Here is a 57,671-nt window from a genome sequence, read left to right as displayed (position 1 = left end):
TGTAGTCGAACGCATACGACGCACACTGGGTCCACACCTGCTGCGCGGACAGCTCAAACCCGACATCCATCGACTCGAACAACCGCGTCACATTGCGATGACTGACCGCCACCCCCTTGGGCCGACCCGTCGTCCCCGAGGTGTAGATGATGTGCGCCACATCATCAGCCGCCGGACCCGCCACCGGCGCAGTATCCGGCGCAGCAGCCACCGCCGGATCATCAACAGCCACCACCACAACACCAAGACCGGCCAACCCACCAGCCAACTCCGCAGTACTGACCGCCACCACCGGAGCAGCATCACCGACCACGAACTCCACCCGCGCCGACGGCACCGCCGGATCAATCGGCAAATACGCCGCACCACTNTTGAGCACAGCCAAAATAGCCACGATCGCCTCACCCGAACGCGGCATCACCACAGCCACACACTCACCCGCACGCGCCCCACGAGACACCAACACATGCGCCAACCGATTCGCAGACCTGTCCAAATCCCCATAGGTCCACACACGATCACCAAACGTCAGCGCCACCGCCTCCGGCGCCCGCACCACCTGAGCATCGAACAACTCCACAATCGACACCGGCACCTCAGCCGCACCGAGCACCCCACGATTGCCCCACACATCCAACTGCCCACGCTCACCGGCATCAAGCACATCCACCGACGACAACCGCCGACCCGGATCACCACACATCGCCCACAACACCCGCTCGAAACGGACATCCAACTGCCCACGCTCACCGGCATCAAGCACATCCACCGACGACAACCGCCGACCCGGATCACCACACATCGCCCACAACACCCGCTCGAAACGTCGCGCCAATGCGTCGACTTCCGTCGCGGAGAACACCCCGGAGTCGAATTCGACACGTAGCGAGAGCTGTTCGCCGGGCACGGCTTGAACACTCAGCGGGTAGTGGTTCTCTTCACGGGTCGCGAAGTCTGTGATGGCCAGGCCGTCGATGCTCGGCAACGTGTCGGTCTCGACGGGGTAGTTCTCGAAGACGAACAAGGTGTCGAACAACTGGTCGTGACCGGTGTTGCGATGGATCTCGCTCAACGCGACATGCTGGTGCTCGAGTGTGTCGTTGGCGAACCGCTGCAACTGTTCGAGCAGTTCGGCTGCCGTCGTCTCCGGTGCGATTCGTGCCCGCACCGGCACCGTGTTGATCAACAACCCGACCATGGAGTCGGCGCCGGCCAGATCAGCCGGCCGCCCGGACACCGCGGTCCCGAAGACCACGTCGCTCTGGCCGGTCAGCACGGACAGCAGTTGCGCCCACGCCGCCTGCAGGACGGTGTTGACCGTGGTGTGCTGAGCGCGGGCGAGTTCTGACACGGCAGAGGTGATCTCGGTCCCGATCCGGTAGGACCCGATGTCACGCAGCCCGGCGTCGGAATGGTCCGCCGACCCCACGAATGCGGGATTCTCGAAGTCCCCGAATGCATTCCGCCATACCGAATGGGCGGCTTCGAGGTCTCGCTCCGCCAGCCATGTCACGTACCTGCGATAGGGCGTGGCCGCCGGCAGGCGGTGCCCGAGGTAGCCGGCGAAGATCTCCTGCAGCAAGATCGGTGTGGACCAGCCGTCCATCACGAGGTGGTGGTAGGTCAGCACCAGTTTGTGCCGGTCCTCCGCGGTGCGGATCAGAGCTGCCCGGAATGGCGGCTCCCCGGCCAGCTTGCGCACCCCGGCACGCTCGGCGGCACGCACACGATCGATGTGCTCGTCGCCAGACGATTCGACGTACCGCCAGGGCATGTCCGGCTCTGCGACGATCACCTGCACCGGTTCGTCGAACTCGTCGATGAACCGGGCCGCGAGATGGGGATGCCGGACGACGACCCCGAGCACGGCACGACGCAACCGGTCGGCGTCGAGTTCGCCGGCGACGTCGATGTCGAGTTGCACCGCGTACAGGTCGTCCTGCGATTGCGCGGTGGTGGAGTGGAAGTAGAGCCCCCGCTGCAGCGGAGTCAGCGGCAACACGTCGGTAATCGAAAGGTGTTGCGACAGGCCGTCGATCTGGCCCTGGGTGAGCCGTGCCGGCGCGATGTCGGAAGGCGTGAGGCCACCGCCGCCCCGCCGGACGTGGGCGGTGATGCCGGAAAGCGCCTCCTGCCACAGCCCTGCGACCCGGCTGATCTGATCGTGGCCGAGGGCTGACTGCGCCCACGTCCACGTCGCGCGCACGTGGGGGCCGTCGGTACCGTCCAGGGTTCCGGCGTCGAGGACAACGGTGTGCCCCAACGGTGTCGGCACAGCGGTCGCCTTCGCCGTCAGCGCCAGCCCGTCCGGGTCGACCCTCCACATCTCGTCGGTGAGGTCCGCCGCACCGAGCCGGCCGAAATAGTTGAACGCGATCACGGGATCGGGTCCGGCCACGTCGACGTCCGGATTCAGATACCGCAGCAGGCCGTAGGTGATTCCGTCCGGAAGAGAACGGAGTTGCTCTTTGGCCGCCTTCACGGCGTGGCCGAGCGACGCTTCACCGGCGACGACGTCGGTCCAGGCCGGCTGCTCGAGGGCCAGCGACACCGGGTATTTGGCGGTGAACCACCCGACCGTGCGGCCCAGATCCGCCTCTGCCGCCAACTCCTCGTCGCGGCCGTGACCCTCCACGTCGATACCGATCGCGGCGCCGCGCTCACCGAGGAACTCCGTCCACGCCATGGCGAAAGCGATCAGCAGGATGTCCTGGACGCCGGCGTGGAACGCCGCAGGCACCTCCCCGAGAAGTCGCGCTGTGATGTCGGAGTCGAGTTCGACGGTCAGCTGACCGGCGGTCGCGAAGGTGTCCTGTTCGGGCCGGGGCGCAGGCAGGACGGCCGCCGCGGACTCCACCTCCCGCCAGCGCTGGGCGTGGGCGACGACCGCGGGGTCGACGGCGTGTTCGGCCAGCAGCGCCGACCACCGGGCGAAGGATGTGGCCCCTTCCGGCAACGCGATCCGCTGGCCGCTCCGGTGTTGCACCCACGCGATGTTCAGGTCCTCGAGGAGGATGCGCCACGACACGCCGTCCACCGCGAGATGGTGAACGACCAGCACGAGCTGACGGGTCGCCGACGCCCACAACGCCGACACCATCGCGCCCGCCATCGGATCCAGCCGCGACCGCGCACCGACCAGTGCCTCGTCGGTCACCGCATCGACATCCTCCACGCATGCGTCGGCATCGACCGAGCCGGGCTCGGGCACGTGCAGCGCCCAGCCCCCCGCACCGTCGTCATCGACGCGCAACCGCAGCATGGGATGCCGATCGAGCAACGCCTGCAACAGGATCCGCACGTCCGGCGCCTCGGCCCCGGCGGGCGCCTGCACCACCATCGTCTGGTTGAACTGACCGACCGGGCCGCTGATGTCGCGGAGCCAGCCGACGATCGGGGTGACCTCGACCCGGCCCACGCCGGCGTCACGCACCGCGGTGTCACCGGCAACCCCGACGACCCGGGCCATTCCGGCCACCGTCTGCTCGACGAGGACATCGCGGGGCCGGCACGTCAGGCCGGCCGCCCGCGCCCGGGCGACCACCTGCATCGACAGGATGCTGTCGCCGCCGAGTTCGAAGAACGACTCATCGACACCGACCCGCTCCAACCCGAGGACCTGGGCGTAGATGTCGGCCAGCACCTCCTCGACCGCCGTCGCAGGCGCGCGATAGTCGTCAGCTGCCTGGTATTCGGGCGCAGGCAACGCGCGACGGTCGAGCTTGCCGTTCACCGTCAGCGGCAAGGCGTCCAGGACGACGATCGCCGCGGGAACCATGTAGGCGGGCAGGCGCTCGGCCAGCTCCGTGCGCGCTGCGGCGAGATCCAGTGCCCCACTGGTCGACTCGACGACGTAACCCACCAGACGCTTGTCGCCGGGGCGGTCCTCTCGCACGATCACCGCGGCCTGCGCCACCTGGTCGAGCTTCACCAGCGCGTTCTGGATCTCACCCAGTTCAACTCGGTATCCGCGGATCTTGACCTGCTCGTCGGCGCGGCCCTGGTACATCAACTGCCCATCGACGCTCCACGCGACGAGGTCACCGGTGCGGTACATCCGCGCCCCGGGCGCGCCGAACGGGCAGGCCACGAAGCGTGTTCCGGTCAGTCCCGGGCGGCCCACGTAGCCGGCCCCGACCTGGGGGCCCGCCACGTACAACTCACCGGTGACTCCGGCGGGCACCGGACGCATCCACACGTCGAGTACGAAGAAGGCCAGATTGGCCAGCGGCACACCGACCGGGCTGACGCTGCCCTTCGCGTCATCGGCGACGATCTCGCGGAACGAGGCGTGCACCGTGGTCTCGGTGGTGCCGTACATGTTGATCAGTCGCGGCAGTGTCGGATGATCCGCCAGCCAGGGTCGCAGCCGCTCCGGTTCAAGCGCTTCGCCGGCGAACACCACCGCCGCCAGGTTCAGTTGCGCACCGGCCTCGCGCTGCAAACCGTCGACGGTCTGCAGCGCGTAGAACGCCGACGGCGTCTGGCTCAGCACGGTCACCCGCTCGTCGATGAGCAGCGCGTGGAAATCCTCGGGTGAGCGTGCGACCGCTTCCGAGACGACCACGAGGTGTCCACCGTGCAGCAGGGCTCCCCACATCTCCCAGACCGACACGTCGAAGGCCAGTGAGTGCCACTGGGACCACACCTGCCCGCCCAGCTCCATGCGTTCGCCGGCCGACGTCAACAGCTCGGTCACGTTGTGATGGGTGATCGCCACGCCCTTGGGCTTGCCCGTCGTGCCCGATGTGTAGATGAGGTACGCGACATCGTCGGCGGACGGCGCCGCCAGTCCCGTCGTGGGCTGCTCCTGCAGTCGCGGGTCGGCGATGTCTATCACCGCGAGCTCGCGGCCGTTCAGCCGCTGCGCCATCCCGCCGGTGGTGAGCACCGCCGAGGGCGCGGCGTCGTCCAGCACGAAGCCGATCCGCGAGTCGGGGTGAGCAGGGTCGATCGGCACGTAGGCCGCCCCTGTCTTGAGCACCGCGAGGATCCCGGCGATCGCATCGGCCGATCGGTTCAGCAACAGCGCCACCCGCCGCCCCGGGCCTGCACCGTGCCCGAGCAGCAGATGCGCCAGTCGATTGGAGGCCTCGTCCAGCTGTCGATAGGTCATCGAGCGGCCCTCGAACGTCACCGCCGCGGCCTCGGGGCACCGCGACACCTGCTCGGCGAACAGCTCGGGGATCGATGCCACCGACGGCCGAACATGTTCCAGCGCAGCCCGATTGGCCCATCCATCGAGTCGGTTCAACTCGCTGGGCTCGAGCACGTCGATGCTCGACAGTCGACGGTCCGGGGCGAGGGACATGGTCGTCAGCACCCGCTCGAGCCGCCCGATCAGCGCCTCGATGCCTGCGGTGTCGAACACGTCGGTGCGGAACTCCACGGACCCACCGATTCCGGCCGGCTCGCCGTCGTCGGTCCATCGTTCCGCCAGCGAGAACGTGAGATCCATCCGTGCGGTGCGGGTCGCGGCCGGAAGCTCGCTGACTTCCACGCCGCCCATCGCCGCGCCGGCGGCGATTCCCTGCCCCGCGAAGTTCTGCCACGCGAGCAGCACCTGAACTAGCGGATGATGCGTCATCGACCGGTTCGGGTTCATCCGGTCAACCAGCACCTCGAACGGCACATCCTGGTGCTCGAACGCGGCAAGGCTGCGCCGGCGCACCTGCTCCAGCATGTCGCCGACGGTGGGGTTCCCCGTCAGGTCGACCCGCAGCACCATCGTGTTGACGAAGAACCCGACCAGCTCGTCGAGGACCGGATCGTTGCGTCCGGCGATCGGGAACCCGACCGCCACATCGGCACTGCCACTCAACTTCCCCAGCAGCACCGCCAGGGCGGTCTGCACCACCATGAACGTGGTCGCGTTGTGCTCGCGGGCGATCGCGTCGACCTGCCTCTGCAACTGCGCCGGCCAGTCCACGGCGACGCTGGCGCCGCGATAGTCGGCCACCGGCGGATACGGCCGATCCGTCGGCAACTCGAGTCGGTCGGGCAATCCGGCCAGCGTCTCCTGCCAGAAGGCCAGCTGCGCGGAGATCCGGCTGGTCGGGTCGTCGATGTCACCCAATTGCGCGCGCTGCCAAAGCGTGTAATCCACGTACTGCACCGGAAGCGGCGCCCACTGCTGGCCGCTGCCCCTCACCCGCGCCTCGTACGCCACGGCCAGGTCTGCCACCAGTGGAGTGATCGACCACCCGTCGGCGGCGATGTGGTGCACCACGCCCACCAGCACGTGCTCGTCGTCGGCGAGGCGGAACACCGTTGCCTGCAGCGGGATTTCAGCCGCCAGATCGAAGCTGTGACCGGCGGCTCCCTCGATGGCCTCCTCCAGCCGATCGGCCGACCAGGCGGTGGCGTCGACGATCCGCCATCCGAATTGGGCTCTGTCGACCGGCAGGACCAGCTGTTGCGGGACGCCGTCGGTGGCCACGAAGACGGTGCGCAGGCTTTCGTGGCGGTCCACCACATCGGCCATCGCCGCGCGCAGCGCCTCCACGTCGAGCGCACCGCGAAGGCGCAGCGCCACCGCCATGTTGTAGACCGGCGACGGACCGTGCAGCTGATCGAGGATCCACAACCGGTTCTGCGCGAACGACAACGGCACCACCGCCGGCCGCTCGACGGCCTCCAACGGCTCGAACCCCGAGACCTCTTCACCGATGCGGGGCGCCAGCGCCGCCACGGTGGGCGCCTCGAACAACGTCCCCACGGAGAGTCCGGCGCCCAGTGTCGTGTTCACCGCCGCGACCACCCGCATCGCGGACAGCGAGTCGCCGCCGAGTTCGAAGAAGGAGTCGTCGATGCCGACGCGGTCGAGGCCGAGGACCTGGGCGTAGATGCCGGTCAGGATGTCTTCGGTGGCGTTGGTGGGGGCCCGGTAGCCATCGCCGTCGCGGTACTCCGGTGCGGGCAACGCGCGGGTGTCCAATTTGCCGTTGACCGTCAGCGGCAGGGCCTCGAGCACCATCACCGCGGCCGGCACCATGTACGCCGGTAGCCGCTGCGCCAGCGCGGCGCGGACCTCGGCGGGATCGGCGGTCCCGGTGAGGTATCCGATCAGACGCTTGTCATCCGAACGGTCCTCGCGCACGGTCACCGCCGCCTGCGTCACGCCGTCCACTGCCGCCAGAGCGGCCTGGATTTCTCCGAGCTCGATGCGGTACCCGCGGATCTTGACCTGCTCATCGGCGCGGCCCACATACTGCAGCTGCCCGTCGGCACCCCAGCGCACCAGATCCCCGGTGCGATACATCCTCATTCCTGGGCCCCCGTACGGACACGCCACGAACCGCGTCGCCGACAGTCCCGACCGGCCCACATATCCGACCGCCAAACCGCCACCGGCGACGTACAACTCACCGACCACACCCACCGGAGCCGGCCGCAGGCTCCTGTCGAGCACGAAGAAGCCCAGATGCGCCAGGGGCACCCCGATCGGGCTGACAATGCTGTCGGTGTCGCCGTCGACGATCTCGCGGAACGAGGCGTGCACCGTGGTCTCGGTGATGCCGTACATGTTGATCATCCGCGGAAGCCCCGGATGAGCGTCCAGCCACGGGCGGAGCCGTTGCGGCTCGAGCGCCTCACCGCCGAACACCACCGTGCGCAACGCCAACCGGCGGGCCTGCTCGGGCTCGGCGGCATCCACACTCTGCAACGCATAGAACGCCGACGGCGTCTGACTCAGCACCGTGACCTGCTCGGCCACCAGCAGTTCGTGGAATTCCTGCGGTGAACGCGTCACCGACTCGGGCACCACCACCAGCCGCCCGCCGCCGAGCAGCGCACCCCAGATCTCCCACACCGAGTAGTCGAACGCCAGCGAATGTGCCAGCGTCCACACCTGACCCGCCATGTCCAGGTCGTCCTGCAGAGACTCCAGCAATTCGATGACGTTGCGGTGAGCCACCGCGACACCCTTGGGCACACCGGTGGTGCCGGAGGTGTAGATCAGGTACGCGATGTCATCGGGCGCCGGCACCGCCGCCAACGCGGTGCCGGGCTGCCGGGCGAGACCCGGATCTTGCACATCGACGACCACCAGACCACGGCCGTCGACACGCGCCGCCAGATCCGCACTGGTCACCACCGCGACCGGCGCGGCATCGCCGAGCACGAAACCGATGCGCGTATCCGGGTGTGCCGGGTCGATCGGCACGTACGCCGCACCCGTCTTGAGCACCCCCAAGATCGCCACGATCGCCTCGATCGACCGCGGCAACAGCATGCCGACCCGCCGCCCGGGTCCGGCACCGACTCCGGACAACAAGTGCGCCAATCGATTCGACGCCTCATCGAGCTGCCGATAGGACAGTGAACGGCCCGCACAGGTCACCGCGACCGCCTCCGGGCACCGCGCCACCTGCTCGGCGAACACCACCGGTACCGACGTCGACGCACGCACCGGCGCCGACAGCACAGCCCGATTACCCAGCACAGCCAGGCGCGCGCGCTCGTCGTCGGTGAGCACGTCCACCGAGGTGAGCCGCTGCGCGGAGTCGGAGGTGATGGTCATCAGCAGGCGGGCCAGCCGCTCGATCATGAGCTCGACGCTCGCGCCGTCGAACACATCGGTACGGAACTCCACGGACCCGCCGATGCCCGCCGGCTCACCGTCAACGGTCCATCGCTCACCGAGCGCGAGAGCCAGATCCATTCGGGCGGTGCGGGTCTGCACCGGGAGCTCGCTGACCTCGACGTCACCCAACGTCACACCGGCCGCCGGGTCACCGGCATTCTGGCCTGCGAAGTTCTGCCAGGCCAGCAGCACCTGGACCAGCGGATGATGCGTCCTGGAGCGCGTGGGGTTGAGCCGGTCCACGACGACCTCGAACGGCACGTCCTGATGCTCGAACGCGGCCAGGCTGCGCTGCCGCACCTGGTCCAGCACCTCACCGACTGTCGGATCACCGGCCAGATCGACCCGCAGCACCAACGTGTTGACGAAGAACCCGATCAGTTCGTCGAGCGCCGGATCAGTGCGCCCGGCCACTGAGAACCCCAGCGCCACATCGGATGTGGCGCCCAACCGGCCGAGCAGCACCGCCAGCGCGGCCTGCACCACCATGAAGGTCGTCGCATTGTGCTGATGGGCGACGTCGCGCACACTCCGGTGCAGCTCTGCCGGCCAGTCCACCGTGACGCTGGCGCCGAGGTAGTCGGCGACGGGCGGATACGGCCTGTCGGTCGGCAGCTCCAGCCGCTCGGGCAGTCCGGCGAGCGCCTCCTGCCAGTAGTCGAGCTGACCGGAGATCCGGCTGCCCGACTCCTCGACGTCGCCCAGCTGCGCGCGCTGCCACAACGTGTAATCCACGTACTGCACCGGCAGCGGCGCCCACCCCGGCGAACGGCTCTCGGCCCGGGCCGCATACGCCACGGCGAGGTCGGCGACCAGCGGGGCCACCGACCACCCGTCGGCAGCGATGTGGTGCACCACGCCCACCAGCACGTGCTCGTCGTCTGCAGTCTGGAGAAGCGTTGCCTGCAGCGGGATCTCGGCCGCCAGATCGAAGGTGTAGCCGGCTGCCGCGTCGATGGCCTCCTCGAGTTGGCGCGGTGACCAGCCGGTGGCGTCGGCGAACTGCCATCCCAATTCGACGTTCTCACCGGGCAGCACCAGCTGGTGAGGAACACCTTCGGTGGCGACGAAGACGGTGCGCAGGCTCTCGTGGCGGTCGACCACGTCGGCGAGCGCCGCGCGCAGCGCGTCCACGTCGAGGGCACCGCGAAGGCGCAGCGCCACCGCCATGTTGTAGACCGGCGACGGACCGTGCAACTGATCGAGGAACCACAACCGGTTCTGCGCGAACGACAAGGGCACCACCGAAGGCCGCTCGACGGGCACCAGCGGGTCGAGGACGTCGACCACATCGCCGACGTGCGGGGCCAGCTGGGCCACGGTCGGCGCCTCGAACAACGCCCGGACCGGCGCCTTGGTGTCGAGGGCCGCGTTGACCGCGGCGATCAGTCGCATCGCCAGCAGAGAGTCGCCACCGAGGTCGAAGAACGAGTCGTCGATCCCGACGCGCTCGACGGCAAGGGTCTCGGCGAAGATGCCTGCGAGGATCTCCTCGGTGGCATTGCCCGGCGGCCGGTACCCCTCGCCGTCCCGGTACTCCGGTGCGGGCAGTGCCCGCTTGTCGAGTTTCCCGTTGACGGTCACCGGAAGTGCGTCGAGAGCCACCACGGCAACCGGAACCATGTAGGCCGGTAGCCGCTCGGCGACGGCGGCGCGGACCTTGGCGGGTTCCGCGGTCCCGGTGGTGTACCCCACCAACCGCTTGTCGCCCGGTCGGTCCTCACGGACGATCACCGCGGCCTGCCCCACCCCGTCCACTGCGGCGAGAGCGGCCTGGATCTCTCCGAGCTCGATGCGGTGCCCGCGGATCTTCACCTGCTCGTCGGCGCGGCCCAGGTACTGCAACTGCCCGTCGGCGCCCCAGCGCACCAGGTCGCCGGTGCGGTACATCCTCAATCCGGGCGCATGCTCGCCGCTCCCGAACGGGCACGCGACGAAGCGCGAGCCGGTCAGGCCGGCACGACCCATGTATCCGACGCCCACGTTGTGGCCTGCCACATACAGGTCGCCGACCACCCCCACCGGGACCGGCTTCATCCAGCCGTCGAGGACGAACAGGGCCGTTCCGGGCAGCGGAGTCCCGATCGGGACCGTGCCCGGGCCCGGCGTCAGCGGCGCGCTGGTGGTGACCCACATCGTGGTCTCGGTCGGGCCGTACTCGTTGATCATCGTCCGCCCGGGAGCCCAGCGGTCGACCAGGTCGGGCGGGCAGGCCTCGCCGCCCACCAGCAGGGTGACGGACTCCAGCCCGGCGGGAGAGAGCATCCCCGCTGCCGAGGGTGTCTGACTCAGCACGGTGACCTGCTCGCGGATCAGCAGCGACCGCAGATCCTCGGGAGAACGCGCGACGGACTCGGACACCACCGCCAGCTGCCCGCCGTTGAGCAGTGCGGCATAGATCTCCCACCCCGAGATGTCGAAGCTGTAGGAGTGCCACTGCGACCACACCTGTTCCGGTCCCGCCGGCAGGCCCGCCTCGTCCAGCGATGCCATGAGATGTGTGACGTTGTGATGGGTGATCGCCACGCCCTTGGGCACGCCGGTGGTGCCCGAGGTGTAGATCACGTACGCGAGGTCGTCGGCGGCGGGCGCAGGCAGATCCGTCGCCGGATAGCCGGCGATGCGAGGGTCGTCGACGTCGATGACCAGCAGGTCGCGGCCGGCGAGTCGGTCGGCCAGAGCGGCGGTGGTGATCACCGCGATCGGCGCGGCGTCGCCGAGCATGAACTCGACACGCGTATCGGGATGCGCCGGGTCGATCGGCACATAGGCAGCGCCGGTCTTCAGCACCGCGAGCATCGTGACGATGGCCTCCGCGGAGCGGTTGAACAGGAATGCCACCCGCTGACCCGGGCCCGCGCCGTGTTCGGACAGCAACTGCGCCAAGCGGTTCGAGGCCTCGTCCAGTTCGCGATAGGTGAGGCGCCGTCCGTCGGAACTGATCGCGACCGCCTCGGGCGCCCGGGTCACCTGCTCGGCGAACGCCTCCGGGATCGAGACACCCGGCCGTTGCGGGGCGGTCAGCGCCGACCGGTTGCCCACGAGGTCGAGGCGGGCGCACTGGTCGGCGTCGAGGATATCGATCGACGACAACGACCTGCGTGGATCAGCGGTCATCGCCGCCAGCACCCGGGTCAGCCCCGCCTCGACGTCGGTGACGTCGGCGAATGCCTCGACGTGTCCGGCGGTGCTCAGTAGCAGGTCGTCGCCTGCGTTCGAGAAGATCAGCCCGAGCCCGCCCACCGGCCCCGCGTTGGTGTACGAGGCGGTCGCCGTGGCACCGCCGAACGAGAGCTTCGCCGCGGACGGCAGGAAGTTGACGCCCACCCGGTGGGCTGCGCGGCCCATTGCCCGCGGCCGGGCCTGCCGCTCGAGTGCGTGCACCGGGAAGCGCTGGTGCGCCACTGCCTCTCGGATACGCGCATCGACATGCGCGCAGAAGTCCGTGACCGACGACGGCGCGGTCACGCTCAACACGAGCGGCACCACACCTGCGAACATCCCGGGCAGCGTCTTCGACTCCGGACGCACCCTTCTGCTCACGGGGAAGTCCAGCACCACCTCAGAGCTCTGGGCGGTCCACTGTCGCGCCAGCAGCGCGCACGCGGCAGTCAACACCGACGACCGCGGCACACCGAGTTTCTCGGCGAGGTCGTTCACCCGCCGGATCAGACCTGCGTCCAGCGCCGTCGGCATCGAGGGCGGGACCGGTTCCCCGGTTGCGCCGCCGATGGTCGCAGGCGATTCGGATGCGCTGTCGGACGGCAGGTTCCGGGTCCAGTACGCCTGATCGTCGAGATACTCGTCGGACGCTTCGTACTCCGACTCGAGGTCGACCACGTCCTGCAGAGACCCGAACAATGCGGGCGGCACGGGTGTTCCCGAGGCGGCGGCGGTGTACACCGAAGCGATCCGCTGACCGGCCAGAGCCAGGGCGAACCCGTCGATCACGATGTGGTGGCAGCAGGCGAACAGGTAGAACTCGTCGGCCCGCGTCTCGAAGAGAGCGAAGGTGAACAGGGGTCCCGACAGCGGCATCGGCGCGGACTGGATTTCGGTCGCGATCCGCCGGACCTCGCCGAGACCGTCGTCGGCGCCGCTGAGATCGTGGAAGGCGAGCTCCACCGCCGGGTCGTCGACGATCCGCTGGACGACCACGCCGTCCACCTCGTCGAAGGCGGCCCGGCCGGGTTCGATCTCGCGCACCACTCGCTGGATCGCCCACTCGAGGGCATCGCGGTCCAGCGCACCCTCGATCTTGACGAGCAGCCCGAGCTGCCACTCTGTGCCGGAGTCACCCGTCTGCTGGGCGAGCCACACGTCGAGCTGTCCGCGCGTGAGTGGAAGCGCGCGGTCATTCCTATCCATTTGACTCCCCAAAGAAATCCCCCGGCAACTGGCTGCTATGTGCCTAGCGCGAGCCGATCACGCAGGCTCTTGGGGCGGATATCGGGCCAGTTCTTCTCGATGTATTCCAGGCATGCGGCGCGTTCCGCCTCGCCGAACACCACCCGCCATCCGGCGGGCACATCGGCAAAGGCGGGCCACAGACTGTGCTGTTCCTCGTCGTTCACCAACACTAGAAAGCTGCCATTTTCATCGTCAAACGGATTGTTGCTCACAGCTGTTCTCCAGACCAAATCGACATGGATGTAACCGTCCCAAACCTTACTCAAGGACTGCCGAATCTTCAGCGTTTCGCCGAAGTACGTGGCGAACTGGCACTTCGCCGTGCGACCCCGTTCAGTAACTCAGAATGCACCCGTACGTCACCTGATCGCGGGGCTCGATGCGCATGACCTGCTGCGATCAATTAGCCTTGTGGCCTCGCGATACTGGCGCAAAAGGTGCTGGCGGTCGCGGTGCCTCGCCGGCCGTGTGCGATTGACCGCGAGCGAACACCGCGCGACTAGCCGAATCTCGTTGAGCAAATCTATTTGAGAGTCGAAGGGCCCATCCGCGACACCGTACTACAGGGTCAACGCCCGGGGCGCATCGGGACATTCCCGCCACTGGTCAACATTGACCGTGGCGTGTGCGCGTTCTTTGCTAGATTCGGAATCGCACGCGTTTAAAGGGGACCGAAGGCGAAAATTCAGGCGCTGAACGTTAACCGAAACTGACGGGTGGTTTCGCACCAGATCGATGGAGCCCCGAATGCACAATCGCGCATGCGCAGCCACCGATAGTCGCTTTGCCCATCGGGGCAATGAGGCGGTCGCCGCTGGCATTCGGTCGCGACGTCGAGCCTTCGACCACGAGCGCTGAGAGGCCGCAGGGATCTGCCGCGGCGAGCATCGTGTACTGCGCGCGCACAGCGAAGACCACTCGAGCGGACTCGACTGCCAGAGAACTGATCAGCCGAGCCCGCGGAGTGGTCTGTTCACCACAATCGGGAAGATGGTCGCGCGTACGCCGCCACCGTGTCCGCCCGACTCCGGTCAGTAGTTGTTGCAGACGTTGAAGACCGTCTCGATGGTGGGCAGGAAGACCGCGTTCGACGGAGCGCTCCGGATCTGATTGGCCATCTGCTGCCGCTGGCCGGGGGGCGAAGCGAGGAACTGCCTCAGACCTGCCTGCTGCTGCGGGTTCGAGATGAACCGGGCCGCCATCGGACCCTGCGCGTTCGCTGCTGCGACCACCTGCTCGAAGCTGCAGGTCGAATCGACGATCGGGTCCGCAGACGCAACCCCGGCCCCCACCGACAGCGACAGCGCCACACCGCCAGCCGCGAGAGCACTCGTAACCGAAAGCTTCTTCATGCGTCGCCCTCCAAATACTGATGCGCAATGATTCGACCAGCTAACTCGAATCTGAGTCTACCCAGATCGGCTCGAACTACGCATCGACTTTGTCAGCGCCGGCTTTGGCGCCGGCACTCACCGTTGATATCTGTTCATCGAGCTGCGGTGTTACATCCTGAACCAGTCAAGGAGAAGGCCCGGCGCATCGAGAACCTCGACCGGACAGACCGAATCGCGCGTTCCGGCAATCCATGTCGACGCCGAACGAGCCGGAAAGTCGTCAGGGAGACAGTCGAGGGATCTCGGTGGTCGGAGCATCGTCGTCGTCACGGCGTTGTTCGATGCCCAGAAGCGCACGCACCAGTGGACGCGGACCGTACGGACGGAGCATCGTGCTGGCGGGGCGTGGACGGACCCGCTGCGGCCACCAGAACCACCGGCCCAACAGCGCGGCGATGGACGGTGTCATGAACGAGCGGACGATCATGGTGTCGAACAGCAGACCAAGACCGATGGTGGTGCCGATCTGACCGATGATCCGCAGATCGCTGACCGCCATCGACGCCATCGTCGCGGCGAACACCAATCCCGCTGTGGTGACCACCTTTCCGGTGCCGCCCATGGCACGGATGATCCCCGTGTTGATGCCTGCCCCGACCTCTTCCTTCATCCGGGACACCAGCAACAGGTTGTAGTCCGAACCGACCGCCAGCAGGATGATCACCGACATGGCCAGCACCATCCAGTGCAGTTGGATGCCGAGGATGTACTGCCACAACAGCACCGCGAGTCCGAATGACGCGCCCAGCGAGAGCACGACGGTGCCCACGATCACCAGCGCCGCGATGAAGCTGCGGGTGATGACGAGCATGATGATGAACACCAGGCAGATGGCTGCGATCCCGGCGATCAACAGGTCGTAGGTCGACCCGTCGTTCCAGTCCTTGGCAGTCGAGGCGGTACCGGAGAGATAGATCTTCGAACTCTCCAGCGGCGTGCCCTTGAGGGCCTCCTCGGCCACCAGCTGGACCCGTTCGATGCGGGCGATACCCTCGGGCGTCGCCGGATCGTCGTTGTGCGAGATGATGAATCGCGCCGCTTTGCCGTCCGGGGACAGGAAGTTGTCCATCGCACGCTTGAAGTCCGGGTTCTCGAACACCTCCGGCGGCAGGAAGAAGGAGTCGTCGTTCTTGGCGGCGTCGAAGGCCTGCCCCATGGCGCTGACATCGTCGCTGGTCTCGTCCATCTGCGCGCTGATGCCCGACATGGTGCTGTACGTCTTGAACGACATGTTCTGGATCGTCCGCATGACGTCGATCATCTGAGGGAAGACTTCGAGGAGCTGGGGCAGCAGAACCCGCAGCTTCTCCATCTCGTTGACGATGACGTCCAGCTTCTCGCTGAGTGCCGAGATCCCGTCGAGGGTGTCGAACACCGACCTGAGCGCCCAGCAGATCGGGATGTTGTAGCAGTGCTTCTCCCAGTAGAAGTAGTTCTGGATGGGCCGGAAGAAGTCCTGGAAGAGTCCGATGCTCTCGGTCAGCTCATCGGTGAGGGCCTGCAGCTCCTTGGTCGTATCGATCATCTCGTAGGTGACCTCGTTCAGCTGCCGCGTCACCTCGTACTGCTGCTGCATGACGCCGATCATCACGCCCATGTCCTCGGCCTGCTTGAGCATGTCCTTGTTGCGTTCCGCCTGGAACTTCTGGGACTGCACCTGGCCGGCGCTCTGGAGGCTGATCAGGAAGGGAATCGACGTCTTGGCGATCGGTGTCCCCTCCGGCCGGGTTATCCCCTGCACACGCGAGACACCCTGGACCTTGAATATCTCCTTGGCCAACTTGTTCAAGGTGATGAAGTCGGTCGGATTCCGCAGGTCGTGGTCGGATTCAATCATCAGGATGTCGGGCGTCAGGCGCGCCTGCGAGAAATGGCGCTCGGCCGCGGCGAAGCCCTGGTTCGCCGGGATCTCCGGCGAGATGTACGCGCGGTCGTTGTAGTTCGTCTGGTACCCGGGCAGCGCCAGCAGGCCGACGAGGGCCACCGCGAGGGAAGCCACCAGGATGGGACCGGGCCACCGAACGATCGCCGTGCCGATCCCGCGCCATCGGCCCGACTTGAGTTTGCGCTTGGGGTCCAGCAGGCCGAAGCGCCCGCAGATGGCGATTCCCGCCGGGACCAGTGTCACGGCGACCGCGACCGCCACGAGCATGCCGACGGCGCACGGGATGCCCATCGTGTGGAAGTAGGGCAATCGCGTGAAGCTCAGGCAGAGGATCGCTCCGGCGATCGTCAGACCCGACGCCAGCACCACGGGCGCCGTACTGCGGTAGGTGGTGTAGTACGCCGATTCCCGGTCCTCTCCCGCCTGGCGGGCCTCCTGGTACCGGCCGAAGAAGAAGATGCCGTAGTCGGTGCCCGCGGCGATCGCGAGGAACACGAGCATGTTGACGGCAAAGGTGGAGAGGACGAAGACCTCGTTGGCGCCGAGCAACGCCACCACTCCTCGGGCGGCCGCCAGCTCGATCCCCACCATCAGGAGCAGCAGGATGACGGTGATGATCGAGCGGTAGACGATGAGGAGCATCGTGAAGATGATCACGACGGTCACGATCGTGATCTTCAGGATCGAGTCGTTGCCGCTGTGCTGCATGTCCGAGGCGAGCGGCGCCGCGCCGGACACGTAGACCTTCACGCCCGGTGGTGGTGACGACCGGTCGACGATGTCGCGGACCGCCTCCACTGATTGGTCGCCCAGCGGGGTGCCCTGGTTGCCGGCCAGGTTGATCTGTACGTACGTGGCTTTCCCGTCAGGGCTCTGGACGCTGGACGCCGTCAGCCGGTCGCCCCAGAGGTCCTGCACGTTCGTCACGTGCGTGCTGTCGGCACGCAACTCCTTGATCAGGCCCGCGTAGTACTGCCGGGCATCCTCGCCGAGGGGGTCCTGTCCCTCGAGCACGAGCATGGCGGAACTGTCCGAGTCCGACTCCTGGAACGCCTGTCCCATGCGGAGCATGCCCTTTGCCGACGGCGCATCCGCCGGCATCAGCGACACCGAGTTCTCCTCGGCCACCTTCTCCAGTGAGGGGATGACGCTGCGCCAGTCACCGTTGACCGCCACCAGCGTGGTGAACACGATCACCGCGAGCCACGCCAGCACGATCAGTGGCGACAGGGTGCGTATCGTCCGCGCGATCCAGGGCCGCCGACGTTGCTCAGTGCTGATCATGCGGCTCGGCTAACCGTCCCGCATCAGCAGAGAGCGGACCAGCGGACGGGGACCGACCGGGCGGAGCATCGAACTCGCGGGGCGCGGGCGCACGCGTTGCGGCCACCAGAACCACCGCCCGAGCAGTGCCGCGATCGACGGAGTCATGAAGGCACGGACGATCAACGTGTCGAACAGGAGTCCGAGACCGATCGTGGTCCCGACCTGTCCGATCGTCAGCAGATCACTGACGATCATCGACGCCATCGTCGCCGCGAACACCAGGCCGGCTGCCGTCACCACCCGGCCCGTACCGCCCATCGAACGGATGAGGCCGGTGTTGATGCCGCCGGCGAGCTCCTCCTTCATGCGCGAAACGAGCAGCAGGTTGTAGTCCGATCCGACGGCGAGCAGCACGATGACCGACATCGCGAGCACGACCCAGTTGATCGGGATGCCGAGCAGGTGCTGCCAGACGAGCACCGACAAGCCGAACGACGCACCCAGCGACATCGCGACCGTACCCACGATGACCAGCGCGGCCACCAGGCTGCGGGTCATGATCACCATGATGATGAAGATCAGGCACAGAGCTGCCACGCCCGCGATCAGCAGGTCGATCTTCGATCCGTCGATCTGGTCCTTCACCTGCGCTGCGGTGCCGGCGAGGTACAGCCGCGAGCTCTCCAGCGGCGTTCCCTTGATCGCCTCCTCGGCGGCGGTCCTGATCGGATCGACCAGGGCCACGCCTTCGGGCGTCGCCGGATCGCCCTTCTGGGTGATGAGCAGGCGCGCGGCCTTGCCGTCCGGTGACATGAAGACCTCCATCACCCGCTTGAAGTCCTCGTTCTCGAAGACGTCAGGGGGCAGGTAGAAGGAGTCGTCGTTGTTCGCGGCGTCGAACGCCTTGCCCATGGCCGTCGCGTTCTCGTTGGAGTCGTCGGCCTGAGCCATGATGCCCGACATGGTGCTGTGCATCGTCAGCATCATGGTCCGCGTGCTCTGCATGTTGGCGATCATCGTCGGGAACTGCAGCAGGATCTGCGGCAGCAGTGCGTCCAGTTGATCCAGATTCTCGGTCAGTTCCGCCATCTTGACCGTCACCCGGTCGATGCCGTCGATCGAGTCGAAGACGCCGCGGATGGCCCAGCAGATCGGGATGTTGTAGCAGTGCTTTTCCCAGTAGAAGTAGTTGCGGATCGGCCGGAAGAAATCGTCGAAGTTCGCGATGGAATCCCGGATGTCACCCGTGATGTCCTCGAGCTCGTGCGTCGTCTCCACCATCCGGTGGGTGGTGTCCACCATCTGCTGCATGAGCGACTGCATGCGCGTCATGAGGTTGATCATCGTGGTCAACTCGTTGGCCTGGTCGAGAAGGCCCTCCATGCGCTCCCGTTGGAACGGCAGGGTCAGCTTGTTGCTCGCGTTGCTCATGCTCAGCATGAACGGAATGGACGAGTGCTGGATCTGAGTGCCCTCTGGCCTTGTTATCGACTGCACGTTGGACACACCCGGTACGGCGAACACCGACTTCGCGAGCTTGTTCAGCACCAATAGGTCGGCCGAATTCCGCATGTCGTGATCGGACTCGATCATCAGGATGTCCGGCGATGCCATCCTCGACTCCGGGAAGTGCCGCGCCGCGGCGGAATAGCCCTGGTTGGCCGGGATGTCCTGGGGCAGGTACTTCTGGTCGTTGTAGCTCGGCTTGTAGCCCGGAAGCGTCAACAGGCCGATGAGTGAGATCGCTATCGTCGCAATCAATATCGGTGCCGGCCAGCGGACGATCGCGGTGCCGATGCGCCGCCACCGCCGAGTCGCGACCGCGCGCTTCGGATCGAAGATGCCGAACCGGCTGCCTGCCGCGATGCACGCCGGCACGAGTGTGAGCGCCACGGCGACAGCGACGAGAATGCCGACCGCGCCGGGTATTCCGAGCGGTTGGAAGAACGGCAGTCGGGTGAAGCTCAAACAGGCGATCGCACCCGCGATCGTCACGCCGGACGCGAGGACCACCTTCGCGGTCCCGTGATAGGACGTGAAGAACGCGCTCTCACGGTCCTCGCCCGCCTGCCGGGCCTCCTGATACCGCCCCGTGAAGAAGATCGCATAGTCCGTGCCGGCCGCGATGCCGACGGAGACGAGCAGGTTCACGACGTACGTCGTCAGCCCCACGTAGCCCTGCATGGCGAGGAATGCCACCACGCCGCGCGCCACCTGCAGTTCGATGGCGACTGTGAACAGCAGGATGATCGGGATCAGGATGGAGCGGTAGAGCAGCAACAGCATCAGGAAGATCACGCCGACGGTGACCAACGTGATCAGCAGGACGGTCTTGTTCCCGCTCTCGCCGAGGTCGGCGACGATCGCCGCAGGACCGGTGACATAGGTCTGGACACCCGGCGGCGCCTGGGTGCGCGCGATGATGTCCCGGATGGCGGTGACCGATGCGTTGCCCTCGGCCTGGCCCAATTCACCCTTGATGTCCAGCTGGACGTAGACGGCCTTGCCGTCGGCGCTCTCCGCTGCGCCTGCCGTGAGGGGGTCGCCCCAGAAATCCTGCACATGCTCGACATGCTCCGTGTCCGCCTCCAGCTGACGGACGATCTCGTCGTAGTACCGGTGTGCGTCGTCTCCGAGTGGTTCCCGGCCCTCGAGGACGATGATCGCGACGGCTCCGCCGGTCGACTCCCCGAAGGCTTCACCCATGCGCGCCGCGGCCTTGGTCGACGGCGCATCCGACGGACTCAGCGACACCGATCGTTCGCGCTCGACCACCTCGAGCGGGGGAACGGTCGCGCTCAGCAGGACCGTCAACGCCAACCAGCCGAGGATGATCAGCGGCGAGAACGACCGGATGAAGGATGCGAACCGAGGCCGACGCCTCCGCGTTTCATCCGCGTGCACGGGGCTCATCCGTTCTTCAGGAGGCAGGAGGTGAAGGCGTTGACGTTGTCGGAGGTCTTCTCGGCCTTGACCTCACCGTCGACGGTGATGCGGCAGCCGATGTTGTCGCTGTCGCCCTGCGCCATGAGGCTGCCCACCGCGGTCGTGGTGCCCATGTCGAACTCGAGCGTCCACGGCAGGGATATCCCCGTGATGTACTGCGGCTCGGTGTCCTTATCGAAGTAGCTGATGTTCGCCACGGTGCCCGGCGGACCGAACACTTCGTAGACCATCACCTTGGGATCGAAGGGCTTGGATTCGGCGGCCTTGGTGTCAGCGTAAGAAACACGCTTCTCGGAACCGAAGATGCCGTGCAGGCGCGACACAGTGAAACCGCCTGCGGCGACGACGACGAGGATGAGCAGCGGGATCCACGCCCGCTTCAACAGCCTGAGAATCGCAGGACTCCTCCCCTGTGCTCACACCCCGGCACCATGCTGAGGCATGGCGCCGCCTGATCGCAAACGCTGGACACCCCAGTGGGGCATCAACTGACCGATGAAGAGTAACCCATGCCTGAAAGCCGCATATGGGCTTGTGCCCGACGCGATATGCGATCGCGATGAACGCTTGATACGTGCACGGACGTACGAAATTTTCTGTTGCGCTAGCAAATGACGCGAAGCGCTACTAAGTGCACCGGTCGCGCTGACGGCAGCAACCCTGTCACCGGCCTGTGTCATGCGTCACAGCCTGGTAAGAATCTCACGCAGCCACGGCGTGGCGAATTTTTCGGGTCCCTCGGTCGACGTTGCCCGGAGCAGTGATCGTGAAGTCACGACGCACCATTTTCGTCGGGATGCGCGCACGAGGCGTCACCAAAATGTAATCCTTGCGCAGCCCGAGATGCGGGACGATTCGGGTCCATCGGGCAGTGATTTCCAAGGCCTCCGTGAACTGGCGATGCCGTCAATTAGCTGGCTTCGGTCCCCGGCGCCACGGTCAGGCACCTCGCCACCTCGACGCTCGAGGGATCTCGACACCTCCCGTTCGCCGGATGTTTCAAAAGCCTCACCCGGGGCCGCGCTTCGCCCCGCATTTCGGCGGTGGGGTCGACAATGTGCGGGCACGGTACGCGACGGAGGTGGGAGCTGGCATGTCACGAACCCTCGACTTCGAGGTCGAATCGGCGATCGGCGTCGAACAGATCCATGCCGCATATTCCGACGCGGACTACTGGGCGTCACGACTGGCGAACTACGGCGACAACGGCCGTCTCGACGCCATCGACGTCGTCGACGGCCTCGTGCGGGTCGTCACCGTCCAGGACCTGCGGAGCGCCCTGCTGCCCAAGCCGTTCGGAAAGCTGTATCCGCGGGACCTGGAGATTGTCCAGGACCAGACGTGGACCCTCGTCGACGGCGAGCTGCACGGACAGGTCCGCATCGAGGCACGCGGCGCACCGGGTTCCGGTCACAGCAGCGTGGTGCTGGCTCCGGCGGGCGGCGGCTCGCAGCTGCGCTGTACCGCGACGTTGAAGGTGGACGTCCGGTTCGTCGGCGGCGCGATCGAAGGCATGCTCGCCCGCCAGATGGTCGACGACACCCCCGAGATGCTGCGCTTCACCACAGGGTGGCTGAACGAGCAGGTCTAGTGGTCGCGCCCAGTCACCTGACCCGTCGCAGGCGACGCCCACGGGAGCCGACGGATCCGGCCTCGGCCGGGCCGAGGGGCAGGGCCCGCTTGAGTCGATCCCCGTAGGTGGCCAGCGTCTCCGCGGTCAGCATCTCCTCGTGCGTGCAGTCGACCGAGTGCACGGTGATGTTGCCGGCGACATGAGGGCTCCAGGCCCGCAGGATCTCGGCGCTCCTGTCCTCACCGGATCCCTGCGCACCGAACAGCACCATGTCGCCGCCGAAGACACCCGGTTCGTGCGCGCGGTAGGACTCGATGTTGGCGGTGCCGTTCCGGATGATCCGGTCGACGAGCTCCTTGTAGCGGGAGAACACCGCCTCGCCCTGCAGCCGCAGCATCACCTCGATCTGCTCGTTGCTCACCGACTCGTCCAGCCCCGCGTTGCTGATCTGATAGAAGCGCGCGAGTTCGTCCCGCACATGCTTCATTCCGAGGATCTGATTCGGCGACGCGAGCCGGCCGTCGAGCTCGGGCTGGGCGTCCAGGACGATCAGGCGCGCCACCTCGCAGCCGCGCCGTTCGAGCTCGACGGCCAGCTCGTGTGCCACCACGCCGCCGTAGGACCAGCCGAGCAGGTGGTACGGCCCCGCGGGCTGCATCTGCTGGATCCTGTCGGCATAGGTTCTCGCCATGTCGGGAATCGACCCGGCGGCGTCGTCGTCGGTCTGCTGGATCCCGACGATCGGGCAGTCGAGGTGCCGGCCCAGCACCTGATAGGGCCAACTCAGCCCGCTCGCGGCGTGGACGCAGAACAGCGCGGCGCCGCTGCCCTTCTTCAGGGTCTGGATCGGGACGACCTCCTGGGGGGCGTCGGTGCCGGTCCGCAACAGCTGACGCAGACCCGCCACGGTGGGCGCCTCGAACACGGCCGGTATCGAGATGTCGGCGTCCAGGCTGCTGTTGACCGCGGCGACGAGGCGCATCGCCGACAGCGAGTCCCCGCCGAGTTCGAAGAACGAGTCGTCGACGCCGACGCGCGGCACTCCGAGCACCTGCTCGAAGATCCCGACCAGGACCTCTTCGACCGTGTCGGCGGGGGCGCGGTACTGCCCCGCGGTGTACTCGGGTGCGGGCAGGGCCCTGGTGTCGAGCTTGCCGTTGACCGTGAGCGGTATCGCGTCGAGCACCACCACCGCCGCAGGCACCATGTACGAGGGCAGCCGTTGCGCCAGCCGAGCCCGGATGTCGCCGGGATCCAGTGCACCGGAGCGTGATTCGGTGACATACCCGATCAGACGGGTGGCGCCGGCGCTGCCGTCGCGGGCGACCACAGCCGCCTGGTCCACCCCGTCGAGCGCGGTGAGTGCGGACTGCACGTCGCCGAGTTCGATGCGGAAGCCGCGGATCTTGACCTGCTCGTCGGAGCGGCCCTCGTAGCGCAGTTGCCCGTCGTCACCCCAGCGCACCAGGTCGCCGGTGCGATACATCCTTGAGCCCGGAGCCCCGAACGGGCAGGCGATGAACCGCGATCCGGTCAGGCCCGGCCGGCGCACATAGCCCTGCGCGACACCGGCGCCCGCGACGTACAGCTCACCGACCACGCCCGCGGGCACCGGCCGCAGCCAGTCGTCGAGCACGAACAAGGCCGCCCCGGCGATCGGCGCACCGATGGGCGCAGGCCCCGATTCCGCCGTGAGTGGCGTGCTCATCGACGCGTAGATCGTGGTCTCGGTCGGGCCGTAGGCATTGACCATCACCCGGCCCGGTGCCCACCGGTCCACCACCTCCGCCGGACATGCCTCACCGCCGACCAGCAGCGCCGTCGAGCCCAGGCCGCTCGGCGAGAGCATCCCCACCGCCGACGGTGTCTGGGTCAGCACGTTGACCTGCTCGTCGATCAGAAGTGCATGGAACTCCTCCGGCGATGCGGTGACCTCCTCACCGACGACGACCAGCCGGCCACCACCGAGCAGCGCCCCCCAGATCTCCCAGACCGAGAAGTCGAAGGCGTACGAATGGCACTGTGTCCAGACCTGTCCCGGTGGGAGGCCGGCGTCCAGTGAGCCCAGCAGCGCGGTGATGTTGCGGTGGGTGATCGCCACGCCCTTGGGGACGCCGGTGGTCCCTGAGGTGTAGATGATCTGGGCGACGTCGTCCGGTGCGGGCATCGGCGCGGCGCCGTGCCAGAAGCCGATGCCCCAGTCGTCGACCGGATCGTCGACGTCGATCACCGCGACATCGTGGGCCGCCACCCGTGAGCGCAGCTCCGCGGTGGTGATCACCGCAGCAGGCGCGGCGTCGTCGAGCATGAAGCCGATCCGCGCGTCGGGGTGCATCGGATCCATCGGGACGTAGGCCGCACCGGATTTGAGCACCGCCACGATCGCGACGACCGCCTCCGCGCACCGGGGCATCAACAACCCGACACACTGTCCGGCTTCGACACCCCGACCCACCAGCATCCGCGCCAGCCGGTCCGATGCCACATCCAGTTCGCGATAGGACATCGAGCGCCCGCCCGCCGACACCGCCACGGCGTCCGGCGTCCGTGTCACCTGCGCCGCGAACACCACCGGCACCGAGACTCCGGCCGCCGCCGGGCGGGTGAGTGTCGCACGGTTGCCGACCTCGTCCAGCCGCGCACGCTCGTTGTCGGCCAGCACCTCGACCGACGACAACCGCCGCCCCGGGTCACCGGCCATCGCGGCGAGCACGCGGCGCAGCCTCTCGAGGATCTCGCCGATCCTGGCGTCGTCGAACACCTCGGCGTCGTACTCGATCCGGAACCCGATCTCGTTGCCCGGCTGGGCTTCCACCGTCAGCGGGTAGTGGTTGTTCTCGTGGTGGGTGAACTCGCTGATGACCAGCTCGTGTTCGCCCGCCACCACGCCGGCGTCGACCGGGTAGTTCTCGTAGACGAACAGCGTGTCGAACAGTTGGTCGTGGCCCGTCGCGCGGTGGATGTCGCTGAGCGCCAGGTGTTGGTGGTCGAGCAGGTCGTTGTGCGCGTTCTGCAGTTGGTCGAGCAGATCGGCGACGGTGGTGGCCGGCGTGATCCTCGCCCGCACCGGCACGGTGTTGATCATCAGACCCACCATGGACTCCGCGCCCGGCACCTCCGACCGGCCGGATGCCGTGGTGCCGAACGCGACGTCGTGCCGGCCGGTCAGCGAGGACAACAGCATCGCCCAGGCCGCCTGCAGCACGGTGTTCACCGTGGTGTGGCAGGAGCGGGCCAGCTCGCCGAGCGCATCGGTGATCTGCTCCGACACCCGGTACGAACTCACCCCGCGCGGGCCTGCATGGGTCTGTGGCGCGACCAGCGTCGGAGTGGCGAAGCCGTCGAGCGCCTCGCGCCATGCCGCGCGAGCGGCCTCGACGTCACGATCGGCGAGCCAGCTCACGAACCGGCGGTACGGCGGCGCGGCAAGCAACCGATGTCCGTGATAGCCGGCGAAGATCTCCCCGAGCAGGATCGGCAGCGACCACCCGTCGACCACGATGTGGTGGAAGGTCAGGACCAGCCGGTGCCGGTTGCCCGGCCTGCCGATCAGCGCCGCCCGCACCGCGGGCCGGTAGGCCAGGTCGCACACCTTGGCCCGCTCGTCGGCACACAGCTGAGCGATCTCCGGCTCCGGATCCCGGTCGTCGCCCCGCAGATCGAGGTACCGCCACGCCATCACGGGGTCGGCGGGGATGATCTGCACCGGTTCGTCGAACTCGTCACAGAAGCGCGCGGCCAGGTGCGGATGCCTGTCGACGACGGCGTGCACGGCATCGCTCAACCGCTCGGGATCGAGCGGGCCGTCGATGGTGAAATCGAGTTGCAGCGCATAGATGTCGTCGTCGGGGCGCGCGGTGGCGGCGTGGAAGAGCAGGCCCCGCTGCAGCGGTGTCAGCGGCAGGATGTCGGCGGCCCCGTACTGCTGCTGCACGAGGTCGATCTGTTGCTGGTCCAGTTGGGCGGGGACGATGTCGGACGGTGTCAGACCGCCGCCACCGGAGCTCACATGCGCGCAGATCCCGGCCAGCGCCTCGAACCAGAGCCGGCTCAGCCGGCTGACCTGGTCGTGGTCCAGTGCCGACGGCGCCCACGTCCAGGAGGCCTGCAGCCGCGGCCCGGCGTCGGTGTCCATGGTCACCGCGTTCAGTTCCAGCGTGTGCGGCAACGGCATCGGCACCGCCGCGGCCGCACCGGTGAGCGACAGCCCCTCCTGGGAGATCCGCCACAGGTCGTCGGAGAGGTCGCCGCCCGAGACGCCGATCCGGCCCAGGTAGTTGAAGCCGACGGTGGGGTCGGCCGTGTTCAGACCGGCCTCCGGGTTCAGGTAGCGCAACAGGCCGTAGGTGAGGACGTCGGGCAGGGCGCGGAGTTGTTCCTTGGCGGCCTTGACCGTCGCCCCCAGCGCCGCGTCGCCGGCCGTCACCTGCGCCCACGACAACCCGCCCGGCGTGAGCGCCACGGGGTACTTGGTGGTGAACCACCCGACCGTGCGCGACAGGTCGACGTCATCGGCGAGTTCCTCTGCGCGCCCGTGTCCTTCGACGTCGACGGCGACCGGGGCCGAGCCGGTGCCCAGCAGTTCGGAGACCGCGAGACCGAAGGCGATCAGCAGGATGTCCTGGACTCCGGCGTGGAACGCCGCGGGTACGTCACCGAGCAGACCGCGGGTGGTGTCGGCGTCCAGCGCCGCCGAGAGGTGCCCGGCGGTGGCGAAGGTGTCGCGCTCGGGCTGCACGGCGGGCAGCATGGCCGGGGTCTCGGCGATCCGCCGCCAGGCGGCGGCGTGGCCCGCGACCTCTGCGGTGCGGGCGTGCTCGACCAGCAGCCGGGACCAGCGCAGGAACGACGTCCCGCCGGCAGGCAGCTCCACCGGTTGGCCACCGCGGTGCTGCGCCCACGCGATGTTGAGGTCTTCCAGCAGGATCCGCCAGGACACCCCGTCGATGGCCAGGTGGTGCACGATCAGCGCGAGCCGGCCGGTGGACGTCGCCCACAGCGCACTGAGCATCGTCCCGGCGGCCGGGTTCAGTCGGGCCCGCACCGCGGTCATCGCGTCGTCGGTGAGTTGGCCGACGGTGTGCAGGCAGCTTCGCGCGTCGACCGAGCCGGGATCGGGCACGTGGATCGTCCAGACGCCGGAGTCGCCGTCGGCGGCGCGCAGGCGCAGGGTGGCGTGCCGGTCCAGCAGGGCCTGCAGCACCACCACGACGTCGTCCTCTGTGACTCCGGCGGGAGCCTGCAGCACCATCGTCTGGTTGAACTCGTCGACCGGGCCGTGCACGCTGTTCAGCCAGCGCATGATCGGCGTGGGCACCACCGGTCCGACACCCTCGTCGACCTCGACGGCCGAGCCGTCGGCCTGCGTGGCCACCCGGGCCAGCCTCGCCACGGTCTGTTCGACGAAGACGTCGCGCGGCCGGCACAGTATTCCGGCCGCCCGCGCCCTCGCGACCACCTGCATCGACAGGATGCTGTCGCCGCCGAGTTCGAAGAACGAGTCGTCGACGCCGACCCGCTCGACGCCCAGTACCTGTGCGTAGATGCCTGACAGGATCTCCTCCACCGCGTCGGCCGGGGCGCGGTATTCCTCGACGGTGTACTGCGGTGCGGGCAGGGCGCGGGAATCGAGTTTTCCGTTGACCGTCAGCGGCAGCGTGTCGATGGCCACCACCGCCGCGGGCACCATGTAGGCGGGCAGCACCTGCATCAGCAGGTTCCGTGTCTCCGCGAGATCGACTGCGCCGGCTGCGGACTCGATCACATAGCCGACGAGGCGCCGGTCGCCCGGGCGGTCCTCGCGCACGGTCACCACCGCCTGCTCGACGCCGGGCAGTCCGGCGAGTGCGGTCTGGATCTCCCCCAGCTCGATGCGGTATCCGCGGATCTTCACCTGCTCGTCGGCGCGGCCCAGGTACTGCAGTTGCCCGTCGGCGCCCCACCGCGCAAGATCACCGGTGCGGTACATCCTCATTCCGGGCGCGCCGAACGGGCATGCCAGGAAACGTGATCCGGTCAGACCGGGGCGCCGCCAGTAGCCGGCGGCCACACCGGCGCCTGCCACGTACAGCTCGCCGACGACACCCGCGGGCACCGGCCGCAGCCACCTGTCGAGGACGAACAGCGCGCCGCCGGGCACCGGTGAGCCGATCGGCACCACCCCGGTCCCCGCGACCAGGGGCCGGCTCATCGCGGCGTAGATCGTCGCCTCGGTCGGCCCGTAGGCGTTGAGCACCACCCGCCCCTGGGCCCACCGCTCCACCACCTCCGTCGGGCAGGCCTCGCCGGCCACCACCAGCGCGGTCGACTCCAGACCATCCGGTGTCAGCATCCCGACGGCCGAGGGGGTCTGGTGCAGGACGTTGACCTTCTCGCCGACCAGCAGCTCGTGCAGATCGTCGGGCGCGGCCACCATCTCCTCCGGCACCACCACCAGCCTGCCGCCGTGCAGCAGCGCACCCCAGATCTCCCACACCGAGACGTCGAAGACCAGCGAGTGCCACTGCGACCACACCTGCCCCGGTCCGGTGGGCAGGTCGGCGTGCAGCGTGGCCAGTAACCGGGTCAGGTTGCGATGCGTCACCGCAACACCTTTGGGGACTCCGGTGGTGCCCGAGGTGTAGATCAGGTACGCCAGGTCGTCGGGGCCGGCCGCACGGGCACACGCCGGGGAGCCGGTCGCGGCCGGAGCGGGAGCTGCGACGTCGACGACGGCGATTCCCGAGCCCTCCAGCCGGTCCCGCAGATCTGCCGTCGTCACCGCGGCGACGGGTTCGGCGTCGGTGAGCATGAACTGCAGTCGCGCCGCGGGCAGCGCCGGGTCGATCGGCAGATACGCCGCGCCCGTTCTGAACACCGCCAGGATCGCCATGATCGCGTCCGCGGAGCGCGGCAACAGCAGCGCCACACATCGTCCGGGTCCCGCGCCCTCGGCGGCCAGCGCCGACGCCAACCGGTTCGCGGCGTCGTCCAGTTCGCGGTACGTCATGCTGCGGCCGGCGCCGCTCAGCGCGACGGCATCCGGTGTCCGGGCCGCCTGTTCGGCGAAGAGTTGCGGCACCGGCACCGGCGAGGCCACCTGCTCGGTCAAGACCGCACGGTGACCCCAGTCGTCGAGGCGTCGGCGTTCGCCCTCGTCCAGCAGGTCGGCCGACGACACCCTGCGTGTGAGGTCGGCGGTCATCGCCTCGAGCACCCGCCGCAGCCGGGCCACGAGGGTCTCGATGCTCCGCGCGTCGAACACGTCGGTCCGGAACTCCACGTTCCCGCCGATTCCGGCGCGGGCGCCGTCCTTGGTCCATCGCTCGGCCAGCGAGAACACCAGATCCATGCGTGCGGTGCGGGTTTCCGCGGGCAGCGGCGTCGCCTCCAGGTCCCCGAGCGCCAGCCCGGCACCCGGGTCGCCCGCGAAGTTCTGCCATGCCAACATCACCTGCACCAGCGGATGGTGGGCCATGCTGCGCGCGGGGTTGAGCCGCTCGACCAGAACCTCGAACGGAACGTCCTGGTTTTCGTAGGCGGCCAGACTGCGGCGGCGCACCTGTGCCAGCACCTCGGCGAACGTCAGGTCGTCGGTGAGGTCGACGCGCAGCACCAGGGTGTTGACGAAGAAACCGACCAGGTCGTCGAGCGCGGGATCGCGGCGCCCGGCGATCGGGAAGCCCACCGCGACATCGGGACTGGCGCTCAGCCGCGAGCAGAGCACCGCCAGCGCGGCCTGCATCACCATGAACGTTGTGGCCTTGTTGTCCCGGGCCACCCGGGCGACCGCGTCCTGCAGTTCGGCCGGCCAGTCCACCGGGACGGCGGCGCCGCGGTGGTCGGCCACCTGGGGGTAGGGCCGGTCGGTGGGCAACTGCAGGCGCTCGGGCATGCCGGCCAGGGCCTGCTGCCAGTACGCCAGTTGCGCGGCGATCGAGCTCTCGCTGTCATCGATGTCACCGAACTGCTCGCGCTGCCACAGTGTGTAATCCGGGTACTGGACCGGGAGTTCGTCCCATTCGGGGCGTCGCCCGGCGCACCGGGCGGCATACGCCTCACCCAGGTCGCGCACCAGCGGGGCGATCGACCAACCGTCGGCCGCGATGTGGTGCACCACGGCGACCAGCAGGTGCTCATCGCTGTCGACGCGGAACAGCTTCGCGCGCAGCGGTATCTCGGTGGCCAGGTCGAAACTGTGGCAGACGGTATCCGCGACAACGGAATCGAGCCGGTCCCGGGACCAGGTGGCGGCGTCGACGACCTCCCAGCCGAAGTCGGCCCAGCGGGCCGGCAACACGAGCTGCTGAGGCACTCCGTCGGGTGCGGCGATCAGGGTGCGCAGGCTCTCGTGGCGGCCCACCACGTCCGTCAGCGCCGCTGCCAGCGCCTCGGTGTCCACCCGCCCGCGCAGTCGCAGCGCCACCGGCATGTTGTACATCGGTGAGGGGCCCTGCAGCTGGTCGATGAACCAGAGCCGGTTCTGCGCGAACGACAACGGCAGCACGTCGGGCCGCTCGACGCGGACCAGCGGCTTGCGCCCTGCGGCCTGTCCGTCGAGCCGGGACACCAGCTGCGCCACCGTCGGCGCGTCGAACACCGTGCGCACCGAGAGTTCGGACCCCAGGGTGTCGTTGACCGCGGAGATCAGCCGCATGGCCGAGACCGAGTCGCCGCCGAGGTCGAAGAAGGAGTCGTCGACGCCAACCCGGTCGAGGTCGAGGACCTGTGCGTAGATGCCCGCCAGGATCTCCTCGGTCGGGTTGCCGGGGGCGCGGTAGCGGTCCCCGTCCCGGTACTCCGGTGCCGGCAGCGCGCGGGTGTCGAGCTTGCCGTTCACAGTGACCGGCAGCGCGTCGACGACGACCACCGCTGCGGGCACCATGTACCCGGGCAGCCGCTCGGCCAACTTCGCGCGGGTCTGGGCCGTGTCGATCGACCCGGTGGCGTAGCCGACGAGGCGCTTCTCGCCCGGGCTGTCCTCGCGGGCGATGACGACCGCCTGCTGGACGCCGTCGAGTTCGGCCAGGGCAGCCTGGATCTCACCGAGTTCGATGCGATAGCCGCGAATCTTGACCTGGTCGTCGGCGCGCCCGATGTATCGCAGCTGTCCGTCGGGGCCCCAGCGGACCAGGTCCCCGGTGCGGTACATCCGATCCCCGGCCGCGCCGAACGGGCAGGGCAGGAATCGTGAAGCCGTGAGCCCCGCGCGATTCACGTAGCCCATTCCCACGCCTCGCCCGGCGACGTACAGCTCGCCGACGACGCCATCCGGTGCCGGTCGCAGCCACTGGTCGAGAACGAACAACGCCGCCCCGTGCACCGGGGCACCGATCGGTGGCGCCTCGTGCCCCGGGGCCAGCGGAGTGCTCCTGGACACCCACATGGTGGTCTCGGTGGGGCCGTAGACGTTGACCATCACCCGGCCCGGCGACCATCTCGTCACGGTCTCCACCGGACATGCCTCCGCGCCGACCACCAGGCTCGACACATGTTCGAGGTCCTGCGGGTCCAGGCCGCGCACCGCCGACGGCGTCTGGGTCAACACCGTGACCTGTTCCGCGCTCAGCAGCTGATGGAAGTCCTCGGGTGAGCGCGTCACCGCATCGGGCACCACGACCAGTCGGCCACCGTGCAGCAGCGCACCCCAGATCTCCCACACCGAGAAGTCGAAGGCGTAGGAGTGGAACTGCGTCCACACCTGGTCGGCTGACAGCTCGAAACCCACATCGAGGGCGTCGAACAGCTGCACCACGTTGTGGTGGCTCACCGCAACGCCTTTGGGCATACCGGTGGTGCCCGAGGTGTAGATCACGTGGGCGATGTCCTCGGGCGACGGACCCGGCAGCGCACTGCTGGGGCGGGTGGCGATGCGGGGGTCGTCCACCCAGATCACCGGCAGGTCGCCGGTGAACGTGTCGGTCAGGTCTGCGGTGGTGATCGCCGCGACCGGCCGGGCGTCGTCGATCATGAACGCGACCCGCGCCGCCGGATGGGCGGGGTCTATCGGCACGTAGGCCGCCCCGGATTTCAGCACCGCGAGGATCGCGGTGATCGCGTCCGCCGACCGCGGCAGCAGCAGCGCCACATACCCGCCGGGGCCCGCCCCGAACTCGACCAGCAGGTGCGCCAACCGGTTCGACGCCTCGTCGAGCTCGCGGTAGGTCATCGACCGCGCACCACACGAGACCGCCACCGCGTCCGGCGTCTTCGCCGCCTGGGAGCAGAACACCGCCGGAATCGTCACCGGCGTGCAGGACTCCGTCAGCACCGAACGGTGGCCGACCGCGTCGAGGTGCGCGTGCTCGGCGTCGTCCAGCACGTCGATCTTCGTCGGCCGCAGGGCCGGATCGGCGGTCATCGCCTCCAGCACCCGGCGGAACCGGTCGACGATGCCCGCGATGCCCGCCGCATCGAAGACCGCGGTGTCGAACTCGACCCGCAGGCCCAGTTCGTCGCCGGGCAGCGCCACCACCGAGAGCGGATAGTGGTTGTGCTCGTGGCTGGCCACCTCGGTGACCGCCAGGTCGTGTGTGCCGGACAGCGCCGTGGCGTCGACGGGGTAGTTCTCGTAGACGAACAGCGTGTCGAACAGCTGGTCGTGGCCGGTGATCCGGTGGATGTCGGTCAGCGGCAGATGCTGGTGCTCGAGGGTGTCGGTGTGGGCGCCCTGCAGTTGACCGAGGAGGTCGGCGATCGTGGTCGTCGCCGAGATGGTGGCGCGCACCGGCACCGTGTTGATCAGCAGGCCGACCATCGACTCGGCGCCGGCGAGGTCTGCCGGCCGGCCCGAGACGGCGACGCCGAACGCCACGTCGTTCTGACCGGTCAACCACATCAGCATCTGCGCCCACGCCGCCTGCAGCACCGTGCTGGCGGTGGTGCGGCAGGTGCGGGCCAGCTCGCCGACGGCGTGCGTGTCGGCGGCGGACAGCCGGAACCTCTCGACCTCGCGGGCACTGCGCGCCGTCCTCATCCCGGGACCGACCAGTGTCGGGGTGTCGAACCCGTCGAGCACCTCACGCCAGGCGGCGCGGGCGCCCTCGACGTCACGCCCGGCCAGCCAGATCATGAATCGGCGGTAGGGCACCGCCGGCGGCAGCGGCTGCCCGTGATAGCCGGCGAAGATCTCCTGCAGCAGGATCGGCAGCGACCAGCCGTCGAGCAGGATGTGGTGGTTGGTGAGCACGAATCGGTGCTCGTCGTGCGCGGTGCGCACCAGGGCGGCGCGGAAGGCAGGCTCGTCGCCGGGGTCGACCACCGCGGCGCGTTCGGCGGCGAGGAGCCGGTGCATCCGGCCGTCGGCGTCGCCGCCGTCGAGTTCGACGTAACGCCAGGCGGCGCGTGGTTCGGCGGGCAGGATCTGCACCGGCTCGTCGAACTCGCGGCAGAACGTGGCGACCAGGTGGGGATGACGCCCGACCAGCGCCTGAACCGCGGCGTGCAGGCGGTGCCTGTCGAGCGGGCCGCGCAGGCCGATGTTCAGCTGCACCGCGTACAGATCGTCGTCCTGCGCCGCGCCTGCGTGGAACAGCAGTCCCCGCTGCAACGGGGTGAGCGGCAGGATGTCGGCGATGTCGTGCCGCTGTTGCAGTTCGTCGATCTGCTGCCGGCTCAGGCGCGCGGGTGCGATGTCGGACGGTGTCAGACCGCCGCCACCGGACCGCACGTGTGCGCAGATGCCTGCCAGTGCCTCCGACCACAGTCGGCTCAGCCGGTCGACCTGGTCGTGGTCGAGGACCGACGGCGCCCACGTCCAGGTCGCCTGCAGGCGCGGGCCTGCGTCACCGTCGACGGTCGCGGCGCCCAGCGACAGGGTGTGCGCCAGCGGCATGGGCACCGCCGCAGCGGCATCCGTCGGGCTCTCCTGGTCGACCCGCCACAGGTCCTCGGAGAGCCCCGCCGCGCCGGCGCCGAGGCGGCCCAGGTAGTTGAACCCGATCGTCGGGTCCGCACCGGCCAGGTCGACATCCGGGTTGAGGTAGCGCAGCAGGCCGTAGGTGAGGCCGTCCGGTAGGGCGCGGAGCTGTTCCTTCGCGTCCTTGACGGCCGCGCCCAGCGCGGCATGCCCGCCGGTGACCTGCGCCCACGGCACGTCGCCGACCGCGAGTGCCACCGGATGCTTGGTGGTGAACCACCCCACCGTGCGGGACAGGTCGACGTCGTCGCCGAGTTCCTCCACACGGCCGTGGCCCTCGATGTCGATGGCTACCGGGGCGTCGCCGGCGCCCGCGAACCTCGCCACCGCCAGTGCCAGGGCGATCAACAGGATGTCCTGCGCGCCGGCGTGGAACGCCGCGGGCACCTCACCCAGCAGCATCCGGGTGGTCCCGGCGTCCAGCGAAGTGGACAGGTGGCCTGCGGTCGCATAGGTGTCGGTCGCGGGTCGCAGCGCAGGCAGCACTGCTGGGGTGGCCGCCACCTGCCGCCACGTCTGCGCCTGCGCTGCGGCCTGCGGGCTGTGCGCGTGCTCGGCGAGCAGCTTCGACCACCGGACGAACGACGTCCCGCCCCCGGGCAGGGCCACGGGTTGACCGGCGCGGTGCTGCGCCCAGGCGATGTTGATGTCTTCCAGCAGGATTCGCCACGACACGGCGTCGACGGCGAGGTGATGGATCACCAGCGCGAGCCGGCCTGTGCCGGGCACCCACAGCGCGCTGAGCATCGCACCGGCCGCCGGGTTCAACCGCGACCGCGCGGCGACCAGGGCCTCGTCGGACAGCCGCTCGACCACGTGCACACACCGGCCGGCGTCGACCGCACCCGGCTCGGGCACGTCGAGTGACCATCCGCCTACGCCGTCGTCGTGGACGGACAGCCGCAGCGCGCCGTGCCGGTCGAGCAGCGCCTGCAGCACCACGTCGACGTCGGCACGGGTGACCCCGGCCGGGGCCTGGACGACCACGGTCTGGTTGAACTCGTCCACCGGACCCTCGACGGTGTTGAGCCACGCCATGATCGGGGTGGGCGCCGCCGTGCCGACACCGTCGTCGGGCGGGCGGATGTCCGCCGTGGCGATCGTGGCGACCCGCGCGAGCCGGGCCACCGTCTGCTCGACGAAGATGTCGCGCGGCCGGCAGGTGACACCCGCCGCGCGGGCGCGCGCGACCACCTGCATCGACAGGATGCTGTCCCCGCCGAGGTCGAAGAACGAGTCGTCCACGCCGACGCGTTCCAGGCCGAGTGTCTGTGCGTAGATGCCCGCGAGCAGTTCCTCGACGCTGTCGGTGGGTGCGCGGTAATGGCCGGCGTCGAGGTACTCCGGTGCGGGCAGCGCCTTGGTGTCGAGTTTTCCGTTGACGGTCAACGGAAGTGCGTCGAGCGCCACCACCGCGACGGGCACCATGTAGGCGGGCAATCTCTCGGCGACCGCTGCGCGCGCGGCGGCGGGGTCGGCCTCACCGGTGACATACCCGACGAGGCGCCTGTCTCCCGGACGGTCCTCGCGGGCGACCACGGCCGCCTGCTCGACGCCGTCCGCCGCGGCGAGTACGGCCTGCACCTCGCCGAGTTCGATGCGGTAACCGCGGATCTTCACCTGTTCGTCGGCGCGGCCCAGGTACAGCAGCTGGCCGTCGGGGCGCCAGCACACCAGGTCGCCGGTGCGGTACATCCTCAGTCCGGGGCCGTCTCCGGTCCCGCCGAACGGGCAGGCCACGAAGCGCGACGCGGTCAGGCCGGAGCGACGGCGATAGCCCTGTGCCACACCGGCGCCCGCGACGTACAGTTCGCCCGCGACGCCGGTGGGCACCGGCCGCAGCCACTCGTCGAGCACGAACAGTGCCGCTCCTGGAACCGGCGAGCCGATCGGCACCCCGGATCCCGGCACGAGTGGCGCGCTGATCGCCACGCACATCGTCGTCTCGGTGGGACCGTAGGCGTTGAGCATCACCCGCCCGGGCGCCCACTGCTCCACCACGTCGGGTGGGCAGGCCTCCCCGACCACCACCAGCGCCGCGGACTCCAGACCGGCACGCGGCAGGGCCGTCACGGCGGACGGCGTCTGGGTCAGGACGTCGACACCTTCTCCGACCAGCAGGGCATGCAGATCCTCCGGCGACGTCGCCACCTCCTCGGGGACGACGACCACCCGCCCGCCACGGAGCAGGGCGCCGAAGATCTCCCACACCGACACGTCGAACGCCAGCGAGTGGGCCAGCGGCCACACCCCGGCGGGCGGGAGGCCGGCATCGAGCGTTTCCAGCAGCTGGGTCACGTTGTGGTGCGTGACCGCAACAGCTTTGGGCACCCCGGTGGTGCCGGAGGTGTAGATCAGGTAGGCGACGTCTTCGGGTGCGGGCCCGGGCAACGCGTCCGCCGAACCCAGCCCGGTCACGGGGTCGTGCACGTCGACGATCGGCAGACCGCACCCGTCGAGCCGCGACCGCAGGCCCGCGGTGGTGACCGCCGCGACCGGTGCGGCGTCGGCGATCATGAAGTCGCACCGGCCGGCAGGCACCGCGGCGTCGATCGGCAGGTACGCCGCGCCGGTCTTCAGCACCGCCATGATCGCCACGACCGCCTCGGCCGAACGGTCGAACAGCAGCGCCACACACTCCCCCGGCCGCGCCCCGTGTTCGATCAGCCTGTGCGCCAACGAGATCGCGGCATCGTCGAGTTCCCGGTAGGTCAGCGTCCGCGCGCCCGCACTGATCGCGACCGCCTCGGGCGACCGCAGTACGTGTTCGGCGAACAGCGCCGGGATCGTGACCGGCCTCGGCGCGGCGCGCATCAGCGCCGCCCGGTTGCCGAACCCGTCGATTCGCGCGTGCTCACCGGCGTCCAGCACGTCGATCGCCGACAACGGCGCCGCCGGGTCGCCGGTCATCGCCGTCAGCACCCGCTGCAGCCGGTCGACGAGTGAGGCGACGGTGCCTGCGTCGAACACGTCGGTGCGGAACTCGACCGTTCCGCCGATCCCCGCCGCTTCACCGTCGTCGGCGAAGTGTTCCGACATCGACAGCGTGAGATCCATCCGGGCGCTGTGGGCGGACGTCGGCACCTCGGACACCTGCAGGTCGCCCAGGGTCAGCCCGCCGGCTTCGTCGTCGGTGCTTCCCGGCGCGTTCTGCCAGGCCAGTGCCACCTGGACCAACGGGTGATGACTCAGGGACCGGGCGGGGTTCAGCCGCTCGACGAGCACCTCGAAGGGCACGTCCTGGTTCTCGTAGGCGGCCAGGCTGCGTCGGCGGACCTGGTGCAGCACCTCGGCGGCGGTGGGGTCGCCGGAGAGATCGACACGCAGCACCAGGGTGTTGACGAAGAACCCGACCAGTTCGTCGAGTGCGGGGTCCCGCCGCCCCGCGATGGGGAAGCCGACCGCGACGTCGGTGCCTGCGCTCAGCCGCGACAGCAGCACGGCCAGGGCCGCCTGCACCACCATGAAGCTGGTCGCATTGTGTGCGCGTGCGACGTCACGCACCGCCGCGTGCAACTCGGCCGGCCACTGCAGTGCCACGGTGGCGCCGCGCTGATCGGCGACCGACGGGTACGGCCGGTCCGTGGGCAGGTGCAGGCGTTCGGGCATCCCGGCCAGCGCTTCCTGCCAGTAGGCCAGCTGACCGGCGATCCGGCTGTCGACGTCGTCGAGGTCGCCGAACTGCGTGCGCTGCCACAGGGTGTAGTCGACGTACTGCACCGGCAGCCGTGACCAGCCGGGTGCGTGTCCCGCGCAGCGGCTCTCGTAGGCCTCGCCCAGATCGCGGACCAGCGGGACGATCGACCATCCGTCGGCGGCGATGTGGTGCAGCACGCCCACGAGCAGGTGCTCGTCGTCGCCGATGCGGAACAGCCGGGCGAACATCGGGATGTCGGTCTCGAGGTCGAAGCTGCGACTCGCGGTGCCGGCGACCGCCTCCTGCAGCCGGGCCGGAGACCAGGTGCTCGCGTCGATGACGTCCCACCCGAAGTCGGCCTGCCCGGGCGGCAGCACGACCTGTCGGGGGACTCCGTCGGGCGCCGAGATCCGGGTGCGCAGGCTCTCGTGCCGGTCGACCACGTCGGCCAGTGCTGCGCTCAGCGCGCCGGCGTCGAGGCGTCCATGCAGGCGCAGCACCAGCGGCATGTTGTAGACCGGTGAGGGTCCCTGCAACTGGTGGAGGAACCACAGCCGGGACTGCGCGAACGACACCGGTATCACCGCCGGTCGGTCACCGGCCACCAGGGGATCGAGTCCCTTCCCGCCGACGGCGATCCGCGGCGCCAGTTGCGCCACCGTCGGCGCCTCGAACAGCGCGACGACCGGAAGGTCGGCGCCCACACCGGCATTCACCGCCGCGACCAGCCGCATCGCCGAGAGCGAGTCACCACCGAGGTCGAAGAACGAGTCGTCGACACCGACCCGCTCGAGGCCCAGGATCTGCGCGTAGATCCCGGCCAGGATCTCCTCGACCGCGTCGGCGGGCGCACGGTACTGGTCGGCGGTGTACTCCGGAGCGGGCAGGGCGCGGGTGTCGAGCTTCCCGTTGACGGTGAGCGGCAACGCCTCGAGGACGACGATCGCAGCGGGCACCATGTAGCCGGGCAACCGCTCCGCCAGCGCAGCCCGCACGCGGGCGGGGTCGATTGCCCCGGAACGGGATTCGGTGACATAGCCGACGAGGCGTTTGTCCCCGGGGCGGTCCTCCCGTGCGATGACCGCGGCCAGGTCCACCCCGTCCTGCCCGGCGAGCGCGGTCCGGATCTCCCCGAGTTCGATGCGGTAGCCGCGGATCTTGACCTGCTCGTCGGCGCGGCCGAAGTACCGCAGCTGGCCGTCGGCACCCCAGCACGCCAGGTCGCCGGTTCGGTACATGCGGGTGCCCGGCGCACCGAACGGGCCCGCCGGGAACCGCGATGCCGTCAGTTCGGATCTGCCGAGATAGCCGGCGCCGACGCCTGCACCGGCGACGTAGAGTTCGCCGACCACTCCCGCCGGCACAGGTCGCAGCCACTCGTCGAGCACGAACAGTGCGGCGCCGGGGACGGGCGAACCGATGGGCACCACACCGGATCCCGGCTGCAGGGGCGCGCTGATCGCCACGCACATCGTGGTCTCCGTCGGCCCGTAGGCGTTGATCATCACCCGCTCCGGTGACCACCGGTCCACCACCTCGGCCGGGCAGGCCTCACCGACCACCACCAGCGCCGCCGGATCCAGACCCTGCTGCGGCAGGGCGGCCACCGCCGACGGCGTCTGGGTCAGCACACTCACACCCTCGGCGACCAGGAGCGCGTGGAAGTCCTCCGGTGCGGCCACCACCGCCTCGGGCACCACGACCAGCCGGCCACCGCGCAGCAGTGCACCGAAGATCTCCCACACGGACACGTCGAAGGCCAGGGAGTGACACAGCGGCCACACCCCGGCGCGCGGCAGCCCGGCGTCCAGGGTCGCCAGCAGCTGCGTGACGTTGCGGTGGGTGATCGCCACGCCCTTGGGCGCCCCGGTGGTGCCCGAGGTGTAGATCAGGTACGCGATGTCGTTCGGGGTGGCGCCGGGGGCCTGCGGCGCCGCGGCGGGCCGATCGCGCAGCGACGCGTCCTCGACGTCGACGACCAGGGCGTCGCATCCCTCGAGCCGGGACCGCAGATCGTGGGTGGTGATCACCGCGACGGGTGCGGCGTCGGCGAGCACGAAGTCCACCCGCGCCGCAGGCACCGCCGGGTCGATCGGCACGTAGGCCGCTCCGGTCTTGAGCACCGCGAGGATGGCCACCACCGCTTCGGCACGCCGCGGCAACAGCAGCGCCACATACCGCCCCGGCCCGGCGCCAACCGCGCCGAGCAGGTGCGCCAGCCGGTTCGACGCCTCGTCGAGCTCCCGGTACGTCCACGACCGCTCACCACAGCTGACGGCGACCGTCTCTGGGGTGCGGGTCGCGTGCTCGGCGAAGATCGACGTGATCGACGACGGCCCCGGGGTGGCCCGGGTGAGGGTCGCGCGATTCGAGAAGGCGTCGAGCCGGGCACGTTCGCCGGCATCGAGCAGTTCGATGTCCGACAGCCTCCTGCTCGGGTCGGCCGCGATGGCCCGCAGCACCAGCTGCAGCCGGTCGGCGATGGCCTCGACGGTGCCCGCGTCGAACACGTCGGTCCGGAACTCGACCGTCCCGCCGATCCCGGCGGGGGCACCGGCCTGGGTCCAGCGTTCCGCCAGCGAGAACACCAGGTCCATGTGGGAGACCTGGGCGTCGAGCGGCACCGACGCGACGCGCAGCCCGTCGAGCGTCAGTCCGGCCGCGGGGTCGTCCTGGCCGGCGAAGTTCTGCCAGGCGAGCATCACCTGCACCAGCGGGTGGTGGCTGAGGCTGCGGGTGGGGTTGAGCCGTTCGACGAGGACCTCGAAGGGCACGTCCTGGTGCTCGAAGGCCTCCAGGCTGCGGGTGCGCACCCGGGTCAGCAGATCGGCGACCGTGGGGTCGCCGGTGAGGTCGGTGCGCAGCACCAGGGTGTTGACGAAGAAGCCGACCAGCTCGTCGAGAGCCGGGTCGCGCCGCCCGGCGATCGGGAAGCCCACCGCCACATCGGGATTGGAGCCGAGCTTCGACATCAGGGCGGCCAGTGCGGCCTGGACGATCATGAAGGTGGTGGCGTTGTGCTCGCGGGCGATCTCGCGTACCGCCTGCTGCAGGTCTGCAGGCCAGTCCACGTCGACTGTGGCACCGCGATGGTCGGCGACCCGGGGGTAGGGGCGATCGGTGGGCAGCTGCAGCCGCTCGGGCATGCCGGCCAGCGCATCCTGCCAGTAGGCCAGCTGCCCGGCGATGCGGCTGTCCTCGTCGTCGAGACGGCCGAATTGGTCGCGCTGCCACAGGGTGTAGTCCGCGTACTGCACCGGCAGCCCCACCCATGCGGGGTGCTGCCCGGCGCTGCGACCCGCGTAGGCGACGGCCAGATCGCGCACCAGCGGCGTCAGCGACCAGCCGTCCGCGGCGATGTGGTGCACCACGGTGACCAGGACGTGCTCGTCGTCGGCCACGCGGAACAGGGCCGCCTGCAACGGGATCCGGTTCGCCAGGTCGAACGGCCGGCGTGCTGTCTCCTCGACGGCAGCGGTCAGTCGGTCCGCAGGCCATCCGGTGGCGTCGACGATCCGCCAGCCGAGGTCGGCCCGCTCGACGGGGAGGATCACCTGGTGCGGTGTTCCCGCGGTCGCCGGGAACGTCGTGCGCAGGCTCTCGTGGCGGTCGACCACGTCGGCCAGCGCCGCGGCCAGCGCGTCGGCGTCGAGCCGGCCGCTCAGGCGCAGCGCCGCGGCCATGTTGTACGCCGGCGACGGTCCCTGCAGCTGGTCGATGAACCACAGCCGGTTCTGCGCGAACGACAGCGGGATCTCCGCCGGCCGCTCACCGGCGACCAACGGCTCGAGCCGGTCCGCGCCCGTGCCGATCCGCGGCGCGAGCTGGGCCACCGTCGGCGCCTCGAAGACGGTGCGCACCGCGACGTCGGCGTCGAGCGCGGCGTTGACGGCCGAGATGAGGCGCATCGTGGTCAGCGAGTCGCCGCCGAGGTCGAAGAAGGAGTCGTCGACACCGACCCGGGGCAGGTTGAGCACCTGGGCGTAGATGCCCGCCAGGATCTCCTCGGTCGGGGTGGTGGGGGCGCGGTAGTGGTCGGCCTGCTGGTAGTCGGGGGCGGGCAGGGCGCGGGTGTCGAGCTTGCCGTTCACCGTGACGGGGATGGCGTCGAGGACGACGACCGCGGCGGGCACCATGTAGGACGGCAGCCGGTCGGCGAGCATCGCGCGGGCCCGGGCCGGCTTGACCGTGCCGGTGGTGTACCCGACGAGGCGTTTCTCGCCGGGGGTGTCCTCGCGGGCGACGACGACGGCCTCCTGCACGCCGTCGAGTTCGGCAAGGGCCGCCTGGATCTCGCCGAGTTCGATGCGGTAGCCGCGGATCTTGACCTGCTCGTCGGCGCGCCCGAAGTATCGGAGCTGCCCGTCGGTGCCCCAGCACACCAGGTCGCCGGTGCGGTACATCCGCATCCCCGGCGCTCCGAACGGGCACGCCATGAACCGCGACGCGGTCAGCCCGGGCCGCCGCCAGTACCCGATCCCGACGCCACGGCCGGCCAGGTACAGCTCCCCGACCACTCCGGCGGGCACCGGCCGCAGCCATTCGTCGCACACGAAGAACGCCGCACCGGTGACCGGCGACCCGATCGGCGGCGCGCCGGACCCCGCCGCGAGCGGGGTGCTCTTCGACGCCCACATGGTGGTCTCGGTGGGGCCGTAGACGTTGACCATCACCCGGCCCGGCGCCCAGCGGTCGACTGTCTCCACCGGGCAGGCCTCCGCCCCGATCACCAGCGCCGCCACCCCGTCTAGGCCGTCGGTGTCGAGTCCCCCGACGGCCGAGGGTGTCTGGGTCAACACCGTCACGCCCTCGGAGACGAGCAGCCGGTGGAAGTCCCGCGGTGACCGGGTCTCCGCGTCGGGCACGACGACGAGGCGCGCACCGTGCAGCAGCGCCCCCCAGATCTCCCACACCGAGAAGTCGAAGGCGTAGGAGTGGAATTGCGTCCAGACCTGCTCGGCGGACAGCTCGAAACCGACCTCGAGGGTGTCGAACAGCTGCACCACGTTCTGCTGGCTGACGGCAACGCCTTTCGGGGTGCCGGTGGTGCCGGACGTGTAGATGATGTGCGCGACGTCGTCCGGCGCGGGGCCGGGAAGCGCGGTGGCCGGCTCCGCGGCGATGCGGTGATCGTCGACGCCGATCACCGGCACGCCGCAGCCGGCCACCGCGTCCCCCAGACCCACCGACGCCACCACTGCCACCGGTGTGGCGTCGGAGAGCATGAACTCCACGCGTGCACGCGGATGGGCGGGATCCATGGGCAGATACGCCGCCCCGGACTTCATCACCGCCAGGATCGCGGTGATCGCCTCCACCGAACGCGACAACATCACCGCCACACACGTTCCCGGGCCTGCACCGGACTCCACCAGGAGGTGCGCCAGCCGGTTCGACTCCTCGTCGAGCTGCCGGTAGGACAGCGTCCGGTCGCCGCACGTCACGGCGGGAGCATCCGGCGTCCGGGCTGCCTGCCTGCCGAACACCGCGGGTACCGACGACGGCACGCACGACTCCGACAGCACCGCGCGGTTCCCCCACCGGTCCAGTCGTGCTCGTTCATCGGCGCCGAGCACGTCCATGGCCGAGAGGTGTTGCGCGGGTTGGGCGGTGACGGACACCAGCACCTGCTGGAACCGGTCGATGAAGGCCGCGATGGTCGCTGCGTCGAACACGTCGGTGCGGAACTCCACCGTCCCGCCGATCCCGGCCGCCGCGCCGGTCTCGCTCCAGCGTTCGGCCAGGGAGATCGCCAGGTCCATCCGGGCGGTCCGGGTGTCCACCGGCAGTGGTGTGGCGTGCAGATCGCCGAGTGCGAGCCCGGCGGCGTCGCTGTCCTGCCACGAGAAATTCTGCCACCCGAGCATGACCTGCACCAGCGGGTGGTGGGTGAGGCTCCGGGTCGGATTGAGCCGTTCCACCAGCGCTTCGAACGGCACGTCCTGGTGCTCGTATGCGGCCAGGCTGCGGCGTCGCACCTGAGCCAGCAGGTCGGTGAAGCTGGGGTCGCCGGTCAGGTCGACGCGCAGCACCAGGGTGTTGACGAAGAAGCCCACCAGCTCGTCGAGCGCGGGCTCGCGCCGTCCCGCGATCGGAAAACCAACGGCCACATCAGAAGTCGCGCTCATCTTGGCGAGCAGCACCGCGAGGGCGGTCTGCAGCACCATGAAACTGGTCGCGTTGTGTTCGCGCGCCAGCGTCCGGAGCTGCTGTTGCAGATCGGCGGGCCAGTCCACGGCCACCCGGCCGCCACGGAGATCGGCGACCGGTGGATAAGGCCGGTCGGTTGGCAACTGCAAGCGGTCCGGCATGCCTGCGAGTGCATCCGCCCAATAGGAGACCTGGGCGGCTATCGGGCTGTCGGCGTCGTCGAGTTCGCCCAGCTGCCTGCGCTGCCACAGCGTGTAGTCGGCGTACTGCACCGCGAGATCGGTCCAGGACGGTGCCGTACCGGCGCAGCGGCAGGCATAGGCCACCCCCAGGTCACGCGCCAGCGGACCGATCGAGGAGCCGTCGGCCGCGATGTGGTGCACGGTCGCCACCAGGATGTGTTCGACGTCGGTGAGACGGAACAACGTTGCGGCGAAGGGGATCTCGTACGCGAGGTCGAATGTGTGACGCGCCGCCGTCTCGATGGCCCCGTCGAGCCTGGCCCGGTGCCACCCGGCCGCATCGACCACCTCCCAGCCCGGTTCGGCCCGTTCGGCCGGCACCACGAGCTGTTGCGGTACGCCGTCGGGTGCGGCGAACAGCGTCCGCAGGCTCTCGTGCCTGCCCACCACGTCGGTGAGTGCCGCACCCAGCGCGCCGGCGTCGAGCGGCCCGCGCAGCCGCAACGCCACCGAGATGTTGTAGACGGGCGACGGGCCCTGCAGCTGGTCGATGAACCACAGCCGGCTCTGCGCGAAGGACAGCGGCACCACCGCGGGCCGCTCACCGGCCACCAGCGGTTCGAGCCGGCCGGCATCCCCGCCGATGCGCGGAGCGAGCTGGGCCACAGTCGGCGCCTCGAACAGTGCGCGCACCGAGAGGTCGGCGTCCAGGGTGTTGTTGACCGCAGCGATCAGGCGCATCGCCGACAGGGAATCCCCGCCCAGGTCGAAGAAGGACTCGTCGGCCCCGACCCGCTCGAGACCGAGCACCTGGGCGTAGATGCCGGCCAGGATCTCCTCGACCGCCCCCGCCGGTGCCAGGTACTGGTCGGTGTCCTGGAACTCCGGCGCCGGCAGCGCTTTTCGATCGAGCTTGCCCGACGACGTCAGCGGGAATTCGTCGAGCACCACGATGTGGGTGGGCACCATGTACTCGGGCAGCCACTCGGTCAGCCGCCGGCGTACCGCGCCGATCCTGGTGTTGCTGTGCGGATCGTTGGCGTTGGCGCCGCGACGATCCGGTCCGGCGGGCCGGACGTAGAGGTCCGTCAGCGGCGGGATGGGCCTGCCGTCGGCGACGCGCAGGAAGACGGCGTCGAGGGTGCCGGGATCGGCGCCCCATGTGACGCTCACGCGGTAGCCGGCCGCTTCCCCGATGCGGTGCAGGTCCTCGGGGATGACGGCGCTCCAGGACGCGTCCTGCGCGTGGGCGAGAGCACTCGCGGGCGGGAGCCCGTTGGCGATGCCGCGCTGGACCCGGACGTCGTCGATCAGCCCGGCGCGCGGAACCCCGGCGACGCGGACGATGTCGGGCTGCTCCGACCCCAGTGTGGCGTTGAGCCCGTCGAGGCCGTCGCAGCGCGTCCACGCCCACGTCGGTGCGCTCGCCAGGGAGTGCACCGGCGCCGGCGCCTTGTGCAGCGTGACGTCGTAGCGGTACCGGGTGAGCTCGTTGTCGGCCCGTCCGCGCTTGACCTCGATCACCACACCGGCCACCGCCGGGTGGTCCTCGGCGCAGGAGGTGAAGAACTCCGGCGCCAGCAGCAGTTCGGTCTCGCCGAGGATGGCGCGCTGCGCGCGCTGGCGGATCTCGTCGGCGTCGGTGGCCTCGGTGCGCGCCATGGCGACCGCGGTCTCGAAGGCGCCCTGCAGGGTGTGGTTGCGGACATCGCCGACGAACAGCGCCCCACCGGGTGCCAGCAGGTCCATCGCGGCGGCGATGAGGTCGGCCAGGTAACCGGCGTTCGGGAAGTACTGGACGACCGAGTTGATGACGACGGTGTCGAAGAAGCCCTGCGGCAGTCCCGAAGTAACATGTGCGGGCTGGGCTTTCAGCTCCACCCGGTCGCGCCACGGGATCTCGAGCCGCTCCAGGCTCTGGCTGAGGTTGTCGATCACCACCGGCGACATGTCGGTCGCGACGTAGTGCTCACAGGTGGGCGCGATCTGCGACAGCAGCAGGCCGGAGCCGACGCCGATCTCCAGCACCCGCCTGGGTCGCAGCGCCAAGATCCGGTCCACGGTGGCGGCGCGCCACTCGACCATGTCATCGAGCGGGATGGCCTCCTCGGTGAGGCTGCTGTTCCACCCCCGGAAGTCCATGCCGAATGCCGGTACCTCGACGTCTGCGCCGTAGAGCTCGTCGTACAGCGTCTGCCACTCCTCGACGATCTCGGCGTCGTCGTCGGCGGTGCCGGTCTGTTCGAGCGTGACGTAGGCGATCAGGTGGGCGCCGGTGTCGCTGTGGTGCACGGTGGCGGCGGCCTGGGCGACCTGCGGGCAGGCCAGCAGGGTGTTCTCGATCTCGCCGAGTTCGATGCGCTGACCGCGCAGTTTGACCTGGGTGTCGGCGCGGCCGAGGTAGTCCAGCGCACCCTCGCCGGTCCAGCGCACCAGGTCGCCGGTGCGGTACATGCGATCGCCCGCGTCGCCGAAGGGGTTGGCCACGAAACGTTCCGAGGTGAGTTCCGCCCGGCCGACGTAGCCGTGCGCCAGGGCGGGTCCGGTCAGGTACAGCTCGCCGACGACGCCGACGGCCGCCGGGTTCAGCCAGGCGTCGAGCACCAGCGCGCACACCCCGGGGATGGGGGCGCCGATCCGGATCGGCTGTCCCGCCGCGAGCGGCGCACACGTGACCCAGATGGTCGTCTCGCTGGGTCCGTATCCGTTGAACATCCGCCTGCCCGGCGCCCAGGCGGCCACCAGTTCGTCGAGGCAGGCCTCACCGACCGCGATCAGGGTGTCCAGCCGGTCCAGGCGGGACCGGTCCAGCGACCACAGCACGGTCGGCGTCAGGATGGCGGCGGTGACCTGGTGCCGCTCCAGCAGTGTCGTCAGCGCCTCGCCGGCGTACTCCTGCGGCGGCGCCACCACAAGGGCCGCGCCCGCTTCCGCGGCCAGCAGGAGCTCACCGACCGACGCGTCGAAGGTCGGCGCGGCCACCATCAGCACCCGCGCGTCGGCGCCCAGGAGGAACGTACTGCCCTGTGCGGCAGCCCAACCGAGCATCCCGGCGTGGCTGACGGTGACCCCCTTGGGGGTGCCGGTGGATCCGGAGGTGAAGATGACGTAGGCGGTGTCGTCGGGCCGCAGCGGCGCGAGCCGATCGGCGTCGGTGATTGGTTCGCGGGAACGCTCGGACACGTCGGGACCGTCGACACGGACGACAATCCGCGAGGCCGCCGCGGCGACGGGGTCGCTGCCTGCCACCAGCATGCACTGTGCGCCGACCGCGTCCAGGACGCTGGTGATCCGCTCGACCGGGTGGGCCAGGTCCACCGGCACATAGAACCCGCCGGCCTTGACCACCGCCCACCAGGCGACGACCAGTTCCAGGGAACGTTCCATCGCCACGCCCACCGCACGCTCCGGCCCCACGCCGGCGTCGATCAGGGCCCGGGCCACCCGCGTGGACCACTCGTCGAGTTCCCGGTAGGACACCTGCCGCCCGCCGTCGATCACAGCTGTCGCATCCGGGTCGGTGGCGACGGCCGCGGTCAACAGGTGCGGGGCCACGCCCACCGGTGCCGTTACACCGGCGCCGGACAGCCCGGACAGCACGAGGTCACGCTCACCGCGGTCGAGCAGGTCGATCGACGACAGCCGCCGCGCCGGATCCGCGGTCATCGCCGCGAGCACCCGCTGGAGGCGGTCGATGATCGCCTCGACGCGGGTCGCGTCGAACAGATCGGTGTCGTACTCGACGCGCATGCCGATCTCGCGGCCCGGCATCGCCTCCACCGTCAGCGGGTAGTGGTTGTACTCGCGGTTGGCGAATTCGGTGATGGTCCAGTCGTGTTCGCCCGCGAGCGCACTGGTGTCGATCGGATAGTTCTCGTAGACGAACAGCGTGTCGAAGAGCCGGTCGTGACCGGTGGCCCGGTGGATGTCGATCAGCGCCAGATGCTGGTGGTCGAGCAGGTCGTTGTGCGTGTTCTGCAGCTGGTCGAGCAGGTCTGCGGTGGTGGTCGACGCCGTGATGGTGGCCCGCACCGGCACCGTGTTGATCAGCAGGCCGACCATCGCGTCGGCGTCGGCGATGTCGGCCTGGCCGACCCGTGAGCGCGGGGTGCCGAAGGCGACGTCGGGATGGCCGGTCAGGGACGTCAGCAGCAGAGCCCATGCGCCCTGCAGAACTGTGCTGACGGTGGTGTGCCGGGCGCGGGCGAGCTCGCCCAGTGCCCCGGTGATCTGCTCGGGCACACCGAACGAGGCGACGCCGCGGCGCCCCACCCCGAACCGGTCCTGGGTGCCGACCAGGGTGGGGGTCTCGAAGCCGGACAACGCCTTTCGCCACGCCTCGCGGGCACCATCGAGGTCGCGATCGGCCAGCCAGGTGAGGAACCGGCGGTAGGAGCCGGGCGCCGACAGCGGATGCCCGTGATAGATCGCGAAGATCTCACCCAGCAGGATGGGCAGCGACCAGCCGTCCACCACGATGTGGTGGAAGGTCAACACCAATCGGTGCCGCTGCGGCCCGACCCGGATCAACGCCACCCGGAACGCCGACTGATCGGCGAGGTCGCACACCGCGACGCGTTCGGCGACGCACAGCCGGTCCCCCTCGTCGGCGTCCGCATCCGTGAGATCCGCGTAGTGCCAGGCGGTCTCCGGATCACGGAGGATGACCTGCACCGGCTCGTCGAACTGGTCGCAGAAGCGGGCCGCGAGGTGGGGGTGGCGGTTGACGACCCTGCGGACCGCGTCGCGCAACCGCTGCGGGTCCACCGGCCCCGCCACGGTGAAATCCAGTTGCACCGCGTACATGTCGTCGTTGGCGTGTGCGGAGTCGGCATGGAAGAGCAGGCCCTGCTGCAGCGGAGTCAGCGGCAGGATGTCGGCGACCTCGTACCTGCGCTGCACCTCGTCGAGTTCGTGCTGGCTCAGCCTGGCAGGCGCGATGTCCGAGGGGGTGAGTCCGCCGCCGCCGCGTCGCACGTGTGCGCAGATGCCGGTCAGGGCCTCGAACCACAACCGGCTCAGGCGCTCGATCAGCGCAAGGTCGACCACCGACGGCGCCCACGTCCACGCCGCGCGCAGACACGGGCCGTCATCGGTGTCCGTGGTCACGGCGTTCAATTCCACGGTGTGGGCCAGCGGGATCCCGATGGCGGCCGCGACCTCGGTCAGCGGGAGGCTGTCCTGGCCGATGCGCCACAGGTCCTCGGACAGGGTGGCCGCTCCGGCCCCGAGGCGGCCGAGATAGTTGAACCCGATGGCCGGATCGGCGCCCTGGAGATCAGCGTCCGGATTGAGGTACCGCAGCAGGCCGTAGGACAGACCGTCGGGCAGGGCACGCAGCTGTTCCTTGGCGTCCTTGACGATCGCCCCCAGCGCCGCGTCACCGGCGCTCACGTGCGTCCAGGACAGTCCGCCGATCGTCAGCGACACCGGGTACTTGGTGGTGAACCAGCCCACCGTGCGCGACAGGTCGACGTCGGCGCCCAACTCCTCGGCGCGGCCATGGCCCTCGACATCGATGCCGACCGGCCTGATGTCGGTGCCAGTGCCGGTGCCGAGCAACTCGGCGACCGCCAGACCGAAGGCGATCAGCAGGATGTCCTGCGCTCCGGCGTGGAATGCCGTCGGCACCTCACCCAGCAATAGGCGGGTGGTGTCGGCATCGAGGGTCGTCGTCAGGTGTCCGGCCGTGGCGTAGGTGTCCCGCACGGGATCCAGCGCGGGCAACGCCGCCGGAACCGCCGCCACCTGCCGCCAGGCGTCGAGCCGCTCCACGACCTCGGACGCCACCGCATGCGCCTCGAGCCGCCTGGCCCACCGCGCGAACGACGTGCCGCCTGCGGGCAGCGCCACGGGCTGACCGCAGTGGTGCTGCGCCCAGGCGATGTTGAGGTCTTCCAGCAGGATTCGCCACGACACACCGTCGATCACCAGGTGGTGGACGATCATCACCAGCCGGCCGGTGCCGGGCGCCCACAGTGCGCGCAGCATCGCTCCGGCCGCCGGGTTCAGCCGCCGCCGCGCCTCCCGCACCGCTTCGTCGGTCAGGTGGTCCACCGACTGCAGACAGTCACGGGCACGCACCGATCCGGGTTCGGGCACCTCGAGCGACCACTCGCCGGCTTCCCGGGCGCCGGACATCCGCAGCGCGGCATGGTGATCCAGCAGGGCCTGCAGCACGATCTCGACATCGTCGCGGGTGACCCCGGGCGGGGCCTGCAGCACCATCGCCTGGTTGAACTGTTCGACCGGACCGTCCACGCCCGCCAACCACCGCATGATCGGGGTGGCGACCACCGGCCCGGTGCCATCGTCGGCCTCCCCGAACTCGTCGTCGGCGACCCGGGCGACCCGGGCCAGCCTGGCCACGGTCTGTTCGACGAAGACGTCGCGCGGCCGGCACACCACTCCTGCGGTCCGCGCGCGGGCCACCACCTGCATGGACAGGATGCTGTCGCCGCCCAGTTCGAAGAACGCGTCGTCGACACCGACCCGTTCGAGCCCGAGGACCTGTGCGTAGATGTCGGCGAGCACCTGCTCGACCGGGTCGGCCGGCGCGCGGTACGACTCGGTGGCGTAGGCGGGTGCGGGCAGGCTGCGGGTGTCCAGCTTCCCGTTCACCGTCAGCGGCACGGCGTCGATCACCACGATCGCGGCCGGCACCATGTAGCCCGGCAGCCGCTGGGCCAGCTGCGCCCGCAGCTCACTCGGATCAGTGGTGCCGGAACGGGTTTCGGTGACGTAGCCGACGAGGCGCCTGTCGCCTGGACGGTCTTCGCGGGCGATCACCGCCGCCTGTCCGACACCGTCGAGGTCGGCCAGCGCCGCCTGGATCTCGCCGAGCTCGATGCGGTAGCCGCGGATCTTGACCTGCTCGTCGGCGCGGCCCACGTAGCGCAGTTGCCCGTCGTCATTCCAGCGCACCAGGTCGCCGGTGCGGTACATCCTCGAGCCCGGCGCCCCGAAAGGGCATGCCACGAACCGCGATCCGGTCAGGGCGGTGCGGCCCACATACCCCATCCCGACACCGGAGCCGGCGACGTACAGTTCCCCGACCACGCCGGCAGGCACCGGCCGCAGCCAGTCGTCGCAGACGAACAGCGCCGCCCCTGCCGCCGGCGCGCCGATCGGCGCCGCCCCCGAACCCGCCGTCAGCGGCGTGCTCATCGACGCGTAGATGGTGGTCTCGGTCGGGCCGTAGGCGTTGACCATCACCCGGCCCGGCGCCCACCGGTCCACCACCTCGGCCGGACATGCCTCACCGCCGACGAACAGGGCCATCGACCCGAGCGCCCGCGGCGAGAGCATTCCCGCCGCCGAGGGGGTCTGGGTGAGCACGGTGACATGCTCGGCAAGCAGTAGAGCCTCGAAGTCCTGCGGTGACGCGGCGACCTCTTCGGGGACCACCACGAGCCGGCCACCGCCGAGCAGCGCACCCCAGATCTCCCAGACCGAGAAGTCGAAGGCGTACGAATGGCATTGCGACCACACCTGTCCGGGCGCCAAGCCGGCCTCCAGTGAGCCCACCAGCTGCGCGACGTTGGCGTGGGTGATCGCCACCCCCTTCGGCGTGCCCGTCGTACCGGAGGTGTAGATCACGTAGGCGACGTCGTCCGGCGCGGGCACCGCAAGCACGTTCTCCGTGGTGTTTTCGGCAGTGGCGTCGTCGATGTCGATGACGTGCACACCACAGCCGGCGATCCGGCCGGCGAGTTGCGAGGTGGTGAGAACCGCGATCGGAGCGGCATCGCCGAGCACGAACGCGATGCGCGCGTCGGGGTGCATCGGGTCCATCGGAACATAGGCCGCGCCGGTCTTGAGTACCGCCACGATCCCCACGATCGCCTCGGCCGACCGCGGAAGCAGCAGCGCCACCGAACCTCCGGGTCCGACGCCGCGCCCGGCGAGGGCCCGGGCCAGTCGGTCCGACGCCGCCTCGAGATCTCGATAGGACAGCCGGCGCTGACCGCAGCTGACCGCCACCGCGTCCGGTGTCCGGTTGACCTGCGCGCTCAGCAGGTCCGGGACCGATACGGCCGCAGTCGCCGGGCCGGCGGCGAGGTCGCGCCGGCCCACCTCGTCCAAGTGCGCGGCTTCGCCGGCCCGCAACACGCCCATCGCGGACAACTGCAGGTCCGGGTCGTGGGACATCGCGACCAACATCCGCTGCATCCGCTCCGCAAGGTCGGCGACCTCGAAGTCGGCGAACGGTTGGCCGGCGCCCACGGTGCTGAGGTACTGCTGGTCCCCGAAGCCGAGCAGAAAGAGCCCGAAGTGGCCGACCGGACCGAAAGTCGTGTAACTCGCCGTCGCCGTCGCGCCGGCGAAGTCCATCGTGAGGCGGGCGGGGACGAAATTGACGACCACCCGGTTGCGCGCCTGCCGGGAGTTGGCGTCACCGTCCAGCGTCTCCACGGGGAACTGCTGATGGCGCAGCAGTTCCCGGGTCCGCGTGTCGACCTGCCTGCAGAAGTCGGCGACGGTGCTTCCGGGTGCGGTCTTCAGCACCAGCGGCACGATGCCGGCGAGCATGCCGGGTAGGAGCTTGGACTCGGGGCGCACGCGCCTGCTGACCGGGAAGTCGAGGACCAGCTCGTCGGCGTCGCCGCCGCCGAGCCCACGCACGAGGAGTGCGCACACGGCGGTCATGATCGACGAGCGGCGGACGCCGTACTGCTTCGCCAGTGTCTTGATCCGGCCGACGACGGCGGGATCCATCTGTACCGGCGCCGACGGCCAGTACGTCTCGCTCTCGGTCTCCAGCGGCGCCCCGAGGTCAGGACCGCTGCCCGAGGGAAGGTGCTGGCTCCAGTACTGCCGGTCGTCCTGGAATCCGGCGGACGCTTCGTAGGCCGATTCTCCGTCGACCAGGTCGCGCAGCGAGGCGAAGTAGGCCGGTGGAACGGAGCGGCCGGTGGCCAGCGCGGTGTAGATGCCGGCGATCCGCCGGCCGATCAGCGAGAGGCCGAGCCCGTCGAGGATGATGTGGTGACAGCACGTGTACCAGATGTACTCGTCGGGACCCGTCTGCAGCAGTGAGAAGTTGATCAACGGGCCGTCCAGCGGCATCGGCGTCCGCTGGATCGCGGTCGCCAGCTCGCGGGCGTCCCGTTCGGGTTCCTTCGCGCCGGTGAAATCGTGCCTTCGCAGCCGGGTGTCCGGGTCGTCGGCCACCCGCTGGAACACCTGGCCGTCCACCTCGAAGAAGCGGGCCCGCAGCGCGTCGGCTTCCTGCACCACCTGCCGTACCGCCTGCTCGAAGAGGTCGGTGTCGATCCCGCCCTCGATGTGCACGAGGACGCCGAGTTGCCACTCGGTGCTCTGCCGGCCGGTTTGCTGCGCCAGCCAGATGTCCATCTGGGCGCGCGTCAACGGCAAGGCCCTGTCGTCCCGCTCCATGGAATTCACCGAGACTCCCCCTGAACGTTCGTGTCACATGTGTGGGACGCCGAGCCCTTTGCCGACTCGACGGCGCGCCTTGGGCCGGACATCGACGCACTTCTGATCGATCACGTCCGGCCCCGGGTGCTGTCGTCCCCGCCGACGTCAGAGCGCGAGGCGACAGGCACGCCGGCGAAGGGAATCCGCGGGCCGCGCCGAATCCCGATATTGACGTCAGCGAAATAACTGACCGGGCCGATCTTGGACCAATCTGTGGCCATGGCAGTAGCTGTAACACGCCTTATGGTTCGATCGCAAGGCTTTGCGAAATAAAAGCCATTAGTTGTCGTTAGTTAACGAATATCGCTACTCGCGGTAGCGCGTCAAATTTGCGAATGCAACTATTTGCGGACAGCTTCACCGCCGGGGTTCCAGCAGGCTGGAACAATTTGTGTTGATTCACAACGTGTTTGATGCATCAGCGAACAAGCGTCGGTCAAGCTCGGATCGTCACCATCACGGCTACCGATTTATCGTACGTCCGACGGTGCAAATCCTAGAGAGGAACGGGCCCCGCGTGTCCGTTTTGCCACGGATACGCGTCGAGTTTCAGGGAACCAGCCGGAGACGGTTGCGAGCCGCGACACGTTGTCATTTGCTGTTCTTCATCACCGCTACGAAATGCCGAGAAGTTCTTGGTTGCAGGCAACGCTCGATGTCCGGCGACCCGTCCCCACCCCGGCACCAGCGCCGGCGCGCAGGATTCCCCCGGCGGTCTGACCGCCGCACCGGATGCACGAGGTATTGCTGTGACCGCTCGCCGGTTCCGTCCGTCCGCCGAAGCGGCTCTCGGGCGCCGACAGCGTGTCGCGCGCGGGACGCTGGCGTCGCAGCGATCGGCCGCCGAAGATGCCACTCAGCGGTGGCGTTGCGGAGGGGTGTTTCGCCAGGTGATCGCCGGGCTGTCAGCCGCTCGTCGGCCCGGCCTTGCGGCCCGTCGTCGCCTGTCGGGCGGAGACAGCCGCGGCGAACAGGATCTCGGCCAACCGGGCGGTCGCCGGGGTGCTGCGATCCACCGGCGGTGCTGCGAGGTACACCTTCCACGACACGGCGTCGGCCAGATCGACGCCATGCAGATGAGTGAACTGCTGCGCCTCCGACGACGGCATGAACGCCGTGCCCAGCCCGCTGCCCACCAGGTCGGCCATGGCGGCGAACCCGGCGGGGACCTCGTAGGACGTCCGCGCGGAGACGCCTGCAGCGTGGCAGGCGTCGTCCATCAGGCGGCGGACCCCGAATCCCGGCGGAAAGCCGACGAGATCCTCGCCCGCGACGTCCGCGAGGTGGAGTCGTCGCCGCCCGGCCATGGGATGGTCACGACGACACACGAAGACCATCGGATCCTCGAAGAGCAATCGCATGTCGAGTTGCGGTGGGAATCGGTTGGGCACCGACACCAGCGCGAGGTCCAGCGAGCCCTCCATGAGCGCAGCGAGGTAGGCAGAAGAGCCGGTTTGGCTGAGCCGCAGTCGAAGTCGCACGAACGGGTGGGCACGATGGAACTCGCCGAGCGCACCGGGGACGTCCACCGGACCGTAGGAGACGAGTGATCCGAACTCGATGGTGCCGGCGAGTGCGCCGCGGTACTCGGCGACCGAATCGGTGGCGGCGCGGGTGACCTGCATTACGGCGTGCGCGTGTACACGGAACCGCTCACCGGCCGGGGTGAGGCTGATCCGCTGCCGCGTCCTGTCGAACAGCTCGACCCCGAGCTCGCGTTCCAGCTTCGCGATCGACGTCGACAGTGCCGACTGCACGACGTGGACTCGTGCTGACGCCCGCGTGAAGCTCAACTCGGCGGCGACGGCAAGGAAGTGCTCGACCTGGCGCAACTCCACGCGGATCATCGTATCTGTTTGATAGATGTCATCAATTCATGACAATCGTTGGACGCGATGCCCGCCGTGGGGTCGGATGGTTCACATGAACGCTCTGAACAGACGGCACTTCGGTCGCCTCGCGACACTGGCCGCCGGGGCGACCGCGCTCGCGGCATGCACGTCCGCACCGGCCGAGCCCGGTCCCCCAACTGCGCCGGCGCACCGGCTTGGCCCGGTCAAGCAGATCGACGCCGGCGATCTCGACATCGGATACGCCGAGGCCGGCCCGCCGGATGGGCGCCCCGTGATCCTGCTGCACGGCTGGCCGTACGACATCAACAGCTACGCCGACGTCTCCGCCCTGCTCGCCGGCCAAGGCTTCCGGGTCATCGTGCCGTACCTGCGCGGCTTCGGAAGCACCCGCTTCCTGTCTGCGGATACCGTTCGCAACGGTCAGCAGGCCGCGCTCGCGCACGACGTGATCAGCCTGATGGACGCCCTGCAGATTCCCGCCGCGATCCTCGGCGGCTACGACTGGGGCGGCCGCACCGCCAACGTCGTCGCGACGCTGCGGCCGCAACGGTGTGCGGGACTCGTCGCCGTCAGCGGCTACATCACGGTGAATCTGGCGGCGAACCGTGAACCCCTGCCGCCGAAGGCGGAGTACGGCTGGTGGTATCAGTACTACTTCGCGACACCTCGCGGAGAGGCCGGCTATCGGGAGAACACCCATGACTTCAACAAGTTGATCTGGCAGCTCGCATCGCCGGAGTGGAAGTTCACCGACGCCACCTACGACCTGTCCGCGGCCGCGTTCGACAACCCCGACCACGCCGACATCGTCATCCACAACTACCGCTGGCGGCTGGGCCTCGCACCCGGCGAGTCCCGGTTCGACGCCGACGAGTCCCGGCTGGCCGGCCGTCCTGCGGTCACTATCCCGACCATCACCATCGCCAGCGACTTCGACGGCGCGGCTAAGGACGGCGCTGCCTACCGGGCGCTCTACACCGGCTGGTACCAGCACCGCATCCTCGACGGCATCGGCCACAACGTGCCCCAGGAGGCGCCGGAGGAGTTCGCCTCGGCGATCGCCGAGGTGGCCGGACAGCCCCGGTGACACCCGGTCGACGGGCGACCGCCAGGTCTCGCCGCTGTGGCCGAACCGTGATCAATGCTTGACCGAATCATCAACGCGCGCCGCAAGGTTCGACCGTTGACGCGCCCGTAAGATGGCAGCGTTCAAGATCGCGCGTGATGACAGGGGTTCGAGTAGATGCGGGCAGTCGTCCAACTTGTCCTACCGGTGGTGGTGGCCGGCGCGGCCGTGCTCGGGGGCTCACCCGACGTCGACACCGCAGCGGTCAGTCTGCCCATGTCCGGCGCTGTCGAATCCGTCGCGCCGACCCGTGGCGCGCGCGTCGGAGTCGCGCATCCGGTGGTGGTCACCTTCGGTGGGCCGATCGCCGACCGCGCTGCCGCCGAGCGGGCACTGCGGATCACGTCGACGCCCGCCAGGACCGGCAGATTCGAGTGGCTCGACGATCATGTTGTGCAGTGGATTCCGGACCAGTTCTGGCCGTCGCACAGCACGGTCGCCCTGTCGGTGAACGGCAAACTGACTCTGTTCGAGACCGGCCCCGCCGTCGTCGGGGTCGCCGACCTCTCGGATCACACGTTCACCGTGACCATCGACGGGGTGGGGGCGGATTCGCCGTTCAGATTACCCGCGCCCCACCACCTGCCCCGCCTTGGCGAGGAGGGCGTGCTGCTGGCGACGATGGGCCGGCCGGAGTACCCGACCCCTGTCGGCACCTACAGTGTCCTGGCGAAAGATCCGGTGGTGGTCATGGATTCGAGCAGCGTCGGAATCCCGGTCACCGACCCCGACGGCTATCTGCTCGAGGTGGAGGATGCCGTGCGATTCACCAGCCGTGGACTTTTCGTGCATTCCGCGCCGTGGGCCGTCAACTCGATGGGGCTCGAGAACGTCAGTCACGGCTGCATCAGCCTGGCGCCGGCCGCGGCGGAGTGGTACTTCGACACCGTCAGCGTCGGCGATCCGGTTATTGTGCAGGAGTAGCGACCCCGGATCCAAGGTGTCCCGAACGTGTCCGCACACGTTCTGGCACAACGGAATCCGGGCCACATGGCGTGCACAGCACACCATGTGACCCGGGAGTGGGCGCGGAGACGCCGCGCTACCTCACGAGGACGGCCTTGTCCACAGGTGCTGCCTGAATCGGCGCACCCGCGGCGGTCTTTCCGGTCGGCACACCCTTTCCGCCCAGACCGCCCATTTCGAGGAGCGGAGCGCCTCCGGCCGCAGGTGCGGCGATGGGGGCGCCTGCCGGCACCGGCGGCACGACCGGAACCGGTGGGACGAGGGGAACGGGCGGCACGGGAGGCGCGGCCGGCACCGGTGGGACGACTGGTGGGGCGACCGGCGGAACGACGGGCACGGGCGGCGCCAACGGCGCGGCG

11 protein-coding genes (1 of these 11 running past the window's edge) are annotated in these 57,671 nt (G+C 69.3%); 3 read left to right on the top strand and 8 right to left on the bottom strand.

Features of this window, described 5'->3' with window-relative positions; genetic code table 11:
- The 6 genes from H7I41_RS00875 to H7I41_RS00850 form a co-directional block, all read right to left on the bottom strand.
- Nucleotides 1-12,955, bottom strand: part of the annotated coding region (locus H7I41_RS00875; RefSeq protein ID WP_264010659.1) for a non-ribosomal peptide synthetase (this coding region is incomplete at its 3' end). 925 nt of the annotated region lie to the left of the window's left edge; 12,955 of its 13,880 annotated nt are in view.
- Between the two features lie 35 nt (nucleotides 12,956-12,990).
- Entirely contained in the window at nucleotides 12,991-13,209 is a 219-nt protein-coding gene (locus tag H7I41_RS00870) for an MbtH family protein (protein ID WP_264010658.1), read from the bottom strand.
- An 819-nt stretch (nucleotides 13,210-14,028) separates the two neighbouring features.
- A complete protein-coding gene (locus H7I41_RS00865; protein ID WP_264010657.1) occupies nucleotides 14,029-14,349 on the bottom strand; it encodes a hemophore-related protein in 321 nt (106 codons plus the stop codon).
- Nucleotides 14,350-14,611: 262 nt separating this feature from the next.
- Complete coding sequence (locus H7I41_RS00860; RefSeq protein ID WP_264010656.1) at nucleotides 14,612-17,560, bottom strand: MMPL/RND family transporter; 2,949 nt, start codon at nucleotides 17,558-17,560, stop codon at nucleotides 14,612-14,614.
- Nucleotides 17,561-17,569: 9 nt separating this feature from the next.
- Entirely contained in the window at nucleotides 17,570-20,455 is a 2,886-nt protein-coding gene (locus tag H7I41_RS00855; protein ID WP_264010655.1) for an MMPL/RND family transporter, read from the bottom strand.
- A complete protein-coding gene (locus tag H7I41_RS00850; protein WP_276008134.1) occupies nucleotides 20,452-20,871 on the bottom strand; it encodes an MmpS family transport accessory protein in 420 nt (139 codons plus the stop codon). Before H7I41_RS00850 ends, H7I41_RS00855 begins: the two co-directional genes overlap by 4 nt.
- A gap of 710 nt (nucleotides 20,872-21,581) precedes the next feature.
- Between H7I41_RS00850 and H7I41_RS00845 the strand changes: the two genes are divergently transcribed.
- Nucleotides 21,582-22,079 carry a DUF2505 domain-containing protein gene (locus tag H7I41_RS00845; RefSeq protein ID WP_264010654.1) on the top strand — a complete coding sequence of 166 codons (498 nt, stop codon included), beginning with the start codon at nucleotides 21,582-21,584 and terminating at the stop codon, nucleotides 22,077-22,079.
- Between the two features lie 13 nt (nucleotides 22,080-22,092).
- On the opposite strand, the gene H7I41_RS00840 is transcribed toward H7I41_RS00845, so the two are convergent.
- Nucleotides 22,093-53,325: a non-ribosomal peptide synthase/polyketide synthase gene (locus H7I41_RS00840; RefSeq protein ID WP_264010660.1), complete on the bottom strand. Its 31,233-nt coding sequence runs from the start codon at nucleotides 53,323-53,325 to the stop codon at nucleotides 22,093-22,095.
- Nucleotides 53,326-54,272: 947 nt separating this feature from the next.
- Nucleotides 54,273-55,205, bottom strand: a complete 933-nt coding sequence (locus H7I41_RS00835) for a LysR family transcriptional regulator (protein ID WP_264010653.1) — start codon at nucleotides 55,203-55,205, stop codon at nucleotides 54,273-54,275.
- 85 nt (nucleotides 55,206-55,290) lie between these two features.
- Here H7I41_RS00835 and H7I41_RS00830 point away from each other — a divergent pair, with 85 nt between their 5' ends.
- Both H7I41_RS00830 and H7I41_RS00825 read left to right on the top strand, forming a co-directional pair.
- Nucleotides 55,291-56,307 (top strand): alpha/beta fold hydrolase, encoded by a 1,017-nt coding sequence (locus tag H7I41_RS00830; RefSeq protein WP_264010652.1) that lies wholly within the window; start codon nucleotides 55,291-55,293, stop codon nucleotides 56,305-56,307.
- Between the two features lie 156 nt (nucleotides 56,308-56,463).
- Nucleotides 56,464-57,270 (top strand): L,D-transpeptidase, encoded by an 807-nt coding sequence (locus H7I41_RS00825; RefSeq protein WP_264010651.1) that lies wholly within the window; start codon nucleotides 56,464-56,466, stop codon nucleotides 57,268-57,270.
- Nucleotides 57,271-57,671: the final 401 nt, after the last annotated feature.

Source organism: [Mycobacterium] manitobense (assembly GCF_025821665.1).
Classification (GTDB): Bacteria; Actinomycetota; Actinomycetes; order Mycobacteriales; family Mycobacteriaceae; genus Mycobacterium; species Mycobacterium arseniciresistens.
Note: the sequence above shows the minus strand (reverse complement) of the source record. Positions and strands in the feature narration are given on the sequence as shown.

What these genes read in the sequence shown, in the direction of transcription:
- H7I41_RS00865 (WP_264010657.1), bottom strand. Translation starts at nt 14,349, where the DNA reads ATGAAGAAGCTTTCGGTTACGAGTGCTCTCGCGGCTGGCGGTGTGGCG.
- H7I41_RS00860 (WP_264010656.1), bottom strand. Translation starts at nt 17,560, where the DNA reads ATGATCAGCACTGAGCAACGTCGGCGGCCCTGGATCGCGCGGACGATA.
- H7I41_RS00855 (WP_264010655.1), bottom strand. Translation starts at nt 20,455, where the DNA reads ATGAGCCCCGTGCACGCGGATGAAACGCGGAGGCGTCGGCCTCGGTTC.
- H7I41_RS00845 (WP_264010654.1), top strand. Translation starts at nt 21,582, where the DNA reads ATGTCACGAACCCTCGACTTCGAGGTCGAATCGGCGATCGGCGTCGAA.
- H7I41_RS00840 (WP_264010660.1), bottom strand. Translation starts at nt 53,325, where the DNA reads ATGGAGCGGGACGACAGGGCCTTGCCGTTGACGCGCGCCCAGATGGAC.
- H7I41_RS00830 (WP_264010652.1), top strand. Translation starts at nt 55,291, where the DNA reads ATGAACGCTCTGAACAGACGGCACTTCGGTCGCCTCGCGACACTGGCC.
- H7I41_RS00825 (WP_264010651.1), top strand. Translation starts at nt 56,464, where the DNA reads ATGCGGGCAGTCGTCCAACTTGTCCTACCGGTGGTGGTGGCCGGCGCG.